We start from the raw sequence: 52,422 nt of genomic DNA on the forward strand, positions 1-52,422 counted from the left end.
ATCGGAGATATGGCGGTGATGGGACGATCATGCTGGTCACCGCGATAGATGCAATTGCCCGCGAAGCGACTCTGTTCGCTGCGATCTGGTTCCTTGTCGGCGGCGTTGACGATCTTCTGGTCGACCTCATCTACGGCGCAAGATGCCTTCATCTGGCGACGTTTTGCCGGATTCGGGCGTCGCACGTGATTTCGATGCCGGATACCGGGATTCCGCCCGGCCGGATCGTCGTCTTCGTTGCGGCGTGGGACGAGGCGCGGGTGATCGGCCGAATGCTGCATACCGCGCTCGCCCGCTTCGCCCATGAGGATTACCGTATCTATGTCGGCACCTATCCCAATGACCCTGCGACGATCGCGGCGGTCGCCGACGTGGCGGAGGCGGATCCGCGCGTCCGGCTGGTGATCGGCAGTGCGCCGGGACCGACGACAAAGGCCGATTGCCTCAATGCCTTGTGGCGCGCGCTGCTGCGCGACGAGGTGGCCGAAGGCTTCACCACGCTGGGCATCGCACTCCACGACGCCGAGGACATCGTCCACCCGCAGGAACTCGCTGTCTATGCCCGCTGGCTCCGGCATTGCGCGACCGTCCAGCTCCCGGTCATCCCGCTTCCCCATCCCCGGTCGCGGTTCGTCGCAGGGCATTATTGCGACGAGTTCGCCGAGGCGCATGGCAAGGTGCTCGTCGTCCGCCAGGCGCTCGGGGCGGGGCTGCCGCTCGCCGGCGTGGGCTGCGCGATCCGCCGCGACATGCTCGGCGCGATCGCCGCGGCGCGGGGCGGCGCGCCGTTCGACGCGACCAGCCTCACCGAGGATTACGAGCTCGGCCTGACGATCGGCGCGATGGGCGGTCGCGTGTGCCTCGCGCGCGTCGCCGAAAGTCCCGGCGGCCCGCCCGTGGCGGTGCGGGCGTATTTCCCCGACACGCCGGCCGCCGCGATCCGGCAAAAGGCGCGCTGGCTGACCGGCATCGCACTCGCCGGCTGGGACCGCACCGGCTGGCGCGCGACATTGCACCCCGGCGATCACTGGATGCGGATGCGCGATCGCCGCGCGACGCTCGCGCTGCCGGTGCTCGCGATCGCCTATGCCACCTTGCTGCTGTGGAGCGCCTCGGCATTGCTCCATCTGCTCGATCGCTCGGCGATGCCTGCACTTTCTTCGGCGGTGCGCGCATTGCTCTGGACCAATTTCGCGCTGCTGCTCTGGCTGCTGCTCGTGCGCGCGGCGTTCGTCCAGCGTGCTTATGGCTGGCGCGAGGCATTGTGGTCGGCGCCGCGAGTGCTGGTCGGCAATTACATCGCCTTGTTCGCCGCCCGCCGCGCGATCGCGCTCTATGTCCGGATCCTCTTCGGCGCCGCGCCGCGCTGGGACAAGACCGACCATCAATTTCCCGACTTGCCGCAGGCCACTCCGTGACCGGCCAGGGGCGGCCGATCCGGTTCCTCGCCCTGGTCCTGTTGGGCTGGGTCGGCGTCCGCATCGCCTTGCTCTGGTCCGCGACCGGATCGCTGCCCGAGGCGATCCGCGCCTTTTCACCCATCGCAGCGGCGCCCGATCCGTCTCCCGCGCCGCGGCAGGTGCGCCGCCTCACGCTGTCCGCCGAACCCCGGGCAAACCCTTCGCCACTTCCGTACGCGCCCGCCGCAGCGCCCCGGGCGCGACCCATGGCTGTCTCCGCCGCGGACCCGGAGCGCGTTCAAATGGCGCTGATGGGCCTGATCCAATATGGCGTACCGGCGATCGTCGGCGCCGCCGCCACGCCGTTGCCGCGCGCTGCCCAGCCCGAGACTCTCCCCGCTTCGCCTTCGCGCTGGTCCGCCAGCGCATGGCTGGTCACCCGCCCCGGCACCGGCCTCGGCGCGGCCCCCGGCGCGAGCCAGCTCGGCGGCAGCCAGGCTGGGCTCCGCGTCGCGTGGATGCTGTGGCCCGACCAGCGTCTCGCCGCCTTCGGCCGATTGGCGGCGCCGCTTCGCGGCAAAGGCACCGAAGCATCGCTCGGCCTCGAATGGCAGCCGGGCCGGGCACCGGTGCGCCTCGTCGCCGAGCAGAGGTTCGGGATCGACGGGACTCCCGGCGGGCCCGGGCTGGGGATCGTCACAGGTTACGATGGACCGGTCGCGCCGGGCTTCAGGCTCGAGACCTATGGCCAGGCCGGCGCGATCCGCCGCCATCGCACCGAACCCTATGCCGATGGTGCCGCGCGGGCGATGCTGACGCTGACCGAGACCAGCGGCATGCGCCTCGCGCTCGGTGGCGGCGCATGGGGCGCGGCGCAACGCGATGCGGCGCGCTTCGACATCGGTCCCTCGGCCACGCTCGCGGTGCCGCTCGGCAAGCGTAATGTCCGCCTCGCGCTCGACTGGCGGCAGCGCGTCGCGGGCGATGCGCGTCCGGGATCGGGCCTCGCGCTCACGCTAGGGAGCGATTTCTAGGCCAACGGGCTTTTGCAGCACGGCGCAAACGCGGTATCGCCTGCAGCCGATGGATCTGTATCTTCCAATCGCCAATCTCTCGGTCAATGCGCTGGTGATCGTGGCTCTCGGCCTCGGCGTCGGGCTGCTTTCGGGCATGTTCGGGGTCGGCGGCGGGTTCCTCACCACGCCGCTGCTGATCTTCTACGGCATCCCGCCCACCGTCGCCGCCGCCTCCGCCGCGAGCCAGGTGACCGGCGCCAGCGTCTCGGGGGTGTTCGCCCATTTCCGGCGCGGCGGCGTAGACGTGCATATGGGGCTGGTGCTCGTCGCCGGCGGCGTGATCGGAAGCATTGTCGGCGCCGGCGTGTTCACCTTGCTCCAGGCCACCGGCGTGATCGATACGGTGATCGCGATCCTCTATGTGCTGATGCTCGGCTCGATCGGCGGGCTGATGCTCCACGAATCGGTCACTGCGGTCCGCGTCGGCCGCGGCGCGGTGCCGCCGCGACCGCGCAAGCGCCGCCACCACCCGCTCGTCGCGATGCTCCCCTTGCGCTGGCGCTTCTACCGCTCGGGCCTGTACATCTCCCCGCTCGCGCCGCTGCTGCTCGGCTTCTTCACCGGCATCCTCACCGTGCTGCTCGGCGTCGGCGGCGGCTTCATCCTCGTCCCCGCGATGCTCTATCTGCTCGGCATGGGGACGCAGGTCGTCGTCGGCACCTCGCTGTTCCAGATCCTGTTCGTCACCGCCGCGGCGACGATGGTCCACGCCACCACCACCAAGGCAGTCGACATCGTCCTCGCGGCCCTGCTGCTGCTCGGATCGGTGGCGGGGGCGCAGCTCGGCGCGCGCTTCGCTCAGAAGGCCAAGCCCGAATATCTCCGCCTCGCGCTGGCGCTGATCGTCCTCGCAGTCGCTTTGCGCATGTTGCTCGGCCTCGCCTGGCGGCCCGACGAAATCTATTCGGTCGAGTTGCTGTGAGGCGCGCTGCCGCCGCCCTGCTGACGCTCGCCGCGCCGTTGCTGATGGGGCAGGCCAAGCCGGTGCTCGTCCCCGACGTGTCGCAACGCAATATCGAGATCGCCTATTCGTTCACCGGCGCCGAATTGCTGCTGTTCGGCGCGATTCTCTATCCGCGCGGACGTGCCCCCGATCCCGAGGACGGCCCCGTCGACATCGTCGTGGTGGTGCGCGGCCCGAGCCAGGCGGTACTGGTGCGCGAGAAGGAGAAGCTCGCGGGCATCTGGCTCAACGCCGAATCGACGCGCTATCGCTCGGCGCCGAGCTTCTACGCAGTCGCCTCGTCGCGCCCGATCCGCCGAATCGTCGACGAAAGGACCCGCGCGATCTACGAGCTCGGCGTCGACAGCCTCCAGCTCTCGCCCGCCTCGGGCGCGGCGCCCGAGGTGCAGGACCGGTTCGATCGCGGGCTGGTCGATCTGCGCACCCGCAGCGGCCTGTTCTACGAGGATTCGAACGCCGTCGAGATCACCGGCGGCGTGCTGTACCGGGCGCGGATCGACATTCCGGCGCGCGTTCCGGTCGGGCGGTTCACTGCCGAGACCTTCCTGATCCAGAACGGCCGGGTGCTCGCCGCCGCGGTGCGCCCGATCGACATCCGCAAATCGGGCTTCGAGCGCTTCGTCGCGACCAGCGCCGAGCGCTATTCGGTGCCTTATGGCTTGGTCGCGGTGGCGCTTTCGGTGCTGTTCGGCTGGGGTGCCGGCGCGCTTTGGCGGCGCTTCTGATTCATCGGACAAGTCGTTCGCGAACAACCCAATATTTACCCTCTTCGGGCATGGTGCGCTGCGTAACCCCGGGGAGTATCCGATGGAAGGTCAGTTCGGCGCGCGCGCCTTCGATAATGCCGCGCCCGTTTCGTCGGCAGATTCGGTGCCGGCGCGCAGCCAGGCGCGCGCGATCGGCGCCGTGCTCGAAATCGCCGGCTCGTCGAGCCAGGTGATGTTCGATCCCGCCGAGATCGAGGCGCTCGGCGCCAGCAGCGACGTCGCAGTCGCCAATTCGGGGCAGGTCGGCAGCCAGGTCAAGATGCGCGTCGGCAGCACATGGCTGATCGCCAATGTCCGCGCGCTCCGCCTCGACTCGAGCGGCGACCGGATCCTCGCCCAGGTCGATTTCCTCGGCGAGGGCGACGAAGAGAAGCTCACCGGCAAGCTCTACAAGTTCCGCCGCGGCGTCACCCGCTATCCTACTCCCGGCTGCGCGGTGTTCCCGGTCTCGACCGCCGATCTCAAGCAGATCTACGCCGCCGACGATCGCGCCCATATCGAGATCGGCAACGTCTATCCGACCAAGGACATCCGCGCCGCGCTCTATGTCGATGCGATGCTCGGCAAGCACTTCGCGTTGCTCGGCTCGACCGGTACCGGCAAGTCGACCGCCGCCGCCCTGATCCTCCACCGCATCTGCGAGCTCTCGCCGCAGGGCCATATCGTGATGATCGATCCGCACGGCGAATATGCCAGCGCGTTCAAGACCACCGGCGCACTCTACGACGTCTCGAACCTGCAGATGCCCTATTGGCTGATGAACTTCGAGGAGCATTGCGAGGTGTTCCTCACCACGCAGGGCTCGGACCGCCAGGTCGATGCCGACATCCTCGCCAAGTGCATCCTGCTCGCCAAGGGCAAGAACCGGCTCGCCCAGGAATTCGGCAAGCTCACCGTCGACGCGCCGATCCCGTATCTGCTCTCGGACCTCACCCAGATACTCCAGCTCGAAATGGGCAAGATGGACAAGGCGACCGATACGGCGCCCTATCTCCGCCTGCGCAGCAAGATCGACGAGATCAAGGGCGACCCGCGCTATACCTTCATGTTCTCGGGCATGCTCGTCGCCGATTCGATGGCGAACTTCCTCGCGCGCATCTTCCGCCTGCCGGGCGACGGCAAGCCGATCTCGATCATCGACGTGTCGGGTGTGCCTTCGGAAATCACGTCCGTGGTCGTCGCCGTGCTCAGCCGGATGGTGTTCGACTTCGCGATCTGGTCGCGCGGCGAGGCCAAGCGCCCGGTGCTTCTGGTCTGCGAGGAGGCGCACCGCTACGTTCCCAACGAGCGCAACGCCGACGGCTCTTCGGTAGGCCGGATCCTCAGCCGGATCGCCAAGGAAGGGCGCAAATACGGCGTATCGCTCGGACTGATCACCCAGCGTCCGTCGGATCTCGCCGAAGGCGTGCTCTCGCAATGCGGCACGATCCTGTCGATGCGGCTCAACAACGAACGCGACCAGGCCTTCGTCAAGGCAGCGATGCCCGAAGGCGCGCGCGGCTTCCTCGATTCGATCCCCGCGCTGCGCAATCGCGAATGCATCGCCGTGGGCGAAGGCGTCGCGACGCCGATCCGTCTGCTTTTCGATCCCCTCGAGGATGGCAAACGCCCGGCATCGGACGACCCGCTCTTCTCCGAACTGTGGCGCGAAAGCGGCGGCGAGGAACTGATGCTCGAGCGCACGATCAAGCGCTGGCGGTCGCAGGGAAGATAAGACCTTTCACGCTGTGGGCGAGGCGCGTGCCGGTCCTCGGCAGAAAGCGCCGGCCTATCCGGCCCGATCGACCTGGTTTTCGACAATAGCGAGGCGATCGCGCGCCGGCGTCAAGTATCGCGTGGATCGGCCAGATCGGGGAACAGCGCTTCGATCGCGCCGCGCAGATCGTTGGTGCCGGGAAGCAGGGCGTAATGGTCGAGCAAGCGCTTCACCAACGCCGCCTTGTGCGGACCGATGCCCGGCATCGCTTCCAGACCGGGGAGGTCCGGGTCGGAAAGCCTGTCCGCCAGATCGCCGAGCGTTCGATAGCCCGCGGCGGCCAGCTGCCGCCGCAAACCCGAAGGCAATACCGACCGGCTCACCGGAAGGTCGCGATCGGTGGCGTCCGGCACGGCGCGCAGCAATCGCGTGCTGCCCGCTTTCTCCCGCGAGAGCGTCCGGCGAATATGACCCAATTGGCCGGAACTGAGCTCAAGCTGCCGTCCGATCTGTCGATAGGTACAGCCCGATGCGCGCAGCGCACGCGCCTCCTCCAGATTAAGCGTAGCTTGCTGCGACCGGCTCAACATCGATCCCGCGTGCCTTCGATGCCGCACCGCCCCGCTCGGGCAGCTCAGTCCTCGTCCTTCACCGCGCCGCGGCCCACCGGGACCGACAGCAATTGGTGAAGCTTCGAGCGGAACGCGCCGAGATCGCTTCCGGTCAGCTGGCGCATCGAGGTGAACGACACCGAACGCGGATTCACCGCACCGCCATTCTTGTAGAGTTCGTAATGGAGATGCGGCCCGGTCGACATGCCGGTGCTGCCCACCGCGCCGATCTGCTGCCCCTTGCGCACGCTCTGCCCGTTCCGGACGAGGATCCGGCTCAAATGGCCATAGCCGGTGCCGAACGCGCCGCCATGGTTGAGCTTGATGAAATTGCCATAGCCCGAGCTGCGCCCGGCGAACTGCACGACGCCGTCGGTCGCGGCATAGACCGGCGCGCCCCAAGGCGCGGCGATGTCGATGCCCTTGTGCATGCGGGTATAGCCGAGCAGGGGATGGCGGCGCATGCCGAAGCTCGAAGAGATGCGGCCGGCTGCGGGCATCGCCATCATGCCGGTCTTGCTGCCCTTGCCGAGCCCATCGAACCATTCGGTCTTGCCGTTCGATTCCCACGGCATCATCTGGACCTTGTTGTCGCAGCCGCTGACACCCGCATAGAGCAGATTGCCGAGCTGGACCTCGCCGGTCGCGGCGCGCGCCTGCTTGACGATGATGTCGAACTTGCAGTCCGAACCGAGACGCGAGACCGGCACGCGGGTGGCGAGCGTGCGGATGAAGGATTCGACCGCCTTGGCCGGGGCCCCGGCGGCACGCGCCGAACGGTAAAGACTCGATCCGATGGCCCCCTGCACGCGCAGCGGCGTATGGTCGATCGCGATCGGAATCTGCTTGAGCGAAAGCTGGTTGCCGTTGCGCGCGACCTCGAGCTTGAGGTCGAACTTTGCGCGGAACGCCATGTTCTGCAGCGGACGCGGCTGCGCCTTGTCGGTGCGGCGGCCCAAGGTGATGTCGAGCATCGTGCCCGGCTGAATGTCGTCGAACGCTACCGCCCTCGTGACCAATGCGCCGACCTGCTCGGCATCGACGGCGCCGACGCCCGAGCGGCGCAGCACGCTGAGCAGCGCGTCGCCCGAGGCGAGCTTGGCATCGAGGCTGATGATCGGGCGTTCAGGCGTGTCGGTCAGCGGCGAAACCAGCCGGGTCGCGGCAACGCGGTAACCAGTGGTTGCGCCGCTGGCGAGCGGGGTGATGGCCTGCGCCCGCGCGGCATCCCATTCGGCACCGGTCAGCGCGGGCGCGACCGTCCCGTAGATCGGCGTCTCGAAACCGGGCGCCATCAGGAAGGTGAGCGCACACAGCCCGAAGCAGGTCGCGACGCCGCGATACCAGGTAAGCGTGCCGATGCGTGCGCCAAGATCGGGAGCGAGATCGAGATTGGCGAAGACCCGACGCTTGAGCTTTGTGCTCAGCGCAGTTCCGGGCGCGGGCGGGAACGCAGACTTGACGCCTGCACCGCCCCCGAACTCCAGACCATGATCGTTACGCAGGAACAAGGCGCGATGCCCCCCGAAAACCCCGTCGTCGAATGTGCCGCCACCCCCGGCGAACACCGAATCACTGTGGAAGAGAGCGTTTAAAGTCAAATTAAGCACCCCGCTTCGTTCCCTTGCCTGCGGCGACCCGTGCAGGTGCCGGGATAAAGGGAAGGCCAGTCTCAAATCTCCCTATAAATCAACATGGTTAAGGAAGGTTCGCAATCAGGGGGTGTTGCTTAAGGGCTGACTCGGAACGATGTTGGTTATCGACATGAGCCAGTTCGCGCGTTCGTCGGTCACTGCGGTGCTCGGCCCCACCAACACCGGCAAGACCCACCTCGCGGTCGAGCGGATGTGCGGCCATGCCAGCGGCATGATCGGCTTTCCGCTACGGCTGCTGGCGCGCGAGATCTATGATCGCGTGGTCCGGATGAAGGGCGTCGAGCATGTCGGGCTGATCACCGGCGAGGAGAAGATCCTTCCGCCCAAGGCGAAATGGTTTCTCTGCACCGCCGAGAGCATGCCGCTCGGCGGAGGCGTGCTCGCCGGAGCAGCAAACACCATGCCGCGCGAGGTGGCGTTCGTCGGCCTCGACGAGGCGCAATTGGGCGCCGACCCAGAACGCGGCCATGTCTTCACCGACCGGCTGCTGCGCGCGCGCGGCTATGCCGAGACGATGATCCTCGGATCAGACTCGTTGAAGCCGATGCTCAAGGCATTGGTTCCCGATGCCGAGATCATCGGCCGCCCGCGTTTTTCGACGCTGAGCTATGCCGGCGCCAAGAAGCTGTCGCGGCTGCCGCGCCGCTCGGCGATCGTCGCTTTCTCCGCCGAGGAAGTGTACGCAGTGGCCGAGGCGCTCCGGCGCCTGCGCGGCGGCGCAGCGGTGGTGATGGGGGCGCTGTCCCCGCGCACCCGGAATGCCCAGGTCGCGATGTTCCAGGCGGGGGAAGTCGATTATCTCGTCGCCACCGACGCGATCGGCATGGGGCTCAACATGGATGTGAATCATGTCGCCTTTGCCAGCCTCTCCAAATTCGACGGTCGCCGCCAGCGCCGCCTGACCGTGGCCGAGATGGCGCAGATCGCTGGTCGCGCCGGGCGCCACCAGAAGGACGGAACGTTCGGCGCGCTGCACGACGAGGGTCCAAGCGCCTTCACGCCCGAGGAAGTGCTCGCGCTCGAGGCGCATCAGGTCCCCCGGCTCGAGCATCTCTATTGGCGCGAAGGCGAGCCCGATTTCGCCAGCATGGACGCTTTGGTCTCCAGCCTCGAGACCAGACCGCGCGCGGAGGTCTTGCGCGCCGCGCCCGAAGCGACTGATCTGGCGGTGCTCAAACGCCTCGCCGAAGAGGATTGGGTGCGCGCACGCGTCCGCTCGCCGAAGATGGTCGCACGGCTCTGGGCGGCGTGCGGACTCCCCGACTTTCGCAAGCTCGGGGTCGACCCGCATGCGCGCTTCGTCGGGCGGCTGTTCGGACACCTCTCCGAAGCCAGGGGCCATGTCCCGCACCAATGGTTCGCCGACGAGATCGCCCGGCTCGACAATATGGGCGGCGATGTCGAGACGCTCGCCGGGCGGATCGCCGCGGCGCGCAGCTGGGCCTATATCGCGCACCGCGCCGACTGGCTGGAGGACCCGATCCACTGGGCCGAACGTACGCGCGCGATCGAGGAGAAGCTTTCGGACGCGCTCCACGCCAGTCTCACCCAGCGCTTCGTCGACAAGCGCACCACCGTGCTGCTCCGCCAGATCGGCGCCGACGCCTCGACCCTGCCGGTGACGATCGGGCCCGAGGGCGAAGTCAGCGTCGAGGAGCACCCGTTGGGCAAGCTCGAAGGGTTTCGCTTTACTGTGCAGGCCGAGGCGCGTGCCGCGGACAAGCGGATGCTGCTCGCGGCGGCAGAGAAAAGACTGGCTGGGGAATTCCGCGCTCGTGGCGAAGCCTTGATCAACGCGGGTGATACCGAATTGGTCCTTGTTCCCCGGCGAGGGCCGGGGCCCAGCCTTGAAGGTGGCAATGCCGAGTCTGGGCCCCGGCCTTCGCCGGGGAACAACATGGTAGAATGGCGCGGGTCCGCGATTGCCGAACTCCGCTCGGGCCCGAACCTCGTCCGCCCCAAGATCAGCCTCGACCGCGCACTCGACATACTCGATCCCCAGACTCGCGCCGCGGTGCAGATCCGACTCGAAACCTGGTTTGCCGCGCAGATCGCCCGCCACCTCCCCGTCCTCGCCAAACTCGACGCCGCAAGCCGCGATCCTGCGGCAGGCAGTCCGCTTCGCGCGCTCGCCAACGCGTTGCTCGACGCCGGCGGGCTGCTCCCCCGCCGCGCAGCGGCGGCGCTGGTCGAGGGACTCGACGGCGATGCCCGCAAACGGCTGCGCACGATCGGAATCACGATCGGCACGCTGGATTTGTTCGCGCCCGCCTTGCTCAAGCCCGCCGCCGCGCGCTGGCGCCGCGCGCTGATAGGTCTCGCCGATGCGCCGCCCGAAGGTGCGTCGGTGATCGCGCGCAACGCGCCCGGCGCCGATCTGGCACACGGCTTCCGCCCGCTCGGCGCGCAGGCGGTGCGCGTCGATCTGGTCGAGCGCATCGCCCGGGCAGCGCATGACGCGCGGCAGGGGCGCAAACCCTTCGCGCCGGATCCCGCGCTGGCCACTTCGATCGGCCTCACCCCCGAAACCCTGGCGCGGCTGATGGCGCAACTCGGCTTCAAGACCGCGAAGGCCCGCGACGGCGAACCGCAGCGCTGGATCTGGCAAGGCCTGACGCCCGTCGCGGCGCCTAAAGCCGCCCCGACCGACAACGCCTTCGCGGCACTGGCAGGGCTGCGCGGTGGCTGACAGCGAGGCCATCCGGCTCGACCGCTTCCTGTGGTTCGCCCGGCTCGCCAAGTCGCGCAGTGCCGCGCAGGCGATCGCCGAGAAGGGCACGCTACGACTCGACGGCCGGCGGATCGAGCGCTCGGCCGCCCCGGTCCGCATCGGCGCGATCATCGTCTTCCCGCTCTACGGCAAGGTCGTCGCGCTCCGCGTCGAGGCGCTGCCGAAGCGCCGGGGGCCGCCCGCCGAGGCAGCGCAGCTTTACACCCGGCTAGAAACCCACGTTCCCAGAAACGTTGACGCCGCAGAATCCGGGGCATAGCAGGGGCGCAAGTTCAGACTTTGCCGCTCGAGGGAGCCGACCTGCCATGACCTATGTCGTCACCGACGCCTGCATCCGGTGCAAGTACATGGACTGCGTCGAAGTGTGCCCGGTCGACTGTTTCTACGAAGGCGAGAACATGCTCGTCATCAATCCCAGCGAGTGCATCGATTGCGGCGTCTGCGAGCCAGAATGCCCCGCCGAGGCGATCCTTCCCGATACCGAGAACGGGCTGGAGAAGTGGCTCGAACTCAACAAGACCTATTCCGAGGAATGGCCCAACATCACCCAAAAGGGCGACGTTCCCGCCGATGCCGACGCGTTGAAGAACGAGGAAGGCAAGTTCGAAAAGTATTTCTCCGCGACGCCCGGCACCGGAAGCTGATCCGGCGCGACTGCGCGCACGGCCTCGAAAAAATCTTCGCCGCAGTGCACATAAATGTACCGCGGCGATGACGCGCGGCTGGTAATTTTGTTGCAACCGTGTTAAATAGTCCGGGACGGAGGCGATGAATCGCCCTTCCGCCCGGAGAAGCATAGGTTGTTGTCCCGAACCGCCTGCCCGGCGCAGAACGCGCCAGGGTCGACGCCGCACCCGTTCGGGACCGGTTATTCACGGAAAGGTCTCTAGCCCATGGCTGCCAAGGCGCTGTCCTTCGACGTCGGCGATTATGTCGTTTACCCCAAGCACGGCGTCGGCCGTGTCATCGAGCTGCAGAAACAGGAAATTGCGGGCATGCAGCTCGAGCTCTACGTGCTGCGCTTCGAAAAAGAGAAGATGACGCTGCGCGTTCCCACCAACAAGGCCGAGAGCGTCGGCATGCGCAAATTGTCGTCCGACAAGACTCTCCGCGAAGCGCTCGAGACGCTCAAGGGCAAGCCCAAGGTCAAGCGCACCATGTGGTCGCGCCGCGCGCAGGAATATGAGGCCAAGATCAATTCGGGCGACCTGGTGTCGATCGCCGAAGTGGTCCGCGATCTGTTCCGCGCCGACGATCAGCCCGAGCAGAGCTATTCGGAGCGTCAGATTTTCGAAGCCGCCGCGTCGCGTCTCGCCCGCGAGCTCGCCGCGATGGAAGAGGTCGACGAGCCGACCGCGCTCGAGAAGATCCTCGAGATCCTGCGCAAGGCCGCGGCGATCTGGAACAAGGACAAGGTTCCGGCCTGACCAAGGCCGCAACTTTCTGAACTTCGGGAAGGGGTGGCTCGGCAACGGCCACCCCTTTTCCTTTGTCCGTACATGGTGTATTGCATAACCAATACACGAGTTCGGGAGAGGGAAATGCGTATGTTGCTGATGGTCGCCTTGCTGCCGCTGGCCGCGTGCCAGTCGAACTGGGAGAAAAAGGGCGACGCCGCGCAGGCGAGCGGCAGCGGCGCCACGCGCAGCTACGCGGCCAGCGGCTTCACCGGAGTCGAATTGCGCGGCTCGGACGATGTCGACGTGAAGATCGGGCAGAGCTTCGCCGTAACTGCCGAGGGCGATCCCAAGGTGCTCGATCAGCTCGACATTCGTGTGGTGGGCGGCACGCTGCGCGTCGGCCGCAAGAACTCGAAGGACGGCTGGTTCGGCACTGATCACGGCGCGCGCATCCATGTCGTGATGCCCAGGCTCACCGCGGCTTCGGTGGGCGGATCGGGCAATCTCACCGCCGATCGCGGCGAAGGCGACTTTAGCGGCGCGGTTTCGGGATCGGGCAATCTTACCATCGCCAATCTCCGCGCCGGCGATGCCGACCTTTCCATCGCCGGATCCGGCGACATGCGCGTCGCCGGCAGCGCCACGAAGCTTTCGGCATCGGTCGCCGGATCGGGCGACATGGACGCGAAACAGCTGACCGCGGCGAGCGCCGACGTCTCGATCGCCGGATCGGGCAACGTCCTCGGCACGGTGAAGGGCCCGGCCTCGGTGTCGATCGTCGGATCGGGCGATGCCGAGCTCGGCGGCGGGGCCAAATGCTCGGTCAACGCGGTCGGCTCGGGCGAGGCGCGCTGCACCTAGGGCTTGTTTCGGCGGGCGCGGCGCGCGACTGTCCCGCGATGCGCCCGCTGCTCCTCGTTCCGCTGTTCTTGCTCACCGCCGCCGCGCCCGCGCAGGAGCGGGGCTTCATGATCGGCGGCTTCGAGCGCTTGCGCGTCGATGGCGCGTTCGAAATCGAGGTCGTGGCCGGCGCGCCAGGCGCGACGGCATTCGGCGACCGCGTCGCGCTCGATCAGGTCACCGTGCGAAACAATGGCGACACTTTGGTGGTGAGCAGCGGCCCGCTTTCGCAGGCCGGCCGCAAGGGAACACCGCCGGCCTTGCGCATCGCCACCCGGTCGCTGCGCGGCGTGATCCTCAATGGCGGCGCCAAGGTCCGCGTGGCGGAAATGCGCGGCGCCCGCATCGAATTGCTGCAAACCGGAACGGGCACGCTCGACGTGGCCTCGATCCGCACCGACGATCTCAACGCCAGCCTCACCGGCACCGGCGCGATGACTTTGGCGGGAACTGCCGCGCGCGCGCGGATCCGCAATTACGGCGCGGGCTCGATCGACGCAGGCGGGCTCACCGCCGGCGATGCCAGCCTGACTTCGGAAAGCAGCGGCAATATCCGGATCGACGTGCGCTTCACGGCGCGCGCGACCGCGCTCGCCAGCGGCGGGATCGACATCACCGGCAACCCCGAATGCACCTTGCGCGGCCCCGGGCCGATGGAATGCTCGGGAACGATCATCCGCCGTTAGGCGGCGATCGGGAAACGCAGCAGCCGATCCTCGAGCGCGACCAGCGCCTGCGCGCCGCGGCCCACCGCGCGAACGATTTCGGGATGATGCGCGTCGAGCCCGCCGGTGAGCGACCCGAATGCCGGCAGGATCAGCTTGGTCGCCGTCGCGACGAAGCAGCGCCGAGCGACCTGGCGGCCGCGCACGCTGATCCGCAGCTTGGGATGAAAATGCCCCGACAATTCGGGTCGCGATTCGCCCGGCTCGGCTTCGTGGCGCAGCACCAGCCCGTCGACCTCCGCTTCCTCGAGAATCGTCCCGCCGCAATGATCGACCAGCAGCGAATCGTGATTACCGGTGATCCAGCGCCAGTCGAGCCGCGCGGTCAGCCCGGTCAGCAGTGCGCGGGCATCGGCGGGAAGCCGCTCACACCCTGCCGAATCGTGGAAGCTGTCACCGAGACACCATAGCTCGGTCGCGCGGGTACGATCGGCGAGCGCGGTCAGTTCGGTAAGCGTCGCCAGCGAATCATAAGGCGGCAGCATCTGCCCCTTCATCGCGAACCAACTGCCCTTCTCGAAATGCAGATCGGCGACGAGCAATGCATTGCGCGCAGGCCAATAAAGCGCGCCCTCGGCAAGCGCCTCGAAATCATGACTGCCGAACGAAAGGGGAACCATGAGCTCGGCTATCCGGCCACGCGGCCCCTGCTGTCAACTCCGCAAGCGCGTGCGCTGCAATGAAAAAGGGCGCCGGAGCCAAGCTCCGACGCCCTCGATCTCGACTGCTTCAGGTCGCTTATGCGGCCTGGGGCAGCGCCGCTTTCGCCTGCGCGACGATGGCGCTGAACGCCTCGCCTTCGTGCATCGCGATGTCGGCAAGGACCTTCCGGTCGAGTTCGATGCCGGCGAGCTTGAGCCCGTGCATGAACTGCGAATAGGTCAGGCCCTCGGCGCGGACGCCCGCGTTGATGCGCTGGATCCACAGGCCACGGAAGGTCCGCTTCTTAACCTTGCGGTCGCGATACGCGTACTGGCCGGCCTTTTCGACCGCCTGCCGCGCGATGCGGATCGTGTTCTTGCGACGGCCGCGATAGCCCTTCGCCTGTTCGAGGATGTTCTTGTGCTTGGCGCGGGTGGTAACACCCCGTTTGACGCGTGCCATATCTGCTGGCCTCCCTTACTTCAGGCCGTACGGCGCCCACGCGAGAACGCGGGCGGTATCGGCATCGGCGAGCACGGAGGTGCCGCGATTCTGGCGGATATACTTCGCGTTGTGCGAAATCAGGCGGTGGCGCTTTCCGGCGACTCCGTGCTTCACCTTGCCAGTGGCGGTGAGCTTGAAGCGCTTTTTGACGCCGCTCTTCGTCTTGAGCTTGGGCATTTTGGTCTCCTTGCAAACTCGAACGTGCGAACAGCCGCGGCAGCCCTTGATGGCCGGGCGTGTTCCTGACGTTCGAGGAAAGCGGGGCGCATAACCGCGAACGCGCCGCAATGCAACCGACTCCTGCGCTCCCCTTCCGCTCGCGGGAGGGGTCGGGGGAAGGATTGGCCTCAAAGGCTCGACTCGGTGAGACATTCACCCCTCTCCTAACCCCTCCCGCAAGCGGCAGGGGAACGGAACCCCCGGCGTCCACAGGCTTTTTCACCAGAATGGCTGATCGGGACTCGCCCATAAAAGCTGCCGATTCGGCGCCGCGACCGGGCGACTCCCCGGCAAAGCCGACCCGCGCGCTCGGCACGCCGCTGGCCAGCATCATCGCCGTCGTCGCCACCATCCTCGGTCTGATCGTGCTAGCCTGGACGATCCTGTTCGTCACCAAGGGCCGCTTCCTCAAGCCCACTTTCGAGAAGATCGTCGCCGGCCAGACGCATCGCGACGTCAAGGTCGCCGGCGATTTCCAGCTCTATTTCGCGCCGTTCAACGTCAAATTCCTCGCCGAGGGGCTGACCGTCTCCAACCCCGAATGGGCTGGCAGGGGCAATTTCTTCTCGGCGAAGAAGATCGACAGCCGCATTTCGACGTGGAGCCTGATCACTGGCAATCGCCGGATCAACTGGCTCGGGCTCGAGAATGGCCATGTCGACCTGCAATGGGACGAGCAGGGCCGGCGCAACACCTGGACCTTCAGCGAAGAGAAAGGCGAGCCGCTCGACCTGCCGATCATCCGACGCGCGCTCGTCCAGGGCACGATGATCCGATACGTCGACCCGCGGATGCAGATCGCTGCGGGTATCCGGATCCACACCGTCGAGGCGCAGGACACCAAATTCGCCAGCAGCATCCGCTTCGACGGCAACGGCACCGCGCGCGGCACGCGCTTCACCTTGTCGGGCGCGCTGCTCACGCCCAACGCCACCGTCTCGGGAGGCGAGAACCAGCTCCAGCTCCATGTCGCCGGCGTGCGCACCGACATCGACGTCTCGGGAACGCTTCCCGGCGCCACCGAGATCGAAGGCGCCGACCTGCACATCGATGCGCGCGGCCAGAACCTCGCCGATGTCTTCGCGGTCGCGGGAATCGCGGTTCCCGACACGCGTAATTACCGCCTCCGCTCGGCGATGACCAAGCATGGCGACGAGTGGCGCTTCACCGGGATGCGCGGGCGTTTCGGCGCCAGCGACCTGGCAGGCAAATTCACCGTCGCGCTCCGGGAGCCGCGATTGCTGCTCACCGCCGATCTGTCGACGCGGGTGCTCGACATCGTCGATGCCGGCCCGTTCATCGGCTACAGCCCGCAAGCCTCGGCGGCGGGCGCAGTGGTGACGCGGGCCGCGGGCACCCCGCGCATTCTCCCCGACGCGCCGCTGCGGGTCGAGGCGCTCAAGAATTTCGACGCCAAGGTCGACTGGACGGTCCGCACCGTGCGCGCCGACAAGCTGCCGGTGTCCAACATCACGCTCGGGCTCGATCTCGACAACCGACTGCTCAAATTGAGCCCGCTCAATTTCAGCCTCGCGCGCGGCACGGTCAATTCGGACATCACGATAAATGCGCGGCGCGAACCGGTCTTCACCGAGTACGATATCCGCCTGTCGCCGACGCCGATGGGCGTACTGCTCGCCGGCTTCGGCGTAGAGGAATCGGGTACCACCGGCACCCTCAAGGCGCGCGTCCAGATGACCGGAGCGGGCAACAGCGTGCGCGATTCGCTCGCCAATTCGAACGGCCGGATCGCGGTGATCCTGCCCAAGGGCAGCTTCTGGACGCGCAACATCCAGCTTTCGGAGCTCGACATCGGCACCTTCATCCAAAAGATGTTCGAGAAGAAGTTGAAGGAGCCGGTGCAGATCAATTGCGGGCTGATCGGGTTCAGCGTCCGCAACGGCATCGCCGCCGCCGATCCGATTCTGATCGACACCGACAAGAACGTCATGCTCGGCCGCGGCGGGTTCAGCTTCAAGAACGAAACGCTCGATCTCGCCTTCCGCGCCGACAGCAAGAAGTTCAGCCTGTTCGCCGGCCAGTCGCCGGTCGGGATCGGCGGCTATTTCGCGCGGCCGAGCATCGACGTGATCAGCCCCGAACTGCTCGGGCGCGCCGGCGCCGGGCTGGGCCTCGGTCTCGTCGCCAGCCCGTTCGCCGCAGTGATCGCGTTCGTCGACGTCGGCGACGCCAAGGCCGCCGATTGCGGTCCGGTGCTCGCGGGGGCCTCGGCACGCGCCCAGCGCACCGACAAGGGCAAGCCGCGCGACGATGTCGGCAAGGGCACCACCGCCAAATCCGAGGACGGCAAGCGGTCGAACGACGAGCGCAAGAAGCAGCGCAAGAAGTTCCTCGGCATCTTCTGAACCGCTATACTCGCTGTCACCCGACTCGAAAGGAGAGTGAGCATGGCCGACGAAGCGAATCCGATGCGCGGCGTCACTGCGCATCTCACGATCCGCGAAAGCAAAGGCAGCGCGGCAGTCGATTTCTACAAAGCGGCGTTCGGCGCCAAGGAGCTTGGCCGCCACCTCGCCGACGACGGCACGCGGATCATGCATGCGCACGTTATGATCAATGGCGGCGCGTTGATGCTCAACGACGATTTCCCCGAATATACCGGCGGCATCTCGGTCCCCACGGGAGTGACGCTTCATCTTCAGACCGACGATTCGGACGCGTGGTGGGAACGCGCAATCGCCGCGGGCGCGACCGTGCGCATGCCGCTCGACAACCAGTTCTGGGGCGATCGCTATGGGCAGGTCGTCGACCCGTTCGGCCATACCTGGTCGATCGGCGGGCCGGTGAAAGCCTAGCTCATCGCGGCTGCGCCAGCGTCCATGCGCCATAGGCGAACCCCGCGAGCACGCAGGCGTCGATCGCCCAGTGCGCGAGCAATGAGGCGCGAACCCGAACCGGCCGCGACAGCTGCGCCCGAATGCGCGCGCCCGCGACCTGTTCCCGGTCGCGCGACAGGTCGGCAATGTCCGCCGCCGCGGCGTTGAGCAGCGCCAGCCCCGAGCGGATCAGCCAGAGATGCCCCGTGGTGAAAGCGAGAAAGCCGATCGCGCCGGCCGCGAGCAATATCGCGCTGTGTTGGCTGGCAGCGTTCACTGCGAACGCGATCGCTGTGAAGGTCGCGACGACGTACATCGTCCAGAGCTGATTCTGCGCGGCGTTCTGCTGCAGATACACGGTCACGGCGTCCCTGACGGTGAAATCGGGTGCCGGCGCGTCGCGATCTTCGGGCATGATGATCCCCTTCGCCATCCGCACAGGCTGCGCTTCCTCGCGCGGTCGCGCAACTCTGGGTCAATGCCCCCGGCAGGCGAGCGCTTCGAGAATGTCCTCGATCCGCGCTGGATCGCCCGCGGCGATCACTTCGCCCTTGCTGCCGGCATGGAGCGGATCGCCCTGCCAGTCGCACATCCGCCCGCCCGCGCCCTCGACCACCGGCACCAAAGCCGCGAAATCGTGAAGCTTGAGCCCGGCCTCGACGACGATGTCGAGCCAGCCGCTGGCGACGCAGCCGTAATTGTAGCAATCGCCGCCCAGCACCGTGCTCATCACCGCCGCGTCGAGATGCTCGAAGGCGTGGAGTTGGTCGTCGTCGAACAAGGCCGGCGAGGTGGTGCCGAGGATCGCGCCCTTGAGTTCACGGCAGGCGCGCGCCTGAGCAGGCTTGCCGTTGAACAGGGTCGGGCGCCCGGTGACGCCGAGCCAGCGCTCGCCGATGATCGGCTGGTCGATGATCCCCAGCAACGGCCAGCCGTCCTCGATCAAGGCGATCAGCGTGCCGAAGATCGGGCGGCCGGCGATGAAGGCGCGGGTGCCGTCGATCGGATCGAGCACCCATTGCCGCCCGCTGCTGCCTTCGCGGACGCCGAATTCCTCGCCGATGATGCCGTCCATCGGCCGTTCGGCGACGATCAGCCGGCGCATCGCCTCCTCGGCCTCGCGGTCGGCGAGCGTCACCGGCGAGAGGTCTTCCTTCGCCTCGAGCCCGAAGGATCCGCGAAAGCGCGGGCGGATCGCGGCGCCGGCGGCATCGGCAAGGCGCTCGGCGAGCGCGACGTCATGGGAGGAAACGGGCATGGCTCCGGCCCTACTAGCCCGTTTTTGACTCGCCAAGGTCACAAAGCGCTGCCAGTCGTTTCGCCGATGCGCCTTTTCCTGCTTGCTCTGGGCCTTTCCGCCGCCACCCCGGCCGCCGCGCAGCTGCGCGCAGTGCCGGCCCAGCCCGCCTCCGAAGTCGAGGCGCTGCGCGGCGTCGAAGTGTTCCTCGTCAACGAAAGCGCGGCCCCGATCGCCGATGCCGGCCCGCGCCAGATTGAAGTCACTGCCGTCGACGGCACCCGCCTCGTGCTCGAGCGCGTTCCCGGCCCTGTCGCGACGATCGCGCCGGGCGGCTTCGCCAAGGCGCGCTACGTGCCGGTGAGCGTCGCGCAGGCCGCGGTGCCGCCCTCGGCACGGCATCCGGCCGCGGTCATTCCCGGCGAGGAGACGGTGATGCAGAGTTCGACCGGCTCGTCGTCGGCGTTCGTCGATCGCTTCGCGCCGCACGAGCCGATATACGGTGTGTTCGGCACCGGCGATGCCGGCGGCAAGCTGCAGCTCAGCTTCGCCTTCCGGCCCTTTGCCGAGGATGCCCCGCTCAAGCTCGGCAATCTGCGCTTCGCTTATACCCAGACGATGTTCTGGGCGTTGCGCGAGCCCTCGGGGCCGTTCCGCTCGACCAATTATTCGCCCGAAGTCTATGCCGACATTCCGCTCGACGAGACCATGAAGGTAGCGCTCGGCTGGCGGCACGATTCGAACGGGCGCGGCGCGCTCGATTCGGTCGATCTCAACCGCATCTTCGCCCGCGCCGAGAAGAGCTTCGATCTCGGCGGCGACTGGCACCTCGATGTCGCGCCGCAGGCGTGGTTCTATGTCGGCAAGCTCGGCACCGCGCCCGACGTGAAGCGGTATTTCGGCTATACCGGGCTCAGCGCGGCGATCCGCCAGAAGGACGGGCTCAAGATCGCAGTCACCGGTCGCGGCAATTTCGACACCGCGCGCGGCGGCGCCGAGCTGTTCGCCTCCTACCCGCTCGCGCCGATCGGCGGGGGCATCGGATTCTATCTCTTCGGGCAGGCCTTTACCGGCTATGGTGAAGCGCTCGACGACTATCGACGCAACCAGACCCATGCACGGATCGGCATCGCGCTGACGCGATAAGGCCGGCCGGGACCAACGGAGTGATGCCATGCGGACCAAGCTTCTCCTCGCTGCCCTGCTCCTGCCGCTGTCGCTGCCGGTCGAGGCGGCGCTCGCCCCCGGCGCGGTGGCGCCCGGTTTCACTGCGGCGGGCGCAATGGCGGGCAAGCCGTACAATGTGAACCTCAAGGCCGCGCTCAAGAAGGGTCCGGTCGTTCTCTATTTCTTCCCCGCCGCATTTACCGGCGGGTGCAATGTCGAGGCGGCGGCCTTTGCCGCGGCGCTTCCCGATTTCACTGCGGCCGGCGCGACGGTGATCGGCATGACCGCAGGCAATGTCGACAAGCTCATCGCTTTCTCGAGCGAGCATTGCGCGGGCAAGTTCGCCGTCGCCGCGGCCAGCCCGGCAGTGATCAAGGGCTATGACGTACTGCTCAAGAAACCCGACGGCACCGCGACGACGATCACCAGCCGCACCAGCTATGTGATCGCATCCAACGGCCATATCGTCCTCGCGCATACCGACATGAATCCGGGCAGCCACATCAAGATGACGCTCGAGGCGGTGCGCAAGCTCAAGGCGGGAAGAAGGGGCTGACCGGAGCCCGGCCTTCATCTCTGGGAAAGCTTTCGCTCACCGTATGTTAGCAGTTCGGCGCTAAACCGCGGCTCAAGAAAAAATGCGGGCGGGACCGCGAGATCGTCCGCAACTTGAGAGCAGGGGTTAGAGCCTATGGCCGGCGCAAGGGCCGTCCGGGCGGCACATGAAAGCGATTCGTCGCGCCGCCTTTACGACCGAATCGGCGACTTCCTGGTCGATCAGCGTCTCGACGCCGATCCCGGCAATTACGCCTTTGCCTATCATCTGCTCGCCGATCCGGACGGGCCGCTGGCACGCGCGGTCCATGCGCTGACCGACGGCGGCGTCCGCCTGACCCAGCGCGACATCGAGACCCTGGGCTGCGAAGCCCCGCCGAGCCCCGCCAACAAGGCCGCCAAGGAGAAGACCGACGGTCTCGTCGCCCGGACCCAGATGCAGGTCGAGGGCTTTCAGGACATGGTGACCGCGATGCGCGCCGAGACCGAGGGCTTCGGCCGCGATCTCGCCGCCAGCGCGGAAGCGATCTCGCGCTCGACCGACGCCGGCGGCGCGCCGATGATCGGCGAAGTCGCGCGGCTGACCAGCGCGATGCTCGACCGCGTCCGCAGCGCCGAGGCGCGGCTCGAATCGGCGACGCGCGAAGCGAGCGACCTGCGCCGCGAGCTCGAGGAAGCGCGCGACAACGCCCGGCGCGACCCGCTCACCGATCTGCCCAACCGGCGCGCACTCGAGGAAGCCTATACCGCGCAGGCGGCGGCAGGCGCGCCGATCTGCGTCGCGGTCTGCGACGTCGATCACTTCAAGTCGGTCAACGACCGCTTCGGTCATGCCGTCGGCGACCGCGTCCTCAAGGCGATCGCCGAGGCGCTCAGCCAGACCTGCTCGGGGCATCTCGTCGCCCGCTATGGCGGCGAGGAATTCGCAGTGCTGTTCACCGGCGTCGACCTCGGCACGGCGCGCAATATCCTCGATGCCGCGCGCATGAAGGTGGCGACCAAGCGCTACAAGCTTCGCGAGAGCGACGCGCCGCTCGGCGAGATCACGTTCTCGGCGGGCATTTCGGCGGCGCTTCCCGGCGACGGGCTGTCGACGGTCTTCCACCGGGCGGACCGGCTGCTCTACGCCGCCAAGACCGCGGGCCGGAACCGGCTCCACGTCGATTGACCGGAATCGGACACGCCGTGTCCGCTTTTGATTGGGAATTTACGCCAACCTTAGTGTGCGATTTCCCAATATCCTTTGACGCTTCCGTGCTGATTTCAATATTTTCAGCTACTTAGCGCAATTGGCACGCTCCCTGCTATTATGTTTGGCATCAGCCGCCGGATGGTCCGGCCGGCCGATCTCACCAGGGAGTAATTTCAATGACTGCGCGTCTTTCTTCGTTCCACCAGGTCCTTTCGGTTCTCGGTGCCGTGCTCTTCACTGCCGCGTTCGTCGCTTATTCCACGCCCGTCCTGCCGATCGCATGACCCGGAATCAGGACAAGGAGAAGCTCACCATGGTTCGCAGCGCCCTGCTCGGACTGGCCTCGTTCGGCCTCACCGCGACGATGATCGTCGCAATCACGGCGCAGGGTTCGGCTCTTTTCGGCTGAACCCTGCCTCGCCGCCCCGCGGCGGCCCCGATAGCGCGGAACCTCCGGCGTTCCGCACCGGTTCTCTCGGCAACCTCTTCCACGGAGCCACGCCGATGAGCGATACCGACACGATCGAGATGATCCACGAGGACGCGCTCCCCGGGCATGAGAGCGCGCTCGAGCCCAAGCCCGATTGGGAACCCCGCTATCCCGGCTCCGGCCGGCTGACAGACAAGGTCGCGGTGATCACCGGCGCCGACAGCGGCATCGGCCGCGCCGTCGCCGCGCTCTATGCGCGCGAAGGCGCCCACGTCGCCATCCTGTACCTGTGCGAGCATGACGACGCCGCGATGACCGCCGACGCGGTGCGCGCCGAAGGCCGCGAGGCGCTGACCATCGCCGGCGATGTGGGCGACAAGGCGTTTTGCGATCAGGCGATCGCCCAGGTGATCGAGAAGTTCGGCCGCATCGACATATTGGTCAACAATGCCGGCGAGCAGCACCCCGACAAGGACATCACCGACATCACCGAGGCGCAGCTCAAGCGCACCTTCCAGACCAACATTTTCGGGATGTTCTTCCTCACCCAGGCGGCGATCCCGCATCTGAAGCAGGGCGCCGCGATCGTGAACTGCACCTCGGTCACGATGTATCAGGGCTCGAAGGAACTGCTCGATTATTCGAGCACCAAGGGCGCGATCACTGCCTTCACCCGCAGCCTTTCCGAGAATCTGATCGAGAAGGGCATCCGCGTGAACGCGGTCGCGCCCGGGCCGATCTGGACTCCGCTCAATCCGATGGGCGGCGCGAGCCCCGAAAAGCTCGAGACGTTCGGCGAAAACACGCCGATGGGCCGGCCGGGCCAGCCCAACGAAGTCGCCCCCAGCTTCCTGTTCCTCGCCTGCGAGGACGCCAGCTACATGTCGGGGCAGGTGCTGCACCCGAACGGCGGGACGATCGTCAATGGCTGAGCCGATACCGGCCTAAATTGACCAAGTTCACCGAAACGCGTTTGATTGCGCAACTTTCTTTCGCGTGCGGGACGATGTCAAAGAGCGGCCGGACAGCGCCCGGCTGCTCTACCCAATCAGGCCAAATCCTATATTGCAAGGGCGGAGGGCAGGTGCCGTCATCCCGGACCAGGCTTTCCCGGAAACCGCAGATTTTACGTCGGAAGAGCCTTGAGCCCGCGATCCGTCTCCACCGCTGAGGCTTGCCGCACGGTGGATCCCGGACAGCTCGATTTTCTGATCAAATCAGAGTTTGAAGAAAATCGGTCTCCGAATGATCATAGTGGCGTGCAGCCCCTAAGCCACCACCCCCGCGACCGGGCCGATGGGCGCTTCCTCGCCGCGCGAATAGGTGCCGGTGAGCAGGCCCGCGGCGAGCACGCGTCCGGCCATCGCCTTGACGATCGCACTGCGGCCGGGGGTTTCGCCGACATCGGGGCCGGCTCCCAGCGCGAACAGCTGGAACGCATAATGATGCTGCCCGTGGCCGGTGGGCGGATCGGGCGGCAACCAGCCTTCGGCGAGATAGGAATTGCGTCCGACGTCGCTGCCGTCGGCACCGCCATGGCCGTCGGCGCGGATCGCGCCTTCCACCAGCGCACCTTCGGGCGGCAAATCCCAGACCAGCGCATGGACCAGCGGTTGGGGCGCGGGCGCGTCGGGATCCTCGACGATCAAGGCGAGCCGTTCGGTGCCTTCGGGGACTTCCGTCCAATATAAAGGCGGCGACACGCCCTCGCCATCGGCGGTGAAACGCTCGGGCAGCCGCGCGCCATCGGCGAAGGCCGGGCTGGCCAGCCGCAGCGCCGCGAACGATCCGAGCCCCGGCTGGGCGATCACCAATTTGTCGGCACCGGCGCGGACGCCCTTGAGCGCGCTGCCGAGCCAATGCGGAACATGTTCGAGCATCACCCTCTCCCGTGCATTCGGAACGCACCAACGTTCGAACCCGCCACAGCTATCCGGCGATGCTGGCGCGGCCAGCCCCTTTGAGCTAGCGCAAGCAGCATGAGCGCACCCCATATCGTCGCCCTGGGCGGAACGCTGCGAGCCGAGTCCGTGACCGGACGGCTGCTCGCGACTGCATTGGACATCGCCGCGGCAAAGGGCGCGCGCACCACCCTGCTGACCGGCGACGCCATCGCCTTTCCGCATTACGAGCCCGGCAACGCCGAGGGCAATGCGACGATCGGGCGCTATCTGGAGGCGCTGCGCAGCGCCGACGCCGTGATCGTCGGCTCGCCCGGCTATCACGGCACGCTGTCGGGGCTGGTCAAGACCGCGCTCGATTATGTCGAGCAACTCCGCGCCGACGAACGCGTCTATCTGGACGGGCTGCCCGTCGGGCTGATCGCCACTGCCGCCGGCTGGCAGGCGGCGGTATCGACGCTGCAGGCGCTGCGCACGATCACCCATTCGCTCCGCGGCTGGCCCACCCCGATGGGGCTGGCGATCAATACCGCCGAATCGGGCGACGCGATTGCCAGATGCCAGCCGCAAATGGCGATCATGATCGACCAGATCTTCGATTTCCTGCGCCGCTGATCTTTATGTTTAACGCTTTCGTGACGGCTTGAGCGTTAGCATCGGCGTTTGAAACCGGGGGGTTCCACACGCGAATGATTCAGGCTTCGGGCCATGCGATTGTCGGCGCGCGGCGCAAGGCGGTACGCACCGTGCTTGCGGCGGGCAGCTGCCGGGCGAGCCTGAACGAGATCGCCCAGCGGCTGGGCAATCTCGGCTATCTCGTCGTGCTCAGCGATTCGGCCTGCCAGGCGCTCGAACTCGTCTCTGCGCGCGGATTCGATCTGGTGCTGGTCGATGCGCTTTCCGAGACCGGCGCGATGCACATGCTAAGCGAGATCCGCGGCGCGCGCGACACCGCCGATCTGCCGGTGATCGTGCTGAGCGAACGCGATTGCGCGGTCGAGGCCTTTGCCGCGGGCGCCGACGACTGGCTCGCCAAGCCTGCCGCTTTCGATATTCTCGCCGCGCGGATCGAACGCACGCTCGCCCGCGCCGGCCGGATCGAGGAACTCAAGCGCTCCAATCTCGCGCTCGACGCACGGATCGCCGCGCGCGCGATCGAATTGGGCGAGGCGCAAGCCGAACTCGCCGCCGCGCGCGCCGACCGAATCCGCCTGCTCGGCGCGATCTCGCAGCTGAGCGACGAAATCGCCAGCCGGCGGAACGCCGCCTAACGCTCGAACCAGTGCCGGCGGATGAAATAGGCCGCGATCACCACCGCCATCGCCACGCAGAGCCAGAACACGCCCCAGAACGCCCAGGGCTCGTGCGCGAAGGGGATGCCGGCGACGTTCATGCCGAGCAGCCCGGTGATGAAGGTCAGCGGCAGGAACACCATCGCGACGACCGCGATGATCAGCGAGCGCTGGTCGATCTGCTCGGCGCGCAGATCGGTGAGCGTCTCATGGGTCAGCGCGGCACGCTCGCGGATGCTCTCGAGCTCTTCGGCCATCCGCGCCGCCCGGTCCGCCGCGGCGGCGAGATGGAGCCGGTCGTCGTCGCCGAGCCAATCGCCCGGAATCGCCGCCAATTTCTCGAGCGCGGCGCGCTGGGGATTGAGGAAGCGGCGAAAGCCGATCGCCTGGCTGCGGGTGCGATTGACCATGCGGCGCAGGTCGAAGGCGTGGCCCGTGGCGATCTGCTCTTCGCAATCGTCGAGCGAATCGCCGAGATCGGCGACGACGGGGTCGAGCTCTTCGGTGATCGCCTGGGCCAGCGCCGCGATCAGATCGCCGGGATCGAGGATCTTGCCCGCCGCGACCAGCTCGCGAACCGGGTGGAGCGCATTCAGGGTCTTGCGGGTGACCGAGAAGACGCAGCCGCCGAGCGCATAGATGCGGATCGAGGCGAGCGGATCGGACGCGGCAAGCGCCTCGGACGAGAGGCCGCGCAAGTTGATCACCGCGCCCGCCCCGACCGAATCGCAGCGCGGGCGCGTTTCGGCGGCGGTCAGCGCCTCGATGACATAGGGCGAAAGCTGCGCCTCGCCGCCGAGCCACGCCTTGGCGCGCTCGTCATTGGTGGTGAGGTGGATCCAGACGAGGTCGGCGCGGACCCCGAGCGCCTGTTTGAGCGTCGGCGATTCGACCTGTCCGCCCTGCACGACATAAGCGAAGCCGCTCAAGCGCCCATCTCGAGATAGACCGACAGCCCGGCCTCCGGCGCGGCCGGAACGGCGTCACAGGCGATCCGCACGGCATCGGCGCGGGCGCGATCGAGAAGGGACGCGGGCACGTCGGCACGATGGAAGACGCGATCGGCCTGCGCAAGCGCGCGCGCCTGCCGCAAGGTCAGATCGTCGGGATCGGGCGAGGTCAGGCTGAACCGCAGCAAAATAGCCGTCGGCGCGCCGCCATCCTGCAGCCAGCGTTCGACGGCGCCGGCGGGATGATCGGCGAGCGGATCGAGCGGGCCGGCAAGCGCGGCACCCAGCGCGCGACGCCGCGCGCCGGAATCCGCCCAGCGGCTTCGCATCGCCGGCCGCGCCGCCGCCAGCGCGCGCGCCAGTCCGCCGAGCGAGGCGGGCAGCACCGCCTCGAGCCGCTGGCGCAAAGCTGCTGCGAGCCCCGCCGAAACCCCGCCGGTGCCGATCGCAACCAGCACCGGATCACGGTCGACGATCGCCGGCAAGGTGAAATCGCAGAGATCGGCCCGGTCGACTGCGTTGACCAGAATGCCGCGCGCGCGCAGCCGCGCCACGATCGGCGCGGGATCCTCGATCGCGACGATCGCCAGCGCCGCTTCGCCGCTTTCGTCGACGATGCGGGCGCCGGCGCGTTCGAGCAGGCGGCGCTTGGCGTTCGCGGCCTCGCCTTCGCCGATCAGGATGACCGGCCGCCCCGCCAGCTTCACGAAGATCGGCAGGGCGGCGAGGCTCATTTCAGCCAGTCCGGGACATGTTCCTCGGCCATGATCGCCTCGGCGGAGATGCGGCCCGCGACCACTTCGAACCGGTCGCCCGAGACGAGCACTTCGGGGACCAGCGGGCGGCTGTTATAGGTGCTCGCCATCGTCGCGCCATAGGCGCCGGCGCTGCGCAGGATCGCGAGGTCGCCCGACTTGACCCTGTCGATCGTGCGCGCCTTGGCGAAGACGTCGCTGCTTTCGCAGACGGGGCCGGCAACGTTGGCGACGAACGTCTCGCCGCTCGGCCGCACCGCCTCGAAATCATGCCACGCATCGTAGAGCGCGACGCGGGCGAGATCGTTCATCGCGGCATCGACGATGACCCACGGATTGACCGCGCCCGGCTTGACCCACAGCACTTCGGTGAGCAGCACGCCGGCATTGGCCGAGATCACCCGGCCGGGCTCGAACATCAATTCGACGTCCCAGTCACGAGTGACGCGCGCGACCATCTCGCCGAATTCCGCCGGCGAGGGCGGAGCGTCGCCATCGCGATAGCGCACGCCGAGCCCGCCACCGAGATCGACATGGGTGATCGTGTGGCCGGCGGCGCGGAGATCGGCGACGAGCGCGCCGAGCCGTTCGAACGCGCGCTCGAGCGGGGCGAGGCTCTGGAGCTGGCTGCCGATATGGACGGCGATGCCGCGCAGGTTCAGCCCGGGCAAAGGCGCGAGCCGATCGAAGATCGCGGGCGCCTCGTCGATCGGCAGCCCGAACTTGTTCTCGGCACGGCCGGTGGAGATCTTCTCATGGGTGCCGGCGTCGACATCGGGGTTGACCCGCAGGGTGGCGGGGGCGCGCAGGCCGCGCGCCGCGGCGATCTCCGCAAGCACCTCGCCTTCCTCGACCAATTCGAGATTGAACTGGCCGATGCCGAGGTCGAGCGCCTGTTCGAGCTCAGCGCGGGTCTTGCCGACGCCCGAGAACACTACGTCCTTCGCCGCCATTCCCGCCGCGAGCGCGCGCGCCAGCTCGCCGCCGGAGACGACGTCGGCGCCGAACCCTTCATTGGCGAGCAGGCGGAGCACCGCGAGATTGGGGTTGGCCTTGACCGCGAAGGCGAGATGCTTGCGCGCGATCCCGGCGAGACCGTCGCGAAAGGCGCGGGCGTGGCGCTGGAAGGTTGCGGCCGAATAGACGTAAACGGGGGTGCCGACTGCCGCGGCGATCCGCGCGAGCGGCACGTTCTCGACGTGCAGTTCGCCGTCGATCAAATTGAAATGGTCCATGGGATTCCGTCAGTTGGGAGGCGGCAAGTCGAACTTGTCGGTGCGCCTTCTGTCCGTGCTTTCGATGAGGTCGTCGCTGCGCGCCGGGCGCGTCTGCACCGGCGGCTTGAGCAGATCCTCGGGCGTGGGGGTCGCAGTCGCGCCATACGGCGCGGGGGGCAGCGACGCGCCTTCCGCCGGTTTGAGGCCTTCGCGCGCGCCGCAGCCGGCCAATGCCAGCGAAGCGGTGAGCAGCAACAGCAGCCCGCGCATCATCATCCTTCCTCCTCGCGTGCCCGACGGGCCGCAGCGATCGCCGCACGTACCCGCACCGGCGCAGTCCCGCCGAAACTCGTCCGGCTGTTCACCGAAGCATCGACGCTGAGCACGTCATATACGCGATCGTCGATCCGCGCGTCGATTTCCTTGAGTGCATCGAGCGATAACTGATCGAGCCGGATGCCCTGCCCCTCGGCCGCCGCGACGGCGCGGCCGGTGATGTGATGCGCCTCGCGGAACGGCACCCCGGCCTCGCGGACCAGCCAGTCGGCGAGATCGGTCGCGGTAGAGAAGCCCGTCTCGGCGGCGGCGCGCATCCGATCGGTGCGAAAGGTCGCGCTGTCGACCATCCCGGTCATCGCGGCGATGCACAGGCCCAGCAGGTCGTGCGCCTCGAACACCGGCGGCTTGTCGTCCTGCATGTCCTTCGAATAGGCCAGCGGCAGCCCTTTCATCGTCATCATCAGCGACACCAGCGCGCCGGTGATCCGCCCCGAATGGCCGCGGACCAGCTCGGCGGCGTCGGGGTTGCGCTTCTGCGGCATGATCGAGCTGCCGGTCGACCATTGATCGGAGAGGCTGACGAAGCCGAAAGGCTGGCTCGCCCAGATCACGAATTCCTCGGCCAGCCGGCTGAGGTGGAGGCTGCACTGCGCCGCGGCGGTGAGATATTCGAGCGCGAAGTCGCGATCCGAAACCGAATCGAGCGAGTTGCGCGTCGGCCCGTCGAAGCCGAGCGCCGCGGCGGTGGCGTCGCGATCGAGCGGGAAGCCGGTGCCGGCGAGCGCGGCCGAACCGAGCGGGCACAGGTTCATCCGCGCCCGGGCGTCGCGCAGTCGCGAACGATCGCGCCCGATCATCTCGAAATAGGCCATCAGGTGATGGCCGAGCGTCACCGGTTGGGCGCTCTGGAGATGGGTGAAGCCGGGCATCACGCTGGCGGCATGCTCTTCGGCCCGCGCCAGCAGCGCGTCCTGCAGCCCGGCGAGCGCCGCCTCGGCCTGATCCACCGCGTCGCGGACCCAGAGGCGGAAATCGGTCGCGACCTGATCGTTGCGCGAGCGCGCGGTGTGGAGCCGGCCCGCCGAGGGCCCGATGCGATCGGACAGCCGCGCCTCGGCGAGCATATGGATATCCTCGAGCGCGAGATCGTCGGGGACGCCCTCGGCCTCGAACTCGGCGGCGACCTGCGCCAGCCCCTCGGCGATGCGCGCGGCATCCTCGGACGAGACGATGCCCTGCTCGCCCAGCATCGCGACATGCGCCTGCGACCCGCGCAGATCCTGCCGCCACATTCGCTTGTCGAACGGAATCGACGCGTTTATCTCCCGCATGACGGCAGAGGGCCCTTCGGCGAAGCGCCCACCCCACATGGCATTGGAGCTATGCTTGCGCTCGACGATCGCGCTTCTCCTTCTCGCAGGCCTGATCGGCGGCTGCGATAGGCAATCCGGGCCCCAGCAGCAAGCCGAGGCCGCGAATGTCGCTGCGGCGGCTCCGGTGGCGACCGACAAGCTCGATCGCAGCCACAAGGGCGAGGCCGCGCCGGCGATCGCATTCACCGACGCCAAGGGTGCGCAGAAGACCCTCGCCGATTTCCGCGGCAAGCCGGTGCTGCTCAACCTGTGGGCGACGTGGTGCGCGCCCTGCGTCAAGGAGATGCCGACGCTCGACGCGCTGGCGGCGCGCGAAGGGGAGCGGCTTCAGGTGGTGACCGTCAGCCAGGATTTCGAGCCGGCAAAGGTCGCGCCGTTCTTCGCGAAGGCGAAGTTCCGCAAGCTCCAGCCCTATATCGATACCGATCTCGCCTTCGGCACCCGGCTGGGCGTCAACCTGCCGGCGACGATCCTCTACGATTCGAACGGGCGCGAGGTCTGGCGCCGGCAGGGCGATACCGATTGGGCCGGCGCGGCCGCGGCGACGCTGATCGCCGAGGCGCGCTGAGCCGGCCCTTGGCGGCCGGTTGGCCTAGATGATATGCCAGTCCGACGCGATCGGCGGATTGACATAGCCGCTGCCGAGCTCGTCGGTCCCGTCCATCAGCCAGACATAGGTCGACCCGTCGCTATGCCGCCACAGGATGTCGGCCTTGCCGTCGCCATTATAGTCGCCGGTCTTTTCGAACTGCCACGCGTTGCCCGTCTGCGAGGCGGTGTTGCCGCCGCCGATCTGGGTCTTGCCGTCCATCAGCCAGATCCGGGTGGTGCCGTCGGTGTGGCGCCACAGGATGTCGGCTTTGCCGTCGCCGTTGAAGTCGGCGGCATCCTCGAACTTCCAGTTCAGATCGAGTTGCGATGCGGTGTTGCCGCTGCTCGATTTCGCCTGATAGCCGTCCATGAACCAGATGTGCGTGGTTCCGTCGGCCTTGCGCCACAGGATGTCGCCCTTTCCGTCACCGTCGAAATCGGCGGCCGCCTGCACCTGCCAGTTGCTGCCGGTCTGCGAACTGGTGTTGCCGCTGGAGACCGCGACGCCATTGTTCATGAACCAGATATAGCTGGTGCCGTCGTCGTGGCGCCAAAGCACGTCGCTGGTGCCGTCGCCGTTGAAATCGGCGACGTCCTGCATCTTCCACACGGTCCGGACATTGCCGCTGCGATGCGCCACGTCCTGGGTGCCGTCGAGCATCCAGATCGCGAAGGCGCCCGAATCGGTGCGCCAGAAAATGTCGCTGCGCCCGTCGCCGTTGAAGTCGCCGGTGTCCTGGATCTTCCACGCATTGGAGGTCTGCGAGGCGGTGTTCCCGCCGCCGGCCTTGTCCAGGGTCTGCATCAGCATGATGTCGGTCGTGCCGTTGATATGGCGGCGCAGGATGTCGCTGCGCCCGTCGCCGTCGAAATCGTCGGAAACGGCGTAGCGGCTGGTGACGCCGTCCTGCAGATAGACCAACACCCCCTTGTCGGGCGTATGGGTCGTGGCGGCCATGTCGAGCCCGCCATTATTGTCGAAATCGCCGATCGCGACCGCGCTGTTGATCGGCAGCAGGAAATCGGCGTGCGGCTGGAAGGCAGCGCCGTTGTTGACGAACATCGAGGGGCCGGAATTGCTGGTGGTGACGAGGTCGAGCCTGCCGTCGCCATTGAGGTCCGCAGCCTGGATCGAGGTCGGGGCAGCCGGGGTGGCGAGATTCTGCGACTGCTGGAACCCGCCATTGCCATTGCCGAGCAGGATCGACAGGCCGGCGGTCGATTTGCCGATAGCCAGATCGATCTTGCCGTCGCCGTTGAAGTCCCCCGCCGCGATCGTCGAAACCCCGCCCGAGATCACGGTGTTGATCGGCGCCTGGAAACTGCCCTCGCCATCGCCGAGCAGTACCGAATAGCCCATGGCGGTCGCCACGACCGTGTCGGATTTGCCGTCGCCGTTGACGTCGCCGACCACGAGCCCGTTGCCGCGGCCGGGCAGCAAGTAATAGCGCGCCTCCGGGTAAAGGCCATCCATGTCGGCCAGCCGCACGACGAGGCTGTGCTGAACGGTCGAATTGGGCGTGGTCACCGCGCTGAGAGCAACGATGTCCGACCGACCATCATCGTTGACGTCCCGAAGCGTGAGGGCGGATTGCGAGGTCTTGTAGGTCGTCCTCTGACTGATCTCCGTGAAGGCCCCGCTGCCATTACCGAGAAGGACCTTGAGATACGTATTGCTCGGCGCCCCGTCCGAGCTGAAATTGAGAACGCCCTGCACCGCGAGGTCGAGGAGCCCGTCGCCATTGACGTCGCCGACAGCGATCTGGGTGCCGACGGTGTTGCCGGAGATGATGTTGGCCGGTGCCTCGAAGGATCCGTCCCCCTTGCCCCTGAGGAACGCCACCTGGCCCGTATAGGATCCGACACTGGCCACATGCGCGACGAGCATGTCGAGATTGCCGTCCTGATCGAAATCGGCGACGGCCAGCCGCTGGGAGGAAGCCTCGCTGCCGCCCGGCTGCACGGCTCGGAAGATCGGATCGTCGAAAGCAGGTATGCGTGTCGCGCCGGCCATTGTCATTTTTCCCATGTTGCAAAAGTTGGTGAGGTAGTTCGGGGCGCCGCGCCGCGGAGATGAACCCGAGCGCGGTCCCGGGGTCAGAAAATCTGCCAGTCTGGCGCAATCTGGGGGTCGGTATAGCCGCCGCCGATGTCGGTGGTCCCGTTCATCAACCAGATGAAGCTCGATCCGTCGGCGTGGCGCCAGAGGATGTCGGCCTTGCCGTCGCCATTATAGTCGCCGGTCGCTTCGATCTGCCAGACATTCCCGGCCTGCGAGGCGGTGTTGCCGCCGCCGATCTGGGTCTTGCCGTCCATCAGCCAGATCCGGGTGGTGCCGTCGGTGTGACGCCAGAGGATGTCGGTCGCGCCGTCGCCGTTGAAGTCGCCGGTCTCCTGTATCTTCCAGTTCAGGTCGAGCTGCGATGCGGTGTTGCCGCTGCCCGACTTCGCCTGGGCGCCATCCATCAACCAGAGATGGGTGGTCCCGTCATCCTTGCGCCACAGGATGTCGCCCTTGCCGTCGCCGTCGAAATCGGCCGCGGCCTCGACCTTCCAGTTATTGCCGGTCTGCGAGCTGGTATTGCCGCTGGTGGCGGCCGTGCCGTCGTGCATGAACCAGATATAGCTGGTGCCGTCGTCGTGGCGCCAAAGCACGTCGCTGGTGCCGTCGCCGTCAAAGTCCGCGACGTCCTCGACCTTCCAGACGGTGGCGACATTGCCGCCGGTCTGTTTCACGTCCTGCGTGCCGTTCTGCATCCAGATCGAGAATGCCCCCGAATCGTTGCGCCACAGGATGTCGGCCTTGCCGTCGGCGTTGAAGTCGCCGGTGTCCTGGATCTTCCACGCGTTGGGCGCCTGCGAAACGGTATTGCCGCCGCCGATCCGGGTGACGCCGTTCATTTCCATGATGTCGGTGGTGCCGCCGGCGTTGCGCCGGAGGATGTCGCTGCGTCCGTCGCCGTTGAAATCCTTGTCCACGGTCAGGCGATAGCCGGCGCTATCCTGAAGATGGATCGCCACGCCCGCAGCGTTGACATGGGCCGTCGCCGCAATGTCCGGCGTGCCGCTATTGTCGAAGTCGCCGGTCGCGATCACGCTGAAGCTGGATCCGGCGAAATCCGTGCGCGGCTGGAAGGCGGCGCCGTTGTTGATGAACATCGAAGCGCCCGAATTGCCGGCGGTCATGATGTCGAGCGCACCATCCCCGTTCAGGTCCGCGACCGCGATCGAGGTCACGAAGCGCGATGCCAGAGCCTGCGATTGCTGAAAGGTGCCGTCGCCATTGCCTTGCAGGATCGTCAGCGCACTGACGAAGCTCGCCCCGTCATAGGTCGCAATGGCAAGGTCGATCTCGCCATCGCCGTTGAAGTCCCCGCTCGCGAGCGCGCGCACGCTATTCGGGAGACTGGTATTGAGCGCAGCCTGAAAGGTGCCGCCGGCATTGCCGAGGAGTATCGAATATCCCCCCGGCGTCCCCACGATCGCATCGAGCTTCCCGTCGCCGTTCACGTCGGCGATGGCGAGCTCTTTGCTTCCCCCGGCGGGAAGCGCGTAGCGAACCTCGCCGCCGGGAACGCCGTTCGCACCGGTCACCCGCACCGACAGGCTGGACTGGCCGCTCGCCTGGCTGACGGTGAACAGATCGGCTCTGCCGTCATTGCCGACGTCGCGCAGCGTCAGCAATGTGTTCGAAACCGCCATGGCCGTGGTCTGGCTGATCGACGTGAAGGTGCCGTCGCCGTTGCCGAGCAGAATTTTCAGATAGGTGTCGCTCGGGCTGCCCCCCGGATTGAAATTGATAATGCCCTGCACGGCGAGATCGGGACGCCCGTCGCCGTTCATGTCGCCGACGGCGATCTGGGTTCCCGTGGTGTTGCTGGTGATGATGTTGACGGGCGCCTCGAACGCGCCGTCTCCCCTGCCCTTCAGAAACGACACCTGCCCGCGATAGGGTTCGGATACGGGCACGGAAGACACGAGCATGTCGAGCTTGCCGTCCTGATCGAAGTCGCCGACGGCCAGTTGCTGCGACTGGTAGTTGGTGTTCGAGACGGCGCGGAAGATGCCGGGCTCGAAGGCGGGCACGAAGGCGTCGTTGCCGGTCAGATCCCGAACCTCGCCGGCGACGCCCAGCGAGAGGGTGCCGGCGCCGACGCCGGCCTGCACCGTCACGCGATAGGATGCGCCCCCGGTGCCGGGCACCGCGGTGATGCCGGTCACCGAGGCGCCCGCGATGTTTCCCGTCGCGCGGAGGATGAAATCATCGATGCCGAGGCCGGTGACGGGCTCGGAGAAGGTCACCGTGAAGCCGAGCAGCTTGTGCTGCACGTTGAGCGGACCCGTCCGGACGATATCGAGCAGCCGCGCCATGCAATCCTCCGGCAAATCGTGTGCCGTCACGAGCGGCGGGCACTTCGGCGTGGCAGTACCGCATCTGCGCATTCGCCCGCAACGACCTGATGTCAGGAGGTAAATCTTTCGAAGATGATTCCGGGGCCGCCCGTCCCAAAATTGGAATCGAGCGCGCCACCGCGGCCCGGCGAGGAAACGCCGGGCGAGGATTCTGGTTCGAAAGCTGGATGCCCCGTGAGGATTCGAACCTCAATTGACGGAGTCAGAGTCCGTAGTCTTACCTTTAGACGACGGGGCAACAGGGCCGGCGAAATAGGGCGGCATCCCGGCGCTGTCAACGCGTCTTCTCGACCCCGCCTTGCTCCGCCCGCGCCGCTGCGCTAGCCTCGCGGCCAAGCACCGGACGGCCGCATGTGGCCGAGACGGAACAGAATATAAGTGAGTGACTGCGATGGGGGATGGCCCAGCCAGAGTGCCCCGTGGCCGGAGCGGGAGTTCCGCCCGACCGATACCGAGGACCCCGCCGGAACGGCAGGCCCGCGCGCGCTGGCCCGAATCGCGCCATTTCGCGGCGCTCGATCTCGGCACCAATAATTGCCGGCTGCTGATCGCCCGGCCGCAGGGAACGGGTTTCACCGTCATCGACGCCTTCTCGCGAATCGTCCGGCTGGGCGAAGGCCTGGCGACCACCGGCAAGCTCTCCGACGCCGCGATCGACCGCACTCTCGCCGCGCTGCGGATCTGCGCGGAGAAGCTCAAGCGTCGCAACGTCGCCCTGGCGCGCTCGGTCGCCACCGAGGCGTGCCGCCAGGCCTCGAACGGCGCCGAGTTCATCGAGCGGGTCTATCGCGAGACCGGGATCGCGCTCGACATCATCACCGCCGAGGAGGAGGCGCGGCTCGCCGTGCTGGGATGCCACGCGCTGCTCGAGCCCGGCGACGGACCGGCTCTGGTGTTCGACATCGGCGGCGGCTCGACCGAATTGGTCCTCGTCGATTCGCGCGCCGCGGTGCCGCGCATCCTCGACTGGCACAGCGCGCCCTGGGGCGTGGTCTCTCTCACCGAGGCGGCGGGCCTCGCCGACGGCGCCGCGCATGGCGCGGCAGTCTATGCCGACATGCGCGCGCGCGTTTCCGAGAGCTTCGCGCCGTTCGTCGCCCGGCTGCGGACGCCCAAGGGCACGCGGCGGCTGCTCGGCACGTCGGGCACCGTCACCACGCTGGCGAGCGTCCATCTCGGGCTGCCGGCTTATGACCGCTCTGTGGTGGACGGGCTGATCGTCCCCGCCGCGGCAATGCGCGACGTCAGCCGGCGGATCGCGGGCATGAGCATGGCCGAGCGATCGCAGGTGCCGTGCATCGGCGCCGAGCGCGCCGATCTGGTGGTGGCGGGCTGCGCGATCCTCGAGACGATCATCGATTTCTGGCCCGCCGAGCGGCTGGGGATCGCCGACCGCGGCATCCGCGAGGGCATCTTGCGCCGCCTGATGAACGGAGACACGATATGAGCCGTGGCGGCGGGCGCGGCCATACCCGCGTGAAGACGGCGCGAAGCCGGACGGCGCAATCGACGCGCTGGCTCGAACGCCAGCTCAACGATCCCTATGTCAAACGCGCCAGGGCCGAGGGCTATCGCAGCCGCGCAGTCTATAAATTGCTCGAGCTCGACGAGAAATTCGCCTTCCTCAAGGGATCGAAGCGCGTCCTCGACCTCGGCATCGCGCCGGGCGGCTGGACCCAGCTGGTGCGCAAGCGGCTGCCCAAAGCCGCGGTGGTGGGGATCGATCTGCTGCCGGTCGATCCGATCGACGGCGCGACGATCCTGCAGATGGATTTCATGGACGACGCCGCCCCCGACCGCCTGATCGAGGCACTCGGCGGCGCGCCCGATCTGATCCTGTCGGACATGGCCGCCAACACCGTGGGCCATCCGCAGACCGACGCGCTGCGTACGCTCGGCCTGGTCGAGGCGGCGCTCGACTTCGCGCTGCGCACGCTCGCGCCGGGCGGCGCTTTCGTCGCCAAGGTGTTCGCCGGCGGCGCCGATTCGGCGCTGATCGCCGAGATGAAGCGCAATTTCACCACCGTGAAGCACGCCAAGCCGCCCGCCAGCCGGAAGGGTTCGGTCGAATGGTTCGTGGTGGCGCAGGGCTTCAAGGGGCGCGCGAAAGAGCCTGCGGACCAAGGTCAGGACTGACAGCGCATCCCGTTCGCCCTGAGCCTGTCGAAGGGCGGCTGTTGCCCAAGGGGCACTTCCCTCGCGGAGAAACGGCCTTGGACAGGCTCAGGCCGAACGGATCGCGCAAACGAAAACGGCCCCGGATCGCTCCGGAGCCGCTTGCTGATTTTCATCGCCTCGAAGGTTCAGCCTTCGTAGTCGGCACCCAGATTCTGGTTGCGCGGCGGCGCGGCGGCGGTGAGGCGGAGCGCCTCGGCCGACTGCGCCAGCGAACCGACTTCGTCGGGCGCTTCCTCGTCGTCGATCTGGACACGCTGGAGGCTGGCGACCACCGATTCCTCGAGATGGGTCGGGTGGACCGTCTCTTCGGCGATCTCGCGGAGCGCGACGACCGGGTTCTTGTCGCGGTCGCGATCGAGCGTCAGCTCGGCACCGCCCGAGATCTGCCGCGCGCGCTGCGCTGCGAACAGAACCAGATCGAACCGGTTCGAGATCTTGTCGACGCAATCCTCGACTGTGACGCGCGCCATCTACGCTTCCTTGAATAGGGTATTCGGGAGAGGGGCGGCAGATAGGCACGGGACCGTGGATTGTCAAGAAAAACGCCGGTTCGCCTGCCGGGCGCAACCCCGGCGGACATTGCGAGTTCAAGGACTTCGCCAGCGGGGAGGCCGCGCCAGCATGCGAACACCGGAGACCGTCGCCCTTGCCGCGGGCGGCGGCGCAGCCCATGACCGCGGCATGGATCGCTGGTCGCAGCCCTTCACCGTCGCCGGCAATCGCCTGACGATGCTGCCCGAAGGCCCCGAACGGATGGCAGCGCTCCTCGGGCTGATCGGCTCGGCGAAGCGGTCGCTGCGGGTGCTCTATTACATCTATGTCGACGATTCGGCTGGCACCGCAGTGCGCGACGCACTGATCCAGGCCGCCCGGCGCGGCGTGCGCGTCCATCTGATCGTCGACGGGCTCGGCAGCGAACAGGCCGCCTCGCACCATTTCTTCGATCCTTTGCGCGCCGCGGGGGTCGACATGTGCCGCTTCGTGCCGCGCTGGGGGCGGCGCTATCTGCTGCGCAACCACCAGAAGCTCGCGCTCGCCGACGAGGAGCGCGTGCTCATCGGCGGCTTCAATATCGAGGACAGCTATTTCGGCACGCCCGAGCAGGACGCGTGGCGCGATCTCGGGCTGATGGTCGAGGGGCCGGCGGCGGCGCGGCTGGTCGGCTATTTCGATGCATTGTCGCGCTGGACCAAGCAGCCGCGCGGATCGATGCGCACCCTCGCGCGCACGCTCAATTCGTGGAGCGAGCCCGAAGGTGCGGCGCGCTGGCTGCTCGGCGGTCCGATGCGAAGGCTGTCGCCTTGGGCGCGCGTGGTGAAGCGCGAGATGCAGCGGGCGCGGACGATCGACCTCGTCACTTCCTATTTCGCGCCCAATCCGGCGATGCTGCGGCGGCTCGACCGGGCGGGAAAGCGCGGACGGGTGCGGCTGGTGCTGCCGTCCAAGGTGGATCACACCGCCTCGTTATGGGCCGCGCACTTCACCTATGCCGGCCTGCTGCGCAAGAAAGTGCAGATCTATGAGTATCAGCCGTCGAAGCTGCACACCAAATTGTTCGTGATCGACGATGTCGTCCATATCGGCTCGGCCAATTTCGACATCCGCAGCATGTATCTCAACCTCGAATTGATGCTGCGGATCGAGGACGAGGCCTTCGCGGGGCATGTCCGCCGCTTCGTCGAGGGCGAGATCGCCGATTCCGAGCTGATCACTCCCGAGATCCACAAGGCGCGCACCGGCGCATGGACTCGCGTCAAGCAGTTCGCGGCCTATTTCGTGATGGCGGTGCTCGACTACAACGTCACCCGGCGGCTCAATTTCGGCCCACAGCAACCGCGGCGGCGCGGCTGATGTCGAAGGCGCGCGCGAAAATGTCGACGGCGTAGCGCGCCTCGCGGTCGACCTCGTCGGACGTCGCCTCGGCTATGCCCCACACCACGCGCTGGTGGAGCCCGCCGAGGCACAGGCTGGCGAGCACCCGCGCGGCGGCCAGCGGATCGTCCTCGCGCATGTGCCCGGCCGCCATCTGGCCCGCGAAGAAATCGGCGAGCATCTGCTGGGTCGGCTGCGGCGCGCGGCGATAGAAGATCTCGCCGAGTTCCGGAAAGCGAGCCGATTCGGCTGCGATCAGCCGGTGCAGCTGGATGGCGTCCTCCATCGTGATCTTGCCGATGAAGCTGCGGCAGAACGCAGTGAGCGTCGTGTACAGATCGGCAGAAGGCTGGAGCACGCTGCTCAGCAACTGGCGATAGGCCACGGTGGCATGATCGAGCACCGCGGCGAACAATTCCTCCTTCGACGGAAAATAGTTCCACAACGTGCCCTTGGAGCCGCCCAGCTCCGCCGAGATCGCCGACATCGACGTCCCCGAATAGCCGCTTTCGAGAAACGAGCGCTTGGCCACTTCGAGGATCGCCAGCCGCCGCTCTTCCTTGCGCGCCTCGCGCTTGCCGGGTGCCTTTTCGATTAGGGTTTGCATAACCGTACTATAGGGTACGATTTCCTATTGACAAGATGCGATGCCGGGACCATCTGCGCCGCCGTACCCTACAGTACGGTATTTAAATCATGATGCTTTCCCGTTTCCGGCCCGCGCTCCTCGCCACGCTCGCCACCCCCCTTCTCTTTTCCGCCTGCGCACCGGTGCCCGAACTCGGCGCGCGCCCCGAGATCCGCGCCGGCGACAGCTATGCCGCCAGCCAATCCTTCGGCGCCGCAACGGCGGCTTGGCCCGCCGACTCATGGTGGGTCGATTATGCCGATGCGCAGCTGACCGGACTCATCGAGGAGGGCCTTGCCGATTCGCCCGATCTCGCCGGCGCCGCGGCGCGGCTGCGTTCGGCCCAGGCATATGCCCAGCAGGCCGGCGCCGCTCGCCTGCCCACGCTCGGGCTCGAGGCGAGCGCCACCGAGGCCAAGCAGAGCTACAATAACGGCATCCCCCCGGCATTCGTGCCGCAAGGCTGGAACGACAGCGGCCGCGTCGCCGCCAGCCTGAGCTTCGACCTCGATTTGTGGGGCAAGAACCGCGCCGCGCTCGCCGCCGCGACTTCGGACGCCGAGGCCGCGCGGATCGAGCTCGAGCAATCGCGGCTCGTTTTGTCGACCAACATCGCCAGCGCCTATGCCGATCTCGCCCGGCTCGCCGCCGAACGCCGGGTGCAGGAGAATGCGCTGCGCCTGCGTACCCAGACGCAGAAACTGGTATCCGACCGCGTCGCCGCCGGGCTCGACACCCGCGCCGAATCGAAACAGGCCGATTCGGCCGTCCCCGCGGCGCGCGCGAATCTCGCCGCGACCGACGAGGCGATCGGGCTCACCCGCAACCGCATCGCCGCCCTGCTCGGCAAGGGGCCGGACCGCGGACTGAGCATCGCGCTGCCGGTCGCACCCGCCGAGGCGCGCGCCCTGCCCGCCGGCGTCACCACCGACCTGATCGGCCGCCGCCCCGACATCGCCGCCGCCCGCGCCCGGGTCGAAGCCGCCGCCAGCCGGATCAAGGTGGCGCGCGCCGATTTCTATCCCTCGGTCAATCTCAGCGCTTTGGTCGGCTTCCAGTCGCTCGGCCTGTCGAACCTGTTCGACAGCGGCTCGACCTTCGGCCAGGCTGGCCCTGCGATCAGCCTGCCGATCTTCCGCGGCGGCCAGCTCGCCGGCCAATATAAGGGCGCCCGCGCCGGCTATGACGAAGCCGTCGCCAATTATGACGGGACCGTCGCCACTGCCTTTCGCGAAGTCGCCGATACGGTGACCAGCCAGCGCGCACTCGTCACCCGGCTTTCCGAGAGCCGCCAGGCGCTGACCGATTCGGAAGCCGCCTATGGGATCGCCAGGCAACGCTATGAAGGCGGCCTGTCGACCTTTCTCGATGTTCTGACTGCCGAAGAGAGGGTGCTGCAGAACCGCCAGATCGTCGTCGACCTCGAGGCGCGGGCATTCACGCTCGACGTCCAGCTGGTTCGCGCGCTCGGCGGAGGCTTTTCCAACAATCAGGCGGCTGCGGCCGCACGCAAGGACCCGACCCATGGCTGATGCCGATCCCGCAGGCCTCCACATCCGTACCGAGGCCGAGAAGAAGCCCAACACGCTGCGCAAGCGGCTGCTCGGCGGCATCGCCGGCGCGGTGCTGCTCGCCGGTGCCGGCTATGGCGGCTGGTATGCATTGGTCGGCAGCCATCATATCGGCACCGACAATGCCTATGTCGGCGCCGACACTGCCAGCGTGACTCCGATGGTCGCGGCGCAGGTGCTCAAGGTCGCGGTCTCCGACACCCAGGCGGTGCGCAAGGGCGACATCCTCGTCCAGCTCGACGACAGCGATGCGCGGATCGCGCTCGCCCAGGCCGAGGCCGATCTCGCCAGAGCCCGCCGCCAATATGGCCAGACTTCGGCGACCAGCGCGGCACTCGCCGCGCAAGTCGATGCCCGCAACGCAGATATCGCGCGTGCCCGTGCCCAACTCGTCTCCGCACAGGCGGACTATGAGAAGGCACGCGTCGATCTCGCCCGGCGCCAGCGCCTCGCCCCCAATGGCGCGGTGTCGGGCGAGGAACTCTCCTCGGCGACCAACGGCTTCGCTTCGGCCAGGGCCGCGCTCGATCTGGCGCGCGCCGGCGTGGCGCAGGCAAGCTCGACCAAAGGCGCAGCGAGCGGCGAACTCGCCGCGAACAATGCGCTGATCAGCGGCACCACCGCCAATAGCGCGCCCGAAGTGCTCGCCGCGCAGGCCAAGGTCGCGCAGGCGAAGCTCGAGCTCGACCGCACCGTGATCCGCGCGCCGATCGACGGCGTGGTCACCCGGCGCAACGTCCAGATCGGCCAGCGCGTCGCGCCGGGCACCGCGCTGATGCTGATCGTTCCCGTTGGCCAGCTTTATGTCGACGCCAATTTCAAGGAGGGCCAGCTCGACCGGGTCAAGGTGGGCCAGCCGGTGACGCTGACCTCCGACCTGTACGGCGGCGATGTCGAATATCATGGGCGCGTCGTCGGGCTTTCGGGCGGCACCGGATCGTCGTTCGCGCTGATCCCGGCGCAGAACGCCACCGGCAACTGGATCAAGGTGGTCCAGCGCCTCCCGGTGCGCGTCGCGCTCGATCCCAAGGAGCTGCAGGCGCACCCGCTGCGGGTCGGACTTTCCATGGACGCCGAGATCGACGTCTCGAAGAACTGAGGACGGGTCCGATGAACGGCAAGGCCGAAATGGCGCCCCTTACCGGGTTCCGGCTGATCCTCGCGGGCGCGGTGCTCGCGCTCACCAATTTCATGGTGGTGCTCGACACCACCATCGCCAATGTCTCGGTGCCGCACATCGCCGGCAGCCTCGGCATTTCGGGAAGCCAGGGGACGTGGATCATCACCTCCTACGCCGTCGCCGAGGCTGTGTGCGTGCCCTTGACCGGCTGGCTCGCCGGACGGTTCGGGACGGTGCGCACCTTCACCTTCGGGATGATCGGCTTCGGCATCTTCTCGGTGCTGTGCGGCATGTCGACCTCGCTCGGCATGCTCGTCGCCTGCCGGGTCGGCCAGGGGCTGTGCGGCGGCCCGCTGATGCCGCTGAGCCAGACCTTGCTGATGCGCATCTTCAAGCCCGAGCAGCGCGCCCAGGCGATGGGGGTATGGGCGATGACCACGGTGACCGCGCCGATCCTCGGGCCGATCCTCGGCGGGACGATCAGCGACAGCTGGTCGTGGCACTGGATCTTCTTCATCAACATTCCCGTCGCCGCGATCTGCGCGTTCGGGGCGATGCGCCTGCTCGCTTCGTCCGAGACGAGGACCGAAAAGATGCGGATCGATGGAATCGGCCTCGCGCTGATGCTGCTGTGGATCGGCGCGCTGCAGATCATGCTCGATCTCGGCCGCGAACATGACTGGTTCGCCGATCCCACGATCATCGCGCTGGCAGTGATCGCCGCGGTCGGGCTGATCGTGTTCCTCGCCTGGGAGCTCACCGAGGACCAGCCGATCGTCGACCTGCGGGTATTCCGCCATCGCGGCTTCACCGTGGCGGTGGCGAGCCTGTCCTTCGCCTTCGCGACCTTCTTCGCCTCGGCGGTGATCATCCCGCAATGGCTGCAGACCAGCATGGGCTATACCGCGACCTGGGCCGGCTATGCCACGGCGTTCACCGGGGTGGCGGCGGTGATCATGTCGCCGATCGTCGCCAAGCTGTCGACGCGGTACGATCCGCGCGCGTTGGTGTGCTTCGGCATATTGTGGCTCGGCATGACGTCGCTGCTGCGGGTGCACTGGAACAGCGGCGCCGATTTCTGGACGCTGGCGTTTCCGCAATTGCTGCAGGGCGTCGGCATGCCGTTCTTCTTCATTCCGCTGACCACGCTCGCGCTTGCCGCAGTCGAGCCGCGCGAGACCGCGGCGGCGGCGGGGGTGATGAGCTTCCTGCGGACGATGGCCGGCGCGATCGGCACCTCGGTTTCGGCGACGATGTGGGACAATAGCAGCCGGGTGGCGCGCAGCGAGATCGTCTCGACGATGAACACCCAGGGCACCAGCGACGCGCTCGCCGCGCAGGGCTTTTCGGTCGATCAGATCCGCGGCGTGATCGCCCAACTGGTCGACAGGGAAGCGATGGCGGTGGCGACGACGCACATCTTCCTGATCTCGGCAGTGGTGTTCGCCTTTGCGGCGATGATCATCTGGCTGACCCCGCGGCCGACCCGTGCGGTCGAGATGGGGGCGGCGCATTAGGTCACACGTCATCCCGGCGAAAGCCGGGATGACGCTTTACGTTACAAACAGCGCGGATCGCGTACCGGCGCGGCGGCGCCGCGGGTGAGCCAGCGGCCGTCGGGCGCCTGATATTTCTCGCCCGCCTCGGTCCGCAGGATCAGATTGCAGCCGGTGACGAACGCCATCTGCTGGACCGTCGAACCTGCCGCGGCCTGCGCGGTATATTGCTTCTTGCGCTGGATGTTGATGTTGCTGACCAGCGCCTGGAGCGCCGGCGTGCCCGCGCCGACCACACCGAGATAACCATCGGGCTGCTCGCCAACCTGCCCGGCGGCGCGCGCCGCCGCATAAGCGGGATCGCGCTGCGCGAAGGCAGGCGCGGCGATCAGGGCGGTGGCCGCCAGCGCGGCGAGAACAGGCAATTTGCGCATCAGAATATTCCCGGATTTTCCTGGATCAGTGTCTTCGCCTTGTTGTCGAGACGATACACCACTTCCTGCGTGATCGATATGTTGAGGTTGATGACGATCGGCTTGTCGGGCGCGGTCACGTTGACGCAGCCGCCGGCCGCGGCTCCGATCGGGAGCGTGGCCAACAGCCCGAATGTTCGTTTCAACCTCATTGCGGCTCCCTTCATCGCAGCTTGTCGCTTTCGCGCGGCTGAACCGGCTTCGTGCCGCCTTCGCCGCCGGATCGTTCCTGTTCCTCGAGCAGGCTGGGCAGGTTGCGCTCGATCAGCCGGTTCGGATCGTACCACGACTGCACCGAATCGAGCAGCTGCTTGAACGGCGCGCTGACCCGGACGTTGAACACGAAAGGCAATTTCGCCAGCCGGCGCAGCAGGAAATTGGATTTGGTGCCCTTGCCCTGGCTCACTCCGGAGAAGCGGATCTCGGTGACCATGTCGCCGTCGAGCGGGCCGTTCATGTCGATCGTGAGATTGCGATAGTCGAGCGCCTTCAGGGCCTGGAACGCCATATTGCCCCAGAAGCCGACGTCGCGCTGCGAGATCTCGCCGACATAAGCGAGCGAACCGCCGGCACGCGCGCGCAGCGAACCGCCTTCGATCCGGCCGCCCTGCGCGTCGAATATCATCGGCAAGGTCCCGTCGAAGGTGCCGGTGGCGTCGAGATTGTCGAATTCCATTTCCTTGAGGAACAAGGCCGCATCGGCGCCGATCACCTGGAAGGTCATGCGGCGCGCCTGGCGCTCGCTGAAATCGAGAATCGTCGGCTCGAGCACCAGCTCGCCGCCGGCGAAGGGCCAGCGCGCGCCTTCGACCTCGATGCGCTGGCTGTCGAGCAGGCGGAAGCGGATCGTGCCGTTGCGCACCGGAACGCCGGGATTGATCTCCACTGTCGTCGCGACCTGTCCCGGCGCGGTGCGCATGTTGAGCAGGTCGCTGAATATCAATTCGGTGGCGAGGCCGCGGACCGGCCCGAACGCCGCGGCGAGATCGATCGCGCGCGTGCCGAAGCGCCCGCTGCTCGACACGCCATCGGGCGACCAGAGAATCTCGCCGCTGCCTTCGACCGTACCGCTGACATCGGCGATCAACCCGAAGGTGAGCGGCGTCAGGTCGCTCGGCTGGAGCCCGCCCTCGGCGAAGCGCAGCCCCGGCACCGCGATCTTTGCCGCACCCTTGCCCTCGCCCAGATCGTGCCGGATCTCGACTTGCGCGACCGGCATTCCCGTAGGCGCGTTGAGGCCGGCGGTCGCGATGATCGTGCCATCGACCAGCCGCAACCGGGCGTCGTCGCTGGCGAGCGGGTGGAAACGCGGGGACGCTTCGGCGTCGCGCACCTGCAATTTGCCGGCGAGCACCAGGCCGCCGCCCTCGACTGCCCAGTTTCCCGCCGCCCCCGAGATCACCAGCGGCACCCCGCCGATCTGCCCGCTCAGGCCCGCGAAATCGCCGGCGATACGGCGCGCGAAACTGCCGCCGAGCGACTCCATGTCGAGCCGGGTGACGCGTTCCGCGCCGAGCCGCACCTGCGCGCCGGCCAGCGAGAAACGCTGTTTGCCGAGATCGAGCCGGGCCTCGCTGCCGCGCAGCAGCAGCGGGCTCGCACCGACCTGCCCGGCGAGTTCGGGCCGCACGAGGCGAATGCCGCCGCTCATTGCCCCGGGGGAGACCTCGACCATCGCGCCGCCCAGCGGGCAGGCCTGGGCTCTTCCCGGCGCCAGAATTACGCCGGCAAGGGCGATGCGCCGGTAGCGGAGGGCAATGCAGGCTGGATTGACGGTCACGCGGCGGCCGCGCCAGCGCGCATCGAGCGGGAGTGCGAGCCCGTCGATCCGGCCACCCGCCAGCGGGCCGGAGAGCATGGCCATGGTCTGAAGCGTGCCGCCTTCGGCGCCGAGCACGAAGGCGATGCGCGAAAGCGACAGCGAGGCGCCGTCCGCCGCATAAGGCTGGACGAAGCCCGTCCCGTGGAGCCGCGTGTCTCCGGGACGCTGCGAAAGCCGGACCATGGCCTCGGGCATTCCGCCGCCGCGAACCGCGAGCGTGCCCTCGATCCGCGGGGCGGCCGCGCTGCCGGCGCCGGTCACGCCGGTTCCGCGATCGAAGGTCAGCCGGGCACCGCTCGCGGCGACGAGCGCCACGCGCGGGATGTGATAGGTCATTCCGGCGGCCGAGGCGGCGAGCCCGAAATCGGCGGTCGCGTCGAACGCGCCGGCGGCCGTCGCGGCGGATCGGGCGAGCCGCGCCGCCACCGGACCGAGCGGCGTGTCCTGCACGCCCGCCGCAGCCGCGCCGATCTGTTCGCGCAGCGGGCGCGACAGGCCCGCCGATCGTGCGACGAGGGTTCCGCGATAGCCGAAGCCGGCAGGCCTCTGGCGATAATCGCCCGCGAGGTGCAGCGCCGCGCCAATGGCTTCGGGCGCCTCGAAACGGCCCGACCGAAGCGCGATCTTGCCTTGCGTATCCGCGACGCTGCCGTCGAACGAGATTCGCCCCTCGACAGCGGAAACCCGGCGTCCTGCCATCTCGATGCGGGCGAGCGCCACGTCCGCCGTGCCGGTCCAGCGATCCAGTGCCGGACCGAGAGTCGCCTGCAGCTTCGTTTTCGGAGCCGTGACCTGCAGATCGGCGCAGCGCAGTGCCGACCCCGCCAGCGTGCCGCCGATCATGGGCCGTGCCTGGCGGATGCGCAGGTCCAGCGCCCCGGTGAGGCCGGTGCCGGCGCAACCGGCGAGATCGAGCCGCGGCGCGGCGAGCTGCATAGCCCCGCTGAACCCGTCATCGAGCATGCCGCGGCCCTTCACCGCGAAATCGACCATGCCATGGCCGCTATCGAGCCGCAGCCGGGCGTCCGCGACATCGAGCCGCACGTGCGGCAGCGCGAAGGGCTTTCCGGACGAGGGCGGCATCAAGCGATCGATCGCCCCGAGCGACAGCCGCCCGTCGATAAGCCGCGCCTTCGCGCGGACATGACCGGCGCGAAGCTCGAGCATTTCCGCGCGCCACGGCGACAGCGAAGTGCCGATCTCGATCCAATCGGCGACCAGATCGGGATCGCGGGGATCGCCGATCACGACCTGGGTGAGCCGCTGATGCCACGGAGACAATCGCTCGATCTGATATTGCGCGCGAACCCCGCGGCGGTTCAGCTCACGGTCGACGAATTCGCGCGCGATCGTTCGCCGCTGGAGCCACGCCGCGAACAGCGCGGCGATGATCAGCAGCGCCAATGCGAGGAAAAGACGGCCCCATGGCCGGCGGGCACGGCGGACCGGTGCGCTGGCCGCCGGTTCCGGCGCTTCATCGAGGCTCGTCGTCACGCGGCAGCAACTCCCGGGCGGGCACTATGGCGACCTTGCCCCTGACGGCAAGTCCTGCGGCGACCGCCCGGCGGGGAACGAACGAAAAGGCACATGGATTTGCGCCCTGCGCCCGCTCGGGCAATCTCGATAGTGCGATGGCGTGCCGCCAGACCGAAAGCGCAGTGCGTCCGTGGATCTCGACAATTCCAGGCCGTCGTGCGGGGACGCATCGCATCTCGCGCCGGGGAGAGACTTCGGGATGGAGCCGCTGGCAGATAGGCAGTATCACCGGCATTGAACCCGGAGGCGTGAGGAACGTTCGCCGTGTGACGGGAGCCAGGACGATATGAAGGATGACGATTACGGCATCACCCGGCGCGGCGTGCTGGCAAGCGGCGGCGCTTCGCTGGCGATCGCATCGGTCCCCCCGGCGCGCGCCGAGACCCGGCCGCCGCTCCAACCGGTGCCGGCGGCGATGAAGGTCGCGCTGACGGTCAATGGCGAGAAGCGCACGCTCGATCTGGACACGCGCACGACCTTGCTCGACGCGCTGCGCGAGCATCTCCAGCTGACCGGGACCAAGAAAGGCTGCGACCACGGCCAGTGCGGCGCCTGCACCGTGATCGTCGACGGGCGGCGGATCAACTCGTGCCTGTCGCTGGCAGTGATGCACGAAGGCGACGAAGTGACCACGATCGAAGGGCTCGGCACGCCCGAAAAGCTGCACCCGATGCAGGCCGCTTTCGTCAAGCATGACGGCTATCAATGCGGCTATTGCACGCCGGGCCAGATCTGTTCGGCGGTCGCGGTGCTCGACGAGATCCGCAAGGGCGTTCCGAGCCATGCGACGCGGGACCTCAATGCCCGCCCGCGCGCGACCAATGACGAGATGCGCGAGCGGATGAGCGGCAATATCTGCCGCTGCGGCGCCTATTCGAACATCCTCGATGCGATGACCGAAGTCGCAGGGAGGCGCGCATGAGGCCGTTCAGCTATGAGCGGGTTACCTCGTCCGCCGACGCGGCGAGCGCCGCCGCGCGCACCCAGGGCGCCAAGTTCATCGCCGGCGGGACCAATTTGCTCGACCTGATGAAGCTCGAGATCGAGGTGCCGACTCATCTGATCGACGTCAACGGCATCGGCCTCGATCGGATCGAACCCACCTCCGAAGGCGGCCTCCGCATCGGCGCGCTGGTGCGCAATACCGATCTCGCTGCCGACAAACGCGTACGCAAGGACTATGCCTTGCTCTCGCGGGCATTGCTCGCCGGCGCATCGGGTCAGTTGCGCAACAAGGCGACCACCGCTGGCAATTTGCTCCAGCGCACGCGTTGCCCCTATTTTTACGACACCAACCAGCCATGCAACAAGCGCAAGCCGGGCAGCGGCTGCGCGGCGATCGGCGGGTATAGCCGCCAGCTCGGCGTGATCGGGACGAGCGAGGCATGCATCGCGACCTATCCCGGCGACATGGCAGTGGCGATGCGCGCGCTCGACGCAACGATCGAGACCGTCAAGCCCGACGGCGCCACCCGCGCGATCCCGATCGCCGACTTTCATCGGCTTCCCGGCGATACCCCGCACATCGAGACCTCGCTGGAGCCGGGCGAGCTGATCACAGCGGCGACCCTGCCGGCACCTTTGGGCGGCACGCACATCTATCATAAGGTGCGCGACCGCGCGTCCTATGCCTTCGCGCTCGTCTCGATCGGCGCAATCGTCCAGCGCGACGGCAGCGGCCGGGTCGCGGTGGGCGGCATTGCGCCCAAGCCGTGGCGAGTCGAGGCGGGCGAGGCGGCGATGCCGCGCGGGGCGAAGGCAGTGGCCGAAGGGCTCCTCGCCGGCGCGAAACCGACCGGCGACAATGCATTCAAGCTGACATTGGTCGAGCGCACGCTCGGCGCGGTGCTGGCGCAGGCGAGGGGCTGATCGTCATGAAGTTCGACACCCCCGCCGGCACCAATCCGATCGATCAGCTCAAGGTGGTCGGCAAGCCCGCCAGCCGGATCGACGGGCCGCGCAAGACCACCGGCACCGCACCCTATGCCTATGAGCATCCGACCGCGAATGCGGCTTATGGCGCGGTGGTCGGCGCGGCGATCGCCAAAGGGCGTATCGCGTCGATGGACCTGCGCGCCGCCAGGAGCGCGCCGGGCGTGCTCGCGATCGTCACCGCCGACAATGCCGGCAAGTTGACCAAAGGCGATTTCAACACCGCCGATTTGCTCGGCGGGCCCGAGATCCAGCATTATCACCAGGCCGTGGCGTTGGTCGTCGCCGAGACCTTCGAGCAGGCGCGCGCCGCCGCGGCCTTGGTCCGCGTCGACTATGCGCGCGCGAAAGGAGCTTTCGACCTCAAGTCCGCGATGGACGGCGCGCAGCCCTCCAGGGACCAGAAGGACATCACGGTCGGCGATTTCGCCGCGGCCTTCGCCGCAGCCCCGGTCACGATCGACGCGACCTATCAAACGCCCGATCAGGCGCATGCGATGATGGAGCCGCATGCCAGCATCGCCGAATGGGAAGGCGACCGGCTGACCCTGTGGACCGCGAACCAGATGATTGCGTGGGGCCGCGGCGACGTCGCCAAGACGCTCGGCATTCCCAAGGAGAGAGTACGGCTGATCTCGCCTTTCATCGGTGGCGGCTTCGGCGGGAAATTGTTCGTCCGCGCCGATGCGATCCTCGCCGCATTGGGCGCGAAGGCAGCGGGCCGGCCGGTCAAGGTCGCGCTGCCGCGGCCGCTGATGTTCAACAACACGACCCATCGCCCCGCGACGATCCAGCGCATCCGGATCGGCGCGACCCGCGACGGCAAGATCACCGCGATCGGCCATGAGAATTGGTCGGGCGATCTGCCCGGCGGCGGGATCGAGAATGCGGTGCAGCAGACGCGCTTGCTCTATGCCGGCCCCAACCGGCTGATCACTGCGCGGCTGGCGACGCTCGATCTGCCCGAAGGCAATGCGATGCGCGCGCCGGGCGAAGCGCCGGGGCTGATGGCGCTCGAGATCGCGATCGACGAGATGGCGGAGAAATTGGGAATCGATCCGATCCAGTTCCGCATCCTGAACGATACCCAGGTCGATCCCGAAAAGCCCGAACGGCCTTTCTCGCAGCGCCAGCTGGTCGAGTGCCTGCGCCTCGGTGCCGAGCGCTTCGGCTGGAGCAAGCGCAGCGCGACCCCTGCGACGATGCGCGACGGCCATTGGCTGGTCGGCATGGGCGTCGCCGCAGGCTTCCGCAACAATCTGGTGATGAAGTCGGCGGCGCGCGTCCGGCTGAGCCCGGCGGGCCGGATCACGGTCGAGACCGACATGACCGATATCGGCACCGGCACCTATACGATCATCGCGCAGACCGCCGCCGAGATGATGGGGGTGCCGCTCGATCGCGTCGAGGTCAGGCTCGGCGATTCGAGCTTTCCTGTCTCGGCCGGCTCGGGCGGACAATGGGGCGCCAACAGCTCTACCGCCGGGGTCTATGCCGCCTGCGTCAAATTGCGCGAGACGGTAGCGCAGAAGCTCGGCTTCAACTCTTCCGATGCCGTGTTCGCCGGCGGCAAGGTCCGCTCGGGCAATCGCAGCGCCGCGCTCGCCAAGGCGGCAGCCGACGGCGAGATCATGGTCGAGGATCAGATCGAGTTCGGCGACCTCGCGAAGAAATACCAGCAATCGACCTTTGCCGGGCATTTCGTCGAGGCGGCGGTGCATAATTATACCGGCGAGATCCGCATCCGCCGGATGCTCGCGGTCTGCGCCGCGGGGCGGATCCTCAACCCGAAATCGGCGCGCAGCCAGGTGATCGGCGCAATGACGATGGCGGCCGGCGCCGCGCTGATGGAGGAGCTCGCGGTCGACAAGCGCTTCGGCTTCTTCGTCAATCACGATCTTGCCGGGTACGAGGTCCCGGTTCATGCCGACATTCCGCGCCAGGAAGTGATCTTCCTCGACGAGGTCGACCCGATATCGTCGCCGATGAAGGCGAAGGGCGTCGGCGAACTGGGCATATGCGGCGTCGGGGCGGCGGTCGCCAACGCGGTGTACAATGCCACCGGGGTGCGGGTGCGCGACTATCCGGTGACGCTGGACAAGTTGCTGGACCGGCTGCCGCCGGTCGGCGGGGATGCTGGTCGCGGCTGAGGCGGCTGGTCCGGCAAGGAGGCAGGTCGCTGCGGTCAGGTATGGCCGGCGGGGGGCCGGGTACAAAAAAGCCGCCCCGGGGTTTGACCTGAGGCGGCGTGTTGGTTGCGGGAGCAGGATTTGAACCTGCGACCTTCAGGTTATGAGCCTGACGAGCTACCGGGC

Annotated in this window: 50 protein-coding genes and 1 tRNA gene (1 of these 51 cut by a window edge); 29 read left to right on the top strand and 22 right to left on the bottom strand. The window is 67.5% G+C overall.

Annotated features, from left to right (window positions below; translation table 11 throughout):
• Positions 1-185, bottom strand: the 5' portion of a protein-coding gene (locus Q9Q95_RS20590; protein WP_306099090.1) for a hypothetical protein. Its footprint begins 37 nt before the window's first position; only the first 185 of its 222 coding nucleotides appear in the window; its start codon is at positions 183-185; its stop codon lies off the left edge, out of view.
• On the opposite strand from Q9Q95_RS20590, the gene Q9Q95_RS20595 reads away from it, so the two are divergent.
• The 5 genes from Q9Q95_RS20595 (at position 84) to Q9Q95_RS20615 (ending at position 5,921) form a co-directional block, all read left to right on the top strand.
• Complete coding sequence (locus Q9Q95_RS20595) at positions 84-1,418, top strand: glycosyl transferase family protein (protein WP_306099084.1); 1,335 nt, start codon at positions 84-86, stop codon at positions 1,416-1,418. The two genes, Q9Q95_RS20590 and Q9Q95_RS20595, sit on opposite strands and share 102 nt — an antisense overlap.
• Complete coding sequence (locus Q9Q95_RS20600; RefSeq protein ID WP_306099041.1) at positions 1,415-2,434, top strand: hypothetical protein; 1,020 nt, start codon at positions 1,415-1,417, stop codon at positions 2,432-2,434. The genes Q9Q95_RS20595 and Q9Q95_RS20600 overlap by 4 nt, the downstream gene beginning before the upstream one ends.
• A 49-nt stretch (positions 2,435-2,483) precedes the next feature.
• Positions 2,484-3,398, top strand: a complete 915-nt coding sequence (locus tag Q9Q95_RS20605) for a sulfite exporter TauE/SafE family protein (RefSeq protein ID WP_306099042.1) — start codon at positions 2,484-2,486, stop codon at positions 3,396-3,398.
• A 44-nt stretch (positions 3,399-3,442) separates the two neighbouring features.
• Complete coding sequence (locus Q9Q95_RS20610; RefSeq protein WP_306099085.1) at positions 3,443-4,165, top strand: TIGR02186 family protein; 723 nt, start codon at positions 3,443-3,445, stop codon at positions 4,163-4,165.
• A gap of 82 nt (positions 4,166-4,247) precedes the next feature.
• Positions 4,248-5,921 carry an ATP-binding protein gene (locus tag Q9Q95_RS20615; RefSeq protein WP_371876820.1) on the top strand — a complete coding sequence of 558 codons (1,674 nt, stop codon included), beginning with the start codon at positions 4,248-4,250 and terminating at the stop codon, positions 5,919-5,921.
• Between the two features lie 110 nt (positions 5,922-6,031).
• On the opposite strand, the gene Q9Q95_RS20620 is transcribed toward Q9Q95_RS20615, so the two are convergent.
• Both Q9Q95_RS20620 and Q9Q95_RS20625 read right to left on the bottom strand, forming a co-directional pair.
• Entirely contained in the window at positions 6,032-6,493 is a 462-nt protein-coding gene (locus Q9Q95_RS20620; RefSeq protein WP_306099043.1) for a hypothetical protein, read from the bottom strand.
• Positions 6,494-6,537: 44 nt separating this feature from the next.
• Positions 6,538-8,025 carry a M23 family metallopeptidase gene (locus tag Q9Q95_RS20625; protein ID WP_306099044.1) on the bottom strand — a complete coding sequence of 496 codons (1,488 nt, stop codon included), beginning with the start codon at positions 8,023-8,025 and terminating at the stop codon, positions 6,538-6,540.
• Positions 8,026-8,278: 253 nt separating this feature from the next.
• On the opposite strand from Q9Q95_RS20625, the gene Q9Q95_RS20630 reads away from it, so the two are divergent.
• The 6 genes from Q9Q95_RS20630 to Q9Q95_RS20655 all read left to right on the top strand — a co-directional run bounded on the left by Q9Q95_RS20630 (position 8,279) and on the right by Q9Q95_RS20655 (position 13,886).
• The gene (locus Q9Q95_RS20630; RefSeq protein WP_306099087.1) at positions 8,279-10,858 is read left to right on the top strand and encodes a helicase-related protein; all 2,580 of its coding nucleotides are present in this window, start codon (positions 8,279-8,281) and stop codon (positions 10,856-10,858) included.
• Complete coding sequence (locus tag Q9Q95_RS20635; protein WP_306099045.1) at positions 10,851-11,159, top strand: S4 domain-containing protein; 309 nt, start codon at positions 10,851-10,853, stop codon at positions 11,157-11,159. The genes Q9Q95_RS20630 and Q9Q95_RS20635 overlap by 8 nt, the downstream gene beginning before the upstream one ends.
• A gap of 46 nt (positions 11,160-11,205) precedes the next feature.
• Positions 11,206-11,544 carry a ferredoxin FdxA gene (gene fdxA, locus Q9Q95_RS20640; protein WP_306099046.1) on the top strand — a complete coding sequence of 113 codons (339 nt, stop codon included), beginning with the start codon at positions 11,206-11,208 and terminating at the stop codon, positions 11,542-11,544.
• 249 nt (positions 11,545-11,793) lie between these two features.
• Entirely contained in the window at positions 11,794-12,327 is a 534-nt protein-coding gene (locus tag Q9Q95_RS20645) for a CarD family transcriptional regulator (RefSeq protein ID WP_306099047.1), read from the top strand.
• A 114-nt stretch (positions 12,328-12,441) separates the two neighbouring features.
• On the top strand, positions 12,442-13,161 hold the full coding sequence (locus tag Q9Q95_RS20650; RefSeq protein ID WP_306099048.1) for a head GIN domain-containing protein: 720 nt from the start codon (positions 12,442-12,444) through the stop codon (positions 13,159-13,161).
• Between the two features lie 38 nt (positions 13,162-13,199).
• On the top strand, positions 13,200-13,886 hold the full coding sequence (locus Q9Q95_RS20655; protein ID WP_306099049.1) for a GIN domain-containing protein: 687 nt from the start codon (positions 13,200-13,202) through the stop codon (positions 13,884-13,886).
• Here the strand turns inward: Q9Q95_RS20655 and pdeM are convergent.
• From pdeM to rpmI, 3 genes are all read right to left on the bottom strand, one after another.
• Positions 13,883-14,545, bottom strand: a complete 663-nt coding sequence (gene pdeM / locus Q9Q95_RS20660; RefSeq protein WP_306099050.1) for a ligase-associated DNA damage response endonuclease PdeM — start codon at positions 14,543-14,545, stop codon at positions 13,883-13,885. The two genes, Q9Q95_RS20655 and pdeM, sit on opposite strands and share 4 nt — an antisense overlap.
• 118 nt (positions 14,546-14,663) lie before the next feature.
• A complete protein-coding gene (rplT, locus tag Q9Q95_RS20665; RefSeq protein WP_029936734.1) occupies positions 14,664-15,029 on the bottom strand; it encodes a 50S ribosomal protein L20 in 366 nt (121 codons plus the stop codon).
• Positions 15,030-15,044: 15 nt separating this feature from the next.
• The gene (rpmI, locus tag Q9Q95_RS20670) at positions 15,045-15,248 is read right to left on the bottom strand and encodes a 50S ribosomal protein L35 (RefSeq protein WP_029936735.1); all 204 of its coding nucleotides are present in this window, start codon (positions 15,246-15,248) and stop codon (positions 15,045-15,047) included.
• A gap of 269 nt (positions 15,249-15,517) precedes the next feature.
• Between rpmI and Q9Q95_RS20675 the strand changes: the two genes are divergently transcribed.
• Together Q9Q95_RS20675 and Q9Q95_RS20680 are read left to right on the top strand one after the other, a co-directional pair.
• Positions 15,518-17,656, top strand: a complete 2,139-nt coding sequence (locus Q9Q95_RS20675) for an AsmA family protein (RefSeq protein WP_306099051.1) — start codon at positions 15,518-15,520, stop codon at positions 17,654-17,656.
• 42 nt (positions 17,657-17,698) lie between these two features.
• On the top strand, positions 17,699-18,106 hold the full coding sequence (locus Q9Q95_RS20680) for a VOC family protein (RefSeq protein ID WP_306099052.1): 408 nt from the start codon (positions 17,699-17,701) through the stop codon (positions 18,104-18,106).
• Between the two features lies 1 nt (position 18,107).
• On the opposite strand, the gene Q9Q95_RS20685 is transcribed toward Q9Q95_RS20680, so the two are convergent.
• Both Q9Q95_RS20685 and hisN read right to left on the bottom strand, forming a co-directional pair.
• A complete protein-coding gene (locus Q9Q95_RS20685) occupies positions 18,108-18,542 on the bottom strand; it encodes a hypothetical protein (RefSeq protein ID WP_306099053.1) in 435 nt (144 codons plus the stop codon).
• Between the two features lie 60 nt (positions 18,543-18,602).
• Positions 18,603-19,385, bottom strand: a complete 783-nt coding sequence (gene hisN / locus Q9Q95_RS20690) for a histidinol-phosphatase (RefSeq protein WP_306099054.1) — start codon at positions 19,383-19,385, stop codon at positions 18,603-18,605.
• A gap of 66 nt (positions 19,386-19,451) precedes the next feature.
• On the opposite strand from hisN, the gene Q9Q95_RS20695 reads away from it, so the two are divergent.
• From Q9Q95_RS20695 to Q9Q95_RS20710, 4 genes are all read left to right on the top strand, one after another.
• Positions 19,452-20,510, top strand: a complete 1,059-nt coding sequence (locus Q9Q95_RS20695; RefSeq protein ID WP_306099055.1) for a phospholipase A — start codon at positions 19,452-19,454, stop codon at positions 20,508-20,510.
• A 28-nt stretch (positions 20,511-20,538) separates the two neighbouring features.
• Positions 20,539-21,087 carry a peroxiredoxin gene (locus Q9Q95_RS20700; RefSeq protein ID WP_306099056.1) on the top strand — a complete coding sequence of 183 codons (549 nt, stop codon included), beginning with the start codon at positions 20,539-20,541 and terminating at the stop codon, positions 21,085-21,087.
• A gap of 135 nt (positions 21,088-21,222) precedes the next feature.
• Positions 21,223-22,254, top strand: a complete 1,032-nt coding sequence (locus tag Q9Q95_RS20705; protein ID WP_306099057.1) for a GGDEF domain-containing protein — start codon at positions 21,223-21,225, stop codon at positions 22,252-22,254.
• 528 nt (positions 22,255-22,782) lie between these two features.
• A complete protein-coding gene (locus tag Q9Q95_RS20710) occupies positions 22,783-23,640 on the top strand; it encodes an SDR family oxidoreductase (protein ID WP_306099058.1) in 858 nt (285 codons plus the stop codon).
• A gap of 336 nt (positions 23,641-23,976) precedes the next feature.
• Here the strand turns inward: Q9Q95_RS20710 and Q9Q95_RS20715 are convergent, their stop codons facing one another.
• Positions 23,977-24,588 carry a YbhB/YbcL family Raf kinase inhibitor-like protein gene (locus Q9Q95_RS20715; RefSeq protein WP_306099059.1) on the bottom strand — a complete coding sequence of 204 codons (612 nt, stop codon included), beginning with the start codon at positions 24,586-24,588 and terminating at the stop codon, positions 23,977-23,979.
• 99 nt (positions 24,589-24,687) lie between these two features.
• Here Q9Q95_RS20715 and Q9Q95_RS20720 point away from each other — a divergent pair, with 99 nt between their 5' ends.
• A complete protein-coding gene (locus Q9Q95_RS20720) occupies positions 24,688-25,224 on the top strand; it encodes an NADPH-dependent FMN reductase (RefSeq protein WP_306099060.1) in 537 nt (178 codons plus the stop codon).
• A 74-nt stretch (positions 25,225-25,298) separates the two neighbouring features.
• Positions 25,299-25,880: a response regulator transcription factor gene (locus tag Q9Q95_RS20725; RefSeq protein WP_306099061.1), complete on the top strand. Its 582-nt coding sequence runs from the start codon at positions 25,299-25,301 to the stop codon at positions 25,878-25,880.
• Here Q9Q95_RS20725 and Q9Q95_RS20730 read toward each other — a convergent pair.
• From Q9Q95_RS20730 to argH, 5 genes are read right to left on the bottom strand one after another with little or no spacing between them, the layout of a single operon-like run.
• Positions 25,877-26,830, bottom strand: a complete 954-nt coding sequence (locus tag Q9Q95_RS20730; protein WP_306099062.1) for a zinc transporter ZntB — start codon at positions 26,828-26,830, stop codon at positions 25,877-25,879. The genes Q9Q95_RS20725 and Q9Q95_RS20730 overlap by 4 nt on opposite strands.
• Positions 26,827-27,585, bottom strand: a complete 759-nt coding sequence (locus Q9Q95_RS20735) for a bifunctional precorrin-2 dehydrogenase/sirohydrochlorin ferrochelatase (RefSeq protein ID WP_306099063.1) — start codon at positions 27,583-27,585, stop codon at positions 26,827-26,829. Before Q9Q95_RS20735 ends, Q9Q95_RS20730 begins: the two co-directional genes overlap by 4 nt.
• A complete protein-coding gene (gene lysA, locus Q9Q95_RS20740) occupies positions 27,582-28,841 on the bottom strand; it encodes a diaminopimelate decarboxylase (protein WP_306099064.1) in 1,260 nt (419 codons plus the stop codon). Before lysA ends, Q9Q95_RS20735 begins: the two co-directional genes overlap by 4 nt.
• 9 nt (positions 28,842-28,850) lie before the next feature.
• On the bottom strand, positions 28,851-29,099 hold the full coding sequence (locus Q9Q95_RS20745; RefSeq protein ID WP_371876821.1) for a hypothetical protein: 249 nt from the start codon (positions 29,097-29,099) through the stop codon (positions 28,851-28,853).
• Positions 29,096-30,472 (bottom strand): argininosuccinate lyase, encoded by a 1,377-nt coding sequence (gene argH / locus Q9Q95_RS20750; RefSeq protein WP_306099065.1) that lies wholly within the window; start codon positions 30,470-30,472, stop codon positions 29,096-29,098. The genes Q9Q95_RS20745 and argH overlap by 4 nt, the downstream gene beginning before the upstream one ends.
• 16 nt (positions 30,473-30,488) lie before the next feature.
• Here argH and Q9Q95_RS20755 point away from each other — a divergent pair, with 16 nt between their 5' ends.
• The gene (locus Q9Q95_RS20755; protein WP_371876822.1) at positions 30,489-31,043 is read left to right on the top strand and encodes a TlpA family protein disulfide reductase; all 555 of its coding nucleotides are present in this window, start codon (positions 30,489-30,491) and stop codon (positions 31,041-31,043) included.
• A gap of 24 nt (positions 31,044-31,067) precedes the next feature.
• Here Q9Q95_RS20755 and Q9Q95_RS20760 read toward each other — a convergent pair whose 3' ends face one another.
• From Q9Q95_RS20760 to Q9Q95_RS20770, 3 genes are all read right to left on the bottom strand, one after another.
• Entirely contained in the window at positions 31,068-33,080 is a 2,013-nt protein-coding gene (locus Q9Q95_RS20760; RefSeq protein ID WP_306099067.1) for a VCBS repeat-containing protein, read from the bottom strand.
• Positions 33,081-33,163: 83 nt separating this feature from the next.
• Positions 33,164-35,437, bottom strand: coding sequence for a VCBS repeat-containing protein (locus Q9Q95_RS20765; protein ID WP_306099068.1), 2,274 nt, complete (start codon positions 35,435-35,437; stop codon positions 33,164-33,166).
• A 206-nt stretch (positions 35,438-35,643) separates the two neighbouring features.
• Positions 35,644-35,717 (bottom strand) — tRNA-Gln (locus Q9Q95_RS20770).
• Between the two features lie 153 nt (positions 35,718-35,870).
• On the opposite strand from Q9Q95_RS20770, the gene Q9Q95_RS20775 reads away from it, so the two are divergent.
• Positions 35,871-36,926, top strand: a complete 1,056-nt coding sequence (locus tag Q9Q95_RS20775) for a Ppx/GppA phosphatase family protein (RefSeq protein WP_306099069.1) — start codon at positions 35,871-35,873, stop codon at positions 36,924-36,926.
• Positions 36,923-37,615, top strand: coding sequence for an RlmE family RNA methyltransferase (locus Q9Q95_RS20780; protein ID WP_306099070.1), 693 nt, complete (start codon positions 36,923-36,925; stop codon positions 37,613-37,615). Before Q9Q95_RS20775 ends, Q9Q95_RS20780 begins: the two co-directional genes overlap by 4 nt.
• A gap of 167 nt (positions 37,616-37,782) precedes the next feature.
• Here the strand turns inward: Q9Q95_RS20780 and rpoZ are convergent, their stop codons facing one another.
• Positions 37,783-38,127 (bottom strand): DNA-directed RNA polymerase subunit omega, encoded by a 345-nt coding sequence (gene rpoZ, locus Q9Q95_RS20785; RefSeq protein ID WP_306099071.1) that lies wholly within the window; start codon positions 38,125-38,127, stop codon positions 37,783-37,785.
• A 211-nt stretch (positions 38,128-38,338) separates the two neighbouring features.
• Between rpoZ and Q9Q95_RS20790 the strand changes: the two genes are divergently transcribed.
• Positions 38,339-39,508, top strand: a complete 1,170-nt coding sequence (locus Q9Q95_RS20790; protein WP_306099089.1) for a phosphatidylserine/phosphatidylglycerophosphate/cardiolipin synthase family protein — start codon at positions 38,339-38,341, stop codon at positions 39,506-39,508.
• On the opposite strand, the gene Q9Q95_RS20795 is transcribed toward Q9Q95_RS20790, so the two are convergent.
• Positions 39,471-40,136 carry a TetR/AcrR family transcriptional regulator gene (locus Q9Q95_RS20795; RefSeq protein ID WP_306099072.1) on the bottom strand — a complete coding sequence of 222 codons (666 nt, stop codon included), beginning with the start codon at positions 40,134-40,136 and terminating at the stop codon, positions 39,471-39,473. The genes Q9Q95_RS20790 and Q9Q95_RS20795 overlap by 38 nt on opposite strands.
• 89 nt (positions 40,137-40,225) lie before the next feature.
• Between Q9Q95_RS20795 and Q9Q95_RS20800 the strand changes: the two genes are divergently transcribed.
• Genes Q9Q95_RS20800 through Q9Q95_RS20810 form a run of 3 tightly spaced genes read left to right on the top strand, consistent with a single transcriptional unit; the run spans position 40,226 to position 44,365 of the window.
• Entirely contained in the window at positions 40,226-41,689 is a 1,464-nt protein-coding gene (locus tag Q9Q95_RS20800; RefSeq protein WP_306099073.1) for an efflux transporter outer membrane subunit, read from the top strand.
• Positions 41,682-42,827, top strand: a complete 1,146-nt coding sequence (locus tag Q9Q95_RS20805; RefSeq protein WP_306099074.1) for an efflux RND transporter periplasmic adaptor subunit — start codon at positions 41,682-41,684, stop codon at positions 42,825-42,827. Before Q9Q95_RS20800 ends, Q9Q95_RS20805 begins: the two co-directional genes overlap by 8 nt.
• Positions 42,828-42,838: 11 nt before the next feature.
• The gene (locus tag Q9Q95_RS20810) at positions 42,839-44,365 is read left to right on the top strand and encodes a DHA2 family efflux MFS transporter permease subunit (RefSeq protein ID WP_306099075.1); all 1,527 of its coding nucleotides are present in this window, start codon (positions 42,839-42,841) and stop codon (positions 44,363-44,365) included.
• Positions 44,366-44,406: 41 nt separating this feature from the next.
• Here the strand turns inward: Q9Q95_RS20810 and Q9Q95_RS20815 are convergent, their stop codons facing one another.
• The 3 genes from Q9Q95_RS20815 to Q9Q95_RS20825 are packed head-to-tail and all read right to left on the bottom strand — an operon-like array spanning position 44,407 to position 48,133.
• The gene (locus Q9Q95_RS20815) at positions 44,407-44,778 is read right to left on the bottom strand and encodes a YdbL family protein (RefSeq protein WP_306099076.1); all 372 of its coding nucleotides are present in this window, start codon (positions 44,776-44,778) and stop codon (positions 44,407-44,409) included.
• Positions 44,778-44,969: a YnbE family lipoprotein gene (locus Q9Q95_RS20820; RefSeq protein WP_306099077.1), complete on the bottom strand. Its 192-nt coding sequence runs from the start codon at positions 44,967-44,969 to the stop codon at positions 44,778-44,780. The genes Q9Q95_RS20815 and Q9Q95_RS20820 overlap by 1 nt, the downstream gene beginning before the upstream one ends.
• Before the next feature lie 11 nt (positions 44,970-44,980).
• Positions 44,981-48,133, bottom strand: coding sequence for a YdbH domain-containing protein (locus Q9Q95_RS20825; RefSeq protein WP_306099078.1), 3,153 nt, complete (start codon positions 48,131-48,133; stop codon positions 44,981-44,983).
• Between the two features lie 328 nt (positions 48,134-48,461).
• On the opposite strand from Q9Q95_RS20825, the gene paoA reads away from it, so the two are divergent.
• Genes paoA through paoC form a run of 3 tightly spaced genes read left to right on the top strand, consistent with a single transcriptional unit; the run spans position 48,462 to position 52,257 of the window.
• On the top strand, positions 48,462-49,097 hold the full coding sequence (paoA, locus tag Q9Q95_RS20830; protein ID WP_306099079.1) for an aldehyde dehydrogenase iron-sulfur subunit PaoA: 636 nt from the start codon (positions 48,462-48,464) through the stop codon (positions 49,095-49,097).
• Positions 49,094-50,044 (top strand): xanthine dehydrogenase family protein subunit M, encoded by a 951-nt coding sequence (locus Q9Q95_RS20835; RefSeq protein ID WP_306099080.1) that lies wholly within the window; start codon positions 49,094-49,096, stop codon positions 50,042-50,044. The genes paoA and Q9Q95_RS20835 overlap by 4 nt, the downstream gene beginning before the upstream one ends.
• 5 nt (positions 50,045-50,049) lie before the next feature.
• The gene (gene paoC / locus Q9Q95_RS20840) at positions 50,050-52,257 is read left to right on the top strand and encodes an aldehyde oxidoreductase molybdenum-binding subunit PaoC (protein WP_306099081.1); all 2,208 of its coding nucleotides are present in this window, start codon (positions 50,050-50,052) and stop codon (positions 52,255-52,257) included.
• Positions 52,258-52,422: the final 165 nt, after the last annotated feature.

The organism is Sphingomonas sp. DG1-23 (genome assembly GCF_030730875.1).
GTDB lineage: Bacteria > Pseudomonadota > Alphaproteobacteria > Sphingomonadales > Sphingomonadaceae > Sphingomonas.

Coding starts and splice junctions, on each gene's coding strand:
- Q9Q95_RS20605 (WP_306099042.1), top strand. CDS start 2,484: ATGGATCTGTATCTTCCAATCGCCAATCTCTCGGTCAATGCGCTGGTG.
- Q9Q95_RS20610 (WP_306099085.1), top strand. CDS start 3,443: ATGGGGCAGGCCAAGCCGGTGCTCGTCCCCGACGTGTCGCAACGCAAT.
- Q9Q95_RS20615 (WP_371876820.1), top strand. CDS start 4,248: ATGGAAGGTCAGTTCGGCGCGCGCGCCTTCGATAATGCCGCGCCCGTT.
- Q9Q95_RS20620 (WP_306099043.1), bottom strand. CDS start 6,493: ATGTTGAGCCGGTCGCAGCAAGCTACGCTTAATCTGGAGGAGGCGCGT.
- Q9Q95_RS20630 (WP_306099087.1), top strand. CDS start 8,279: ATGAGCCAGTTCGCGCGTTCGTCGGTCACTGCGGTGCTCGGCCCCACC.
- fdxA (WP_306099046.1), top strand. CDS start 11,206: ATGACCTATGTCGTCACCGACGCCTGCATCCGGTGCAAGTACATGGAC.
- Q9Q95_RS20645 (WP_306099047.1), top strand. CDS start 11,794: ATGGCTGCCAAGGCGCTGTCCTTCGACGTCGGCGATTATGTCGTTTAC.
- Q9Q95_RS20650 (WP_306099048.1), top strand. CDS start 12,442: ATGCGTATGTTGCTGATGGTCGCCTTGCTGCCGCTGGCCGCGTGCCAG.
- Q9Q95_RS20655 (WP_306099049.1), top strand. CDS start 13,200: ATGCGCCCGCTGCTCCTCGTTCCGCTGTTCTTGCTCACCGCCGCCGCG.
- pdeM (WP_306099050.1), bottom strand. CDS start 14,545: ATGGTTCCCCTTTCGTTCGGCAGTCATGATTTCGAGGCGCTTGCCGAG.
- rplT (WP_029936734.1), bottom strand. CDS start 15,029: ATGGCACGCGTCAAACGGGGTGTTACCACCCGCGCCAAGCACAAGAAC.
- rpmI (WP_029936735.1), bottom strand. CDS start 15,248: ATGCCCAAGCTCAAGACGAAGAGCGGCGTCAAAAAGCGCTTCAAGCTC.
- Q9Q95_RS20675 (WP_306099051.1), top strand. CDS start 15,518: ATGGCTGATCGGGACTCGCCCATAAAAGCTGCCGATTCGGCGCCGCGA.
- Q9Q95_RS20680 (WP_306099052.1), top strand. CDS start 17,699: ATGGCCGACGAAGCGAATCCGATGCGCGGCGTCACTGCGCATCTCACG.
- Q9Q95_RS20685 (WP_306099053.1), bottom strand. CDS start 18,542: ATGCCCGAAGATCGCGACGCGCCGGCACCCGATTTCACCGTCAGGGAC.
- hisN (WP_306099054.1), bottom strand. CDS start 19,385: ATGCCCGTTTCCTCCCATGACGTCGCGCTCGCCGAGCGCCTTGCCGAT.
- Q9Q95_RS20695 (WP_306099055.1), top strand. CDS start 19,452: ATGCGCCTTTTCCTGCTTGCTCTGGGCCTTTCCGCCGCCACCCCGGCC.
- Q9Q95_RS20700 (WP_306099056.1), top strand. CDS start 20,539: ATGCGGACCAAGCTTCTCCTCGCTGCCCTGCTCCTGCCGCTGTCGCTG.
- Q9Q95_RS20705 (WP_306099057.1), top strand. CDS start 21,223: ATGGCCGGCGCAAGGGCCGTCCGGGCGGCACATGAAAGCGATTCGTCG.
- Q9Q95_RS20710 (WP_306099058.1), top strand. CDS start 22,783: ATGAGCGATACCGACACGATCGAGATGATCCACGAGGACGCGCTCCCC.
- Q9Q95_RS20715 (WP_306099059.1), bottom strand. CDS start 24,588: ATGCTCGAACATGTTCCGCATTGGCTCGGCAGCGCGCTCAAGGGCGTC.
- Q9Q95_RS20720 (WP_306099060.1), top strand. CDS start 24,688: ATGAGCGCACCCCATATCGTCGCCCTGGGCGGAACGCTGCGAGCCGAG.
- Q9Q95_RS20725 (WP_306099061.1), top strand. CDS start 25,299: ATGATTCAGGCTTCGGGCCATGCGATTGTCGGCGCGCGGCGCAAGGCG.
- Q9Q95_RS20735 (WP_306099063.1), bottom strand. CDS start 27,585: ATGAGCCTCGCCGCCCTGCCGATCTTCGTGAAGCTGGCGGGGCGGCCG.
- lysA (WP_306099064.1), bottom strand. CDS start 28,841: ATGGACCATTTCAATTTGATCGACGGCGAACTGCACGTCGAGAACGTG.
- Q9Q95_RS20745 (WP_371876821.1), bottom strand. CDS start 29,099: ATGATGATGCGCGGGCTGCTGTTGCTGCTCACCGCTTCGCTGGCATTG.
- argH (WP_306099065.1), bottom strand. CDS start 30,472: ATGTGGGGTGGGCGCTTCGCCGAAGGGCCCTCTGCCGTCATGCGGGAG.
- Q9Q95_RS20760 (WP_306099067.1), bottom strand. CDS start 33,080: ATGGCCGGCGCGACACGCATACCTGCTTTCGACGATCCGATCTTCCGA.
- Q9Q95_RS20765 (WP_306099068.1), bottom strand. CDS start 35,437: ATGGCGCGGCTGCTCGATATCGTCCGGACGGGTCCGCTCAACGTGCAG.
- Q9Q95_RS20775 (WP_306099069.1), top strand. CDS start 35,871: ATGGGGGATGGCCCAGCCAGAGTGCCCCGTGGCCGGAGCGGGAGTTCC.
- Q9Q95_RS20780 (WP_306099070.1), top strand. CDS start 36,923: ATGAGCCGTGGCGGCGGGCGCGGCCATACCCGCGTGAAGACGGCGCGA.
- rpoZ (WP_306099071.1), bottom strand. CDS start 38,127: ATGGCGCGCGTCACAGTCGAGGATTGCGTCGACAAGATCTCGAACCGG.
- Q9Q95_RS20790 (WP_306099089.1), top strand. CDS start 38,339: ATGGATCGCTGGTCGCAGCCCTTCACCGTCGCCGGCAATCGCCTGACG.
- Q9Q95_RS20795 (WP_306099072.1), bottom strand. CDS start 40,136: ATGCAAACCCTAATCGAAAAGGCACCCGGCAAGCGCGAGGCGCGCAAG.
- Q9Q95_RS20800 (WP_306099073.1), top strand. CDS start 40,226: ATGATGCTTTCCCGTTTCCGGCCCGCGCTCCTCGCCACGCTCGCCACC.
- Q9Q95_RS20805 (WP_306099074.1), top strand. CDS start 41,682: ATGGCTGATGCCGATCCCGCAGGCCTCCACATCCGTACCGAGGCCGAG.
- Q9Q95_RS20810 (WP_306099075.1), top strand. CDS start 42,839: ATGAACGGCAAGGCCGAAATGGCGCCCCTTACCGGGTTCCGGCTGATC.
- Q9Q95_RS20815 (WP_306099076.1), bottom strand. CDS start 44,778: ATGCGCAAATTGCCTGTTCTCGCCGCGCTGGCGGCCACCGCCCTGATC.
- Q9Q95_RS20820 (WP_306099077.1), bottom strand. CDS start 44,969: ATGAGGTTGAAACGAACATTCGGGCTGTTGGCCACGCTCCCGATCGGA.
- paoA (WP_306099079.1), top strand. CDS start 48,462: ATGAAGGATGACGATTACGGCATCACCCGGCGCGGCGTGCTGGCAAGC.
- Q9Q95_RS20835 (WP_306099080.1), top strand. CDS start 49,094: ATGAGGCCGTTCAGCTATGAGCGGGTTACCTCGTCCGCCGACGCGGCG.
- paoC (WP_306099081.1), top strand. CDS start 50,050: ATGAAGTTCGACACCCCCGCCGGCACCAATCCGATCGATCAGCTCAAG.